Annotated in this window: 59 protein-coding genes and 1 riboswitch (2 of these 60 only partly in view); of the genes, 40 read left to right on the top strand and 19 right to left on the bottom strand. The window is 61.1% G+C overall.

The annotated features are described in order from the left end of the window. The 3 genes from ACFQ6H_RS13900 to ACFQ6H_RS13890 form a co-directional block, all read right to left on the bottom strand. Positions 1-965: the 5' portion of a linear amide C-N hydrolase gene (locus ACFQ6H_RS13900; RefSeq protein ID WP_378646660.1), read on the bottom strand. It extends 16 nt beyond the left edge of the window; the window shows 965 of its 981 coding nt (coding positions 1-965); the start codon lies at positions 963-965; its stop codon lies beyond the left edge, outside the window. Positions 966-982: 17 nt separating this feature from the next. Next, a complete protein-coding gene (locus tag ACFQ6H_RS13895; protein WP_210378069.1) occupies positions 983-2,890 on the bottom strand; it encodes an alkyl/aryl-sulfatase in 1,908 nt (635 codons plus the stop codon). Positions 2,891-2,999: 109 nt separating this feature from the next. After that, on the bottom strand, positions 3,000-4,403 hold the full coding sequence (locus ACFQ6H_RS13890) for an MFS transporter (RefSeq protein ID WP_378646658.1): 1,404 nt from the start codon (positions 4,401-4,403) through the stop codon (positions 3,000-3,002). 112 nt (positions 4,404-4,515) lie between these two features. On the opposite strand from ACFQ6H_RS13890, the gene ACFQ6H_RS13885 reads away from it, so the two are divergent. Further along, on the top strand, positions 4,516-5,118 hold the full coding sequence (locus ACFQ6H_RS13885; RefSeq protein ID WP_378646656.1) for a helix-turn-helix domain-containing protein: 603 nt from the start codon (positions 4,516-4,518) through the stop codon (positions 5,116-5,118). Here ACFQ6H_RS13885 and ACFQ6H_RS13880 read toward each other — a convergent pair. Then, complete coding sequence (locus tag ACFQ6H_RS13880) at positions 5,115-5,894, bottom strand: IclR family transcriptional regulator (RefSeq protein WP_378646654.1); 780 nt, start codon at positions 5,892-5,894, stop codon at positions 5,115-5,117. The genes ACFQ6H_RS13885 and ACFQ6H_RS13880 overlap by 4 nt on opposite strands. A 167-nt stretch (positions 5,895-6,061) precedes the next feature. Between ACFQ6H_RS13880 and ACFQ6H_RS13875 the strand changes: the two genes are divergently transcribed. The 3 genes from ACFQ6H_RS13875 to ACFQ6H_RS13865 are packed head-to-tail and all read left to right on the top strand — an operon-like array spanning position 6,062 to position 8,684. Then, complete coding sequence (locus tag ACFQ6H_RS13875) at positions 6,062-6,829, top strand: CoA transferase subunit A (RefSeq protein ID WP_378646652.1); 768 nt, start codon at positions 6,062-6,064, stop codon at positions 6,827-6,829. After that, on the top strand, positions 6,826-7,488 hold the full coding sequence (locus ACFQ6H_RS13870; RefSeq protein WP_378646650.1) for a 3-oxoacid CoA-transferase subunit B: 663 nt from the start codon (positions 6,826-6,828) through the stop codon (positions 7,486-7,488). The genes ACFQ6H_RS13875 and ACFQ6H_RS13870 overlap by 4 nt, the downstream gene beginning before the upstream one ends. Continuing rightward, entirely contained in the window at positions 7,485-8,684 is a 1,200-nt protein-coding gene (locus ACFQ6H_RS13865) for an acetyl-CoA C-acetyltransferase (protein WP_378646648.1), read from the top strand. The genes ACFQ6H_RS13870 and ACFQ6H_RS13865 overlap by 4 nt, the downstream gene beginning before the upstream one ends. Positions 8,685-8,756: 72 nt before the next feature. Here the strand turns inward: ACFQ6H_RS13865 and ACFQ6H_RS13860 are convergent, their stop codons facing one another. Next, positions 8,757-8,972 (bottom strand): BldC family transcriptional regulator, encoded by a 216-nt coding sequence (locus tag ACFQ6H_RS13860; RefSeq protein ID WP_317551308.1) that lies wholly within the window; start codon positions 8,970-8,972, stop codon positions 8,757-8,759. Between the two features lie 111 nt (positions 8,973-9,083). Here ACFQ6H_RS13860 and ACFQ6H_RS13855 point away from each other — a divergent pair, with 111 nt between their 5' ends. Beyond that, positions 9,084-9,491 carry a Rid family hydrolase gene (locus ACFQ6H_RS13855; RefSeq protein WP_317558197.1) on the top strand — a complete coding sequence of 136 codons (408 nt, stop codon included), beginning with the start codon at positions 9,084-9,086 and terminating at the stop codon, positions 9,489-9,491. 37 nt (positions 9,492-9,528) lie between these two features. Here the strand turns inward: ACFQ6H_RS13855 and ACFQ6H_RS13850 are convergent, their stop codons facing one another. Further along, positions 9,529-9,798, bottom strand: coding sequence for a DUF4235 domain-containing protein (locus ACFQ6H_RS13850; protein ID WP_378535642.1), 270 nt, complete (start codon positions 9,796-9,798; stop codon positions 9,529-9,531). Between the two features lie 187 nt (positions 9,799-9,985). Here ACFQ6H_RS13850 and ACFQ6H_RS13845 point away from each other — a divergent pair, with 187 nt between their 5' ends. Beyond that, positions 9,986-10,201, top strand: a complete 216-nt coding sequence (locus ACFQ6H_RS13845) for a hypothetical protein (protein WP_283306092.1) — start codon at positions 9,986-9,988, stop codon at positions 10,199-10,201. Positions 10,202-10,207: 6 nt separating this feature from the next. Here the strand turns inward: ACFQ6H_RS13845 and ACFQ6H_RS13840 are convergent, their stop codons facing one another. From ACFQ6H_RS13840 to ACFQ6H_RS13825, 4 genes are all read right to left on the bottom strand, one after another. After that, a complete protein-coding gene (locus ACFQ6H_RS13840; protein WP_378535639.1) occupies positions 10,208-11,365 on the bottom strand; it encodes an AI-2E family transporter in 1,158 nt (385 codons plus the stop codon). A gap of 64 nt (positions 11,366-11,429) precedes the next feature. After that, positions 11,430-11,906: a hypothetical protein gene (locus ACFQ6H_RS13835; RefSeq protein ID WP_378448717.1), complete on the bottom strand. Its 477-nt coding sequence runs from the start codon at positions 11,904-11,906 to the stop codon at positions 11,430-11,432. Between the two features lie 137 nt (positions 11,907-12,043). Then, positions 12,044-12,199 (bottom strand): DUF6131 family protein, encoded by a 156-nt coding sequence (locus tag ACFQ6H_RS13830; RefSeq protein ID WP_003945564.1) that lies wholly within the window; start codon positions 12,197-12,199, stop codon positions 12,044-12,046. A 164-nt stretch (positions 12,200-12,363) separates the two neighbouring features. Continuing rightward, complete coding sequence (locus tag ACFQ6H_RS13825; RefSeq protein WP_378646646.1) at positions 12,364-12,765, bottom strand: nuclear transport factor 2 family protein; 402 nt, start codon at positions 12,763-12,765, stop codon at positions 12,364-12,366. Between the two features lie 104 nt (positions 12,766-12,869). Here ACFQ6H_RS13825 and ACFQ6H_RS13820 point away from each other — a divergent pair, with 104 nt between their 5' ends. Then, positions 12,870-14,225 (top strand): DUF1254 domain-containing protein, encoded by a 1,356-nt coding sequence (locus ACFQ6H_RS13820; protein WP_378646644.1) that lies wholly within the window; start codon positions 12,870-12,872, stop codon positions 14,223-14,225. Positions 14,226-14,277: 52 nt separating this feature from the next. Here the strand turns inward: ACFQ6H_RS13820 and ACFQ6H_RS13815 are convergent, their stop codons facing one another. Then, complete coding sequence (locus ACFQ6H_RS13815; RefSeq protein ID WP_378646642.1) at positions 14,278-15,069, bottom strand: SDR family NAD(P)-dependent oxidoreductase; 792 nt, start codon at positions 15,067-15,069, stop codon at positions 14,278-14,280. A 482-nt stretch (positions 15,070-15,551) separates the two neighbouring features. Here ACFQ6H_RS13815 and ACFQ6H_RS13810 point away from each other — a divergent pair, with 482 nt between their 5' ends. From ACFQ6H_RS13810 to ACFQ6H_RS13780, 7 genes are all read left to right on the top strand, one after another. Beyond that, positions 15,552-16,409: a siderophore-interacting protein gene (locus tag ACFQ6H_RS13810; protein WP_378646640.1), complete on the top strand. Its 858-nt coding sequence runs from the start codon at positions 15,552-15,554 to the stop codon at positions 16,407-16,409. Positions 16,410-16,450: 41 nt separating this feature from the next. Continuing rightward, a riboswitch (cobalamin riboswitch) is annotated at positions 16,451-16,632 on the top strand. 57 nt (positions 16,633-16,689) lie between these two features. Beyond that, entirely contained in the window at positions 16,690-17,685 is a 996-nt protein-coding gene (locus ACFQ6H_RS13805) for an ABC transporter substrate-binding protein (RefSeq protein ID WP_378646638.1), read from the top strand. Then, positions 17,686-18,438: a class I SAM-dependent methyltransferase gene (locus tag ACFQ6H_RS13800; protein ID WP_378646636.1), complete on the top strand. Its 753-nt coding sequence runs from the start codon at positions 17,686-17,688 to the stop codon at positions 18,436-18,438. After that, complete coding sequence (locus ACFQ6H_RS13795) at positions 18,435-19,475, top strand: FecCD family ABC transporter permease (RefSeq protein WP_378646634.1); 1,041 nt, start codon at positions 18,435-18,437, stop codon at positions 19,473-19,475. Before ACFQ6H_RS13800 ends, ACFQ6H_RS13795 begins: the two co-directional genes overlap by 4 nt. After that, positions 19,472-20,245: an ABC transporter ATP-binding protein gene (locus ACFQ6H_RS13790; RefSeq protein ID WP_378646632.1), complete on the top strand. Its 774-nt coding sequence runs from the start codon at positions 19,472-19,474 to the stop codon at positions 20,243-20,245. Before ACFQ6H_RS13795 ends, ACFQ6H_RS13790 begins: the two co-directional genes overlap by 4 nt. Positions 20,246-20,270: 25 nt before the next feature. Further along, a complete protein-coding gene (locus ACFQ6H_RS13785; RefSeq protein WP_378646630.1) occupies positions 20,271-21,131 on the top strand; it encodes a hypothetical protein in 861 nt (286 codons plus the stop codon). Between the two features lie 138 nt (positions 21,132-21,269). Next, positions 21,270-22,430 carry a CaiB/BaiF CoA transferase family protein gene (locus ACFQ6H_RS13780; RefSeq protein WP_378646629.1) on the top strand — a complete coding sequence of 387 codons (1,161 nt, stop codon included), beginning with the start codon at positions 21,270-21,272 and terminating at the stop codon, positions 22,428-22,430. Here ACFQ6H_RS13780 and ACFQ6H_RS13775 read toward each other — a convergent pair. Next, positions 22,427-23,035: a TetR/AcrR family transcriptional regulator gene (locus ACFQ6H_RS13775; RefSeq protein WP_378535617.1), complete on the bottom strand. Its 609-nt coding sequence runs from the start codon at positions 23,033-23,035 to the stop codon at positions 22,427-22,429. The genes ACFQ6H_RS13780 and ACFQ6H_RS13775 overlap by 4 nt on opposite strands. A gap of 114 nt (positions 23,036-23,149) precedes the next feature. Between ACFQ6H_RS13775 and ACFQ6H_RS13770 the strand changes: the two genes are divergently transcribed. The 6 genes from ACFQ6H_RS13770 (at position 23,150) to ACFQ6H_RS13745 (ending at position 29,406) form a co-directional block, all read left to right on the top strand. Next, the gene (locus ACFQ6H_RS13770) at positions 23,150-24,706 is read left to right on the top strand and encodes a long-chain fatty acid--CoA ligase (RefSeq protein ID WP_378646627.1); all 1,557 of its coding nucleotides are present in this window, start codon (positions 23,150-23,152) and stop codon (positions 24,704-24,706) included. 12 nt (positions 24,707-24,718) lie between these two features. Next, positions 24,719-25,903, top strand: coding sequence for an acyl-CoA dehydrogenase family protein (locus ACFQ6H_RS13765; protein WP_378646625.1), 1,185 nt, complete (start codon positions 24,719-24,721; stop codon positions 25,901-25,903). Positions 25,904-26,003: 100 nt separating this feature from the next. After that, positions 26,004-26,333 carry a YidH family protein gene (locus ACFQ6H_RS13760; protein WP_378535611.1) on the top strand — a complete coding sequence of 110 codons (330 nt, stop codon included), beginning with the start codon at positions 26,004-26,006 and terminating at the stop codon, positions 26,331-26,333. Continuing rightward, positions 26,330-26,662: a DUF202 domain-containing protein gene (locus ACFQ6H_RS13755; protein ID WP_378646624.1), complete on the top strand. Its 333-nt coding sequence runs from the start codon at positions 26,330-26,332 to the stop codon at positions 26,660-26,662. Before ACFQ6H_RS13760 ends, ACFQ6H_RS13755 begins: the two co-directional genes overlap by 4 nt. Before the next feature lie 132 nt (positions 26,663-26,794). Continuing rightward, a complete protein-coding gene (locus ACFQ6H_RS13750) occupies positions 26,795-28,120 on the top strand; it encodes an MFS transporter (RefSeq protein WP_378646622.1) in 1,326 nt (441 codons plus the stop codon). Positions 28,121-28,194: 74 nt separating this feature from the next. Continuing rightward, on the top strand, positions 28,195-29,406 hold the full coding sequence (locus tag ACFQ6H_RS13745) for a serine hydrolase domain-containing protein (protein WP_378646620.1): 1,212 nt from the start codon (positions 28,195-28,197) through the stop codon (positions 29,404-29,406). A gap of 13 nt (positions 29,407-29,419) precedes the next feature. Here ACFQ6H_RS13745 and ACFQ6H_RS13740 read toward each other — a convergent pair whose 3' ends face one another. Beyond that, complete coding sequence (locus tag ACFQ6H_RS13740; protein ID WP_378635049.1) at positions 29,420-30,796, bottom strand: wax ester/triacylglycerol synthase family O-acyltransferase; 1,377 nt, start codon at positions 30,794-30,796, stop codon at positions 29,420-29,422. A 385-nt stretch (positions 30,797-31,181) separates the two neighbouring features. On the opposite strand from ACFQ6H_RS13740, the gene ACFQ6H_RS13735 reads away from it, so the two are divergent. From ACFQ6H_RS13735 to ACFQ6H_RS13725, 3 genes are all read left to right on the top strand, one after another. Continuing rightward, positions 31,182-32,054: a hypothetical protein gene (locus ACFQ6H_RS13735; protein WP_378646618.1), complete on the top strand. Its 873-nt coding sequence runs from the start codon at positions 31,182-31,184 to the stop codon at positions 32,052-32,054. A 72-nt stretch (positions 32,055-32,126) separates the two neighbouring features. After that, positions 32,127-32,915, top strand: a complete 789-nt coding sequence (locus tag ACFQ6H_RS13730) for a hypothetical protein (RefSeq protein WP_378646617.1) — start codon at positions 32,127-32,129, stop codon at positions 32,913-32,915. Positions 32,916-32,964: 49 nt separating this feature from the next. Next, positions 32,965-33,579: a hypothetical protein gene (locus ACFQ6H_RS13725; protein WP_378646615.1), complete on the top strand. Its 615-nt coding sequence runs from the start codon at positions 32,965-32,967 to the stop codon at positions 33,577-33,579. Positions 33,580-33,704: 125 nt separating this feature from the next. On the opposite strand, the gene ACFQ6H_RS13720 is transcribed toward ACFQ6H_RS13725, so the two are convergent. Next, positions 33,705-34,163, bottom strand: coding sequence for a MarR family winged helix-turn-helix transcriptional regulator (locus ACFQ6H_RS13720; protein ID WP_378646614.1), 459 nt, complete (start codon positions 34,161-34,163; stop codon positions 33,705-33,707). A gap of 62 nt (positions 34,164-34,225) precedes the next feature. On the opposite strand from ACFQ6H_RS13720, the gene ACFQ6H_RS13715 reads away from it, so the two are divergent. Together ACFQ6H_RS13715 and ACFQ6H_RS13710 are read left to right on the top strand one after the other, a co-directional pair. Beyond that, positions 34,226-35,101: a haloalkane dehalogenase gene (locus ACFQ6H_RS13715; protein ID WP_378646612.1), complete on the top strand. Its 876-nt coding sequence runs from the start codon at positions 34,226-34,228 to the stop codon at positions 35,099-35,101. 168 nt (positions 35,102-35,269) lie between these two features. Beyond that, a complete protein-coding gene (locus ACFQ6H_RS13710; RefSeq protein WP_378646610.1) occupies positions 35,270-35,908 on the top strand; it encodes a PAS and ANTAR domain-containing protein in 639 nt (212 codons plus the stop codon). A 155-nt stretch (positions 35,909-36,063) separates the two neighbouring features. On the opposite strand, the gene ACFQ6H_RS13705 is transcribed toward ACFQ6H_RS13710, so the two are convergent. Next, positions 36,064-36,210, bottom strand: a complete 147-nt coding sequence (locus ACFQ6H_RS13705; RefSeq protein ID WP_378547393.1) for a hypothetical protein — start codon at positions 36,208-36,210, stop codon at positions 36,064-36,066. A gap of 202 nt (positions 36,211-36,412) precedes the next feature. Between ACFQ6H_RS13705 and ACFQ6H_RS13700 the strand changes: the two genes are divergently transcribed. From ACFQ6H_RS13700 to ACFQ6H_RS13680, 5 genes are all read left to right on the top strand, one after another. Next, the gene (locus ACFQ6H_RS13700; protein ID WP_378646608.1) at positions 36,413-37,600 is read left to right on the top strand and encodes a zinc-dependent alcohol dehydrogenase; all 1,188 of its coding nucleotides are present in this window, start codon (positions 36,413-36,415) and stop codon (positions 37,598-37,600) included. Positions 37,601-37,627: 27 nt separating this feature from the next. Beyond that, positions 37,628-38,338 (top strand): enoyl-CoA hydratase/isomerase family protein, encoded by a 711-nt coding sequence (locus ACFQ6H_RS13695; protein WP_378646607.1) that lies wholly within the window; start codon positions 37,628-37,630, stop codon positions 38,336-38,338. A gap of 62 nt (positions 38,339-38,400) precedes the next feature. Continuing rightward, the gene (locus ACFQ6H_RS13690) at positions 38,401-38,928 is read left to right on the top strand and encodes an SRPBCC family protein (protein WP_378646605.1); all 528 of its coding nucleotides are present in this window, start codon (positions 38,401-38,403) and stop codon (positions 38,926-38,928) included. 51 nt (positions 38,929-38,979) lie between these two features. Further along, positions 38,980-39,561 carry a TetR/AcrR family transcriptional regulator gene (locus ACFQ6H_RS13685; RefSeq protein WP_378646603.1) on the top strand — a complete coding sequence of 194 codons (582 nt, stop codon included), beginning with the start codon at positions 38,980-38,982 and terminating at the stop codon, positions 39,559-39,561. Positions 39,562-39,563: 2 nt separating this feature from the next. Then, positions 39,564-40,334 (top strand): SDR family oxidoreductase, encoded by a 771-nt coding sequence (locus ACFQ6H_RS13680; protein ID WP_378635027.1) that lies wholly within the window; start codon positions 39,564-39,566, stop codon positions 40,332-40,334. 44 nt (positions 40,335-40,378) lie between these two features. On the opposite strand, the gene ACFQ6H_RS13675 is transcribed toward ACFQ6H_RS13680, so the two are convergent. After that, positions 40,379-40,864 carry an RNA polymerase subunit sigma gene (locus ACFQ6H_RS13675; protein ID WP_378646601.1) on the bottom strand — a complete coding sequence of 162 codons (486 nt, stop codon included), beginning with the start codon at positions 40,862-40,864 and terminating at the stop codon, positions 40,379-40,381. A 424-nt stretch (positions 40,865-41,288) separates the two neighbouring features. On the opposite strand from ACFQ6H_RS13675, the gene ACFQ6H_RS13670 reads away from it, so the two are divergent. The 3 genes from ACFQ6H_RS13670 (at position 41,289) to ACFQ6H_RS13660 (ending at position 46,089) form a co-directional block, all read left to right on the top strand. Then, positions 41,289-42,176 (top strand): SAM-dependent methyltransferase, encoded by an 888-nt coding sequence (locus tag ACFQ6H_RS13670; protein WP_378646599.1) that lies wholly within the window; start codon positions 41,289-41,291, stop codon positions 42,174-42,176. Positions 42,177-42,360: 184 nt separating this feature from the next. After that, positions 42,361-43,767 (top strand): serine hydrolase, encoded by a 1,407-nt coding sequence (locus tag ACFQ6H_RS13665; protein ID WP_378646597.1) that lies wholly within the window; start codon positions 42,361-42,363, stop codon positions 43,765-43,767. 1,143 nt (positions 43,768-44,910) lie between these two features. Then, positions 44,911-46,089 (top strand): glutamate--cysteine ligase, encoded by a 1,179-nt coding sequence (locus ACFQ6H_RS13660; RefSeq protein WP_378646596.1) that lies wholly within the window; start codon positions 44,911-44,913, stop codon positions 46,087-46,089. Here ACFQ6H_RS13660 and ACFQ6H_RS13655 read toward each other — a convergent pair. Then, positions 46,083-46,238, bottom strand: coding sequence for a DUF6131 family protein (locus tag ACFQ6H_RS13655; protein WP_003945912.1), 156 nt, complete (start codon positions 46,236-46,238; stop codon positions 46,083-46,085). The genes ACFQ6H_RS13660 and ACFQ6H_RS13655 overlap by 7 nt on opposite strands. A 145-nt stretch (positions 46,239-46,383) precedes the next feature. Here ACFQ6H_RS13655 and ACFQ6H_RS13650 point away from each other — a divergent pair, with 145 nt between their 5' ends. The 3 genes from ACFQ6H_RS13650 (at position 46,384) to ACFQ6H_RS13640 (ending at position 48,983) form a co-directional block, all read left to right on the top strand. Continuing rightward, positions 46,384-46,587, top strand: coding sequence for a hypothetical protein (locus tag ACFQ6H_RS13650; RefSeq protein WP_378448744.1), 204 nt, complete (start codon positions 46,384-46,386; stop codon positions 46,585-46,587). A gap of 77 nt (positions 46,588-46,664) precedes the next feature. After that, the gene (locus tag ACFQ6H_RS13645; RefSeq protein WP_378547420.1) at positions 46,665-47,747 is read left to right on the top strand and encodes a M48 family metallopeptidase; all 1,083 of its coding nucleotides are present in this window, start codon (positions 46,665-46,667) and stop codon (positions 47,745-47,747) included. Between the two features lie 201 nt (positions 47,748-47,948). After that, entirely contained in the window at positions 47,949-48,983 is a 1,035-nt protein-coding gene (locus ACFQ6H_RS13640; RefSeq protein WP_378448746.1) for a hypothetical protein, read from the top strand. A 37-nt stretch (positions 48,984-49,020) separates the two neighbouring features. Here the strand turns inward: ACFQ6H_RS13640 and ACFQ6H_RS13635 are convergent, their stop codons facing one another. Further along, entirely contained in the window at positions 49,021-50,187 is a 1,167-nt protein-coding gene (locus ACFQ6H_RS13635) for a MinD/ParA family protein (RefSeq protein ID WP_378535562.1), read from the bottom strand. 403 nt (positions 50,188-50,590) lie between these two features. After that, positions 50,591-51,634, bottom strand: a complete 1,044-nt coding sequence (locus ACFQ6H_RS13630; protein ID WP_378646594.1) for a cellulase family glycosylhydrolase — start codon at positions 51,632-51,634, stop codon at positions 50,591-50,593. 192 nt (positions 51,635-51,826) lie between these two features. Between ACFQ6H_RS13630 and ACFQ6H_RS13625 the strand changes: the two genes are divergently transcribed. The 4 genes from ACFQ6H_RS13625 to ACFQ6H_RS13610 form a co-directional block, all read left to right on the top strand. Next, positions 51,827-52,357 carry a hypothetical protein gene (locus ACFQ6H_RS13625; RefSeq protein WP_378547429.1) on the top strand — a complete coding sequence of 177 codons (531 nt, stop codon included), beginning with the start codon at positions 51,827-51,829 and terminating at the stop codon, positions 52,355-52,357. Between the two features lie 108 nt (positions 52,358-52,465). Beyond that, on the top strand, positions 52,466-53,896 hold the full coding sequence (locus tag ACFQ6H_RS13620; protein WP_378547432.1) for a PepSY-associated TM helix domain-containing protein: 1,431 nt from the start codon (positions 52,466-52,468) through the stop codon (positions 53,894-53,896). A 25-nt stretch (positions 53,897-53,921) separates the two neighbouring features. Then, positions 53,922-54,422, top strand: coding sequence for a copper chaperone PCu(A)C (locus ACFQ6H_RS13615; RefSeq protein ID WP_378646592.1), 501 nt, complete (start codon positions 53,922-53,924; stop codon positions 54,420-54,422). Next, positions 54,415-54,856, top strand: partial view of a Dyp-type peroxidase gene (locus ACFQ6H_RS13610; protein ID WP_378646590.1) — the beginning only. 776 nt of this gene lie beyond the right edge of the window; only the first 442 of its 1,218 coding nucleotides appear in the window; it begins with the start codon at positions 54,415-54,417; its stop codon lies beyond the right edge, outside the window. The genes ACFQ6H_RS13615 and ACFQ6H_RS13610 overlap by 8 nt, the downstream gene beginning before the upstream one ends.

Genomic DNA, 54,856 nt, shown 5'->3' with positions numbered 1-54,856 from the left:
GTGAATGCCTCCGCCTGTTCGAACTGGCCAGTGGAATCACCGGAATAGACGGTGCTCTCGTTCGCGCCGAGCCCGAGCTTTCGGACAGGCGTCCCCTCCGCGAGATCCATCGACGCCACGTCCACCCAGAAAGTATTCGGTGTCATCGCCGACTCGAAGAAATAGAGCGTGCGTTTGTGATCGACGACCGTACGCCAACGGGTCGACGAGATGTTGGGCTCGTCGGGAGTCGAAATACCCAGGGGCACTGATACATTCCGAATAACACTGAAGGTGGATGCCAATGCCGACCGCGGATCGTCCGTCTGCGGTATCGCATCCACATAGAACGATGCCCGCGCGAATCTGTCAGCGGCACGGTTGGTTCCGGGCAGCATGACGGTTCCGTTGATCTGCTTCCAGTACTCGTTGACGGCGAGTTGCTGATCGAAGATCGGCGAATTGGTCATCACCTGGTACTCACGGCTGTGATGAATCGTCGGGCGTCCACCGACGTACTCGATGATCGCGCTGTCTCCCCCAGCGTCCGAGAGCGACATGTGCAGCGTTGCGAGGCGGTCTTCGCCGGGAACGGCAGCGGTCACTACCGTGAACGGTTCCGACGCGAGCACTTCGACCGCTTCCTGAACTGTCGCAAAGTGATCCAGGACGTATTGCGCCCACGCCGCGATCGACAATCCCGGGGTCGAACCGTCATACGTCGGGTACTCGGACTCGACCAACCACAAGAGATTGGCAGACAACCCGGCCTCGTTGACCCCGTCGGTCGTGCACATGTCGTAGGCCGTCGCGACAACGCTTCCGTATTTCGACGTCCACTGTATCGAGTTCGGACCTGCGCAGCCCCCTCTGGTCATGCCGCGCGGGAAAGCCCAGAGGTTTGTTCCGAGATCGACCTTCCAATCCATCGATCGAGCAGTGATCACAGTGCCGTTGGGCCCCAAGTAGACCAAGCGTGTACACATCGAAAACTATCCCTTCGTTACGGCGTGACGATATTGAAACTGGGATCGAAGGTATCGAGCAACCCTCCCAGGGTCTCGAGCGCTGATTCGTCTCCGTCGAGCGAAATCTTCCCGGCCTTGGCCAGTTCGGCGGCCGCGCCTGGTTGCAGAAGCGCTCCCACGAGTGCCGCTTTCGGGCCCGAGACCGTCAGTTGGGTGTTCGGTGACGCGCCCTTACGTGCATTGAGGACGCCGCGCTTGACCCACGCAGTCCATGCCTCGTCGCCGCGATCGGTGAACACGAAATCGATCCGCAGTTCCGCGTCGGTGGCCTTGTCGCCGATGAGATGTATTGCGACGAAGTCGAAGAGGATGTCGATGGGCATCGCGAGGACACTGTCCTGGCTCGCGGTGACATAGGGGGCGGGCTGGGCGCCTTCACGGAGCTCCAGGGCGGCCGAGAGATAGATCCCACGCCACTGTGGCCCCTCGGCTTGATAGCCCATCTGCTCGTAGACGTCGGCTTGCAGGTTCCTCGCTTCGGTGTTCTCCGGTTGCGCGAACACCAACTTGTGCAGGATCTCTGCCGCCCATCGGTAGTCCGCGGCGTCGAATGCCCGCTTGCCCTCGTCCAGGATCTTCTGCGCGCCAAGGAGATCGACAAACCTCTTCGCCGATTCGACCGGCGGATGTGGGTGAAGCGACACCGGATCGCCGTCCCACATTCCCAGTTCCTTGGTGTACACGGCGCGAACGTCATGGTGCAGAGTTCCGTGATAACCGCGGTTGTACCACTTGCGCCCGAGTTCGTCCGGCAGTTCGATCACCTCGGCAGCTTCGAGCGGTGTGTACCCCTTGTTCGCGAGACGGAGCGCCTGGTCGTGAATGTACTTGTAAGTGTCCCTTTGTGATTCGATGAACGGCACCAGGTTCTCGTTACCCCACACCGGCCACGTGTGCGGTCCGTAGTGAACAGCCGCTTCGTCTCCCCATCGCTCGAGAGTCTCGTCCAGATACCGAGCGAAGTTCCGAGCGTCGCGAGTGCGCGCGCCTCTGAGGGTCTGGATGTTGTGGAGCGAATGATTGGCGTTCTCCGCACAGGTCAGCGCGGCGAGTTCGGGGATCCAGATGTGCATTTCCTCCGGAGCCTCGGTATCCGGCGCATAAAGGAACTCGAATTCCAGACCGGCGATCTCACGCTTCGTTCCGGTCTCCGTGATGCTGTCGGTCGGCGAAATATACGAGATCTGGGGGCCTTTGGTGCTGAGCACACCGATTCCGCAGGAGACTGCCCCTTTCGGGCCGAGGTCGAGCAATCCACCGAAGGCATAGAAAGACCGCCGGGCCATGGCATTGCCGGCCACAACGTTCTCACCGATTGCAAACTTGTCGAACGATGCGATCGTGCCGGGCGCGATGATCGGCACCTTTCCCGACGCAACGTCCTCGACGTCGACGATTCCTTTGACACCGCCGTAGTGGTCGATATGGGTGTGCGTGTAGATGATCGCCGCAACCGGCTTGTCGCTGACGTGCTCACGAATCATCTTCATTCCCTGCCGTGCCGATTCGACTCCGGCCATACAGTCGATGACGATCAGTCCCTCGTCGCCCTCTACGACCGTCAGGTTCGCGATGTCGTTGTTCCGCACCTGGTAGAGGCGATCCGTCACCTGGTAAAGCCCACCTCGGCGTATGACCTGACTCTGGCGCCACAGGCTGGGGTTGACGGTGTCGGGTGCGGGAACGTCGTCACCGATGTACGCCAAAGCGTCCGGGTCGAAGACCACATGCCCGTCGTCGCCGAGAACGTTGCCCGGCAACGGAGCGATCAACCCTCGATCCGCGTCGGCAAAATCCTGCCGGTCATCCATGGCATACCGCGCGACTGCCTCGCGATTCGCCGTGACTGTGGCCGGTGTTGCGTCCTTAGGTGTCTGGCACATGGCACTCCCCGCTCGGATACGACGATCTGATACCCCATCATCTGTATCGGTTGGGCGCGCGCTTGGAATCACCCGCGCAGGGTGAAGCTCGCACGAACACGCAAGGTGATCAGCCGGGGAGTTCCTCGGAATTCCGAGATGCGAGTGCAATTAACAGGACTGCGATCCCACATCCGGCAACCAGGATCCATCCCAGCCTCGATGCCTGCGCGACGTCTACCGGTGCACTGCCGCCGATAATGCCACCGGCCAGCGCCACACCGAGAGCGGCACCGAATTGGCGTGCACTGGAAGTTATTCCACCGGCAAGCCCCGCCTGCGATCTCGGCAGCCCGTTGACGGCGGTGTTGGTGATGGGGGCATTCGAGAACCCGAATCCGATACCGAGAAACAGGTAAGCGGCCAACAGCATCGGAATCGCCGTGTTGTTGTCGAGCGAGACCAGGCACAGTCCACCGAGCGTCGTGAAACTACCGGCGATCAGCAGCGGTCGCCGCGGGCCGAAGCGTCCGACGAGTATTCCGGACAACGGCGCGCAGACCGTTGCCGCAACAGCCATCGGGAGGGTGATCGCGCCGGCCAGGGCCGGACTCATACCGCGGGAGTGCTGCAAGTAGAACGTGCCGAGCAGTAGCGTTGCGTTCAACGCCACGAACACCACGACAGCGCCGACCACAGCCGACGAGAACGGTCTGCGGCGGAAGAGTGCGAGATCCATCAGTGGCTCACGCTTGCGTGATTCGACGCGGATGAATGCGGCCAACGCTGCAGCAACAACGACATACCCTGCCGTCGCCGCGGCAGAGAACCATCCGATTCGCGGACCCTCGATCAGAAGGGCGACCGCCCCGCCGACAAGAATCACCAGTAGCAATTGACCGGGAAGGTCGAGACGTCGCGACTGCTGCGCTCGGGACTCCGGTACAAACACAGCAGTCAAGACGAGCACGGCCAAGATCACCGGCACGTTGATCCAGAAAACCGATCGCCAGCCGAAACTTTCGATGAGCACACCGCCGACGATCGGCCCTGCCGCCATACTCAGGCCGAAGACCGCGGCCCACACCCCGATCGCCTTGGCCCGCTCCTTCGGGTCGGTCATCACGTTGACCACGATCGCCAAGGCAACCGGACTGAGCATCGACCCACCGACGCCTTGGACGATCCGGGCCGCGATCAGCACCTCCACGGACGGAGCGAGTGCGCAGGCAATCGACGCCACCCCGAAAACGACAAGCCCGATCTGAAAGACTCGTCTCCTGCCGAAACGATCGGCCACCGCTCCGGACGAGATCAGCAAGCTGGCCAGGACGAGTGTGTACGCGTTGACGACCCATTCCAGACCACGGGTTCCGACGCGAAATCCCTCACCGATCGTCGGCAGGGCTACGTTGACGATGGTCGTGTCCAACCCGACGACGAACAGGCTCGTGCAGCAGATCGCCAGGATGCCCCATCGCCGCCGTGCATCAAGTCCGATCACTTGCGGTTCGATCCCGCTCGAAGGTTTCATGGTCGGACTCCATCTCTCGAAGTGCTCTGCCGTACTCGACTGTCGAAAGGATCGTTGCTCTCCAGCGTCCGAAGTCGGTAAGAATTTTGCGGAAACTGCAAAGATGGACGGCATGGATGCTGAATTCGAGCAGTTGATCACCGATATCGGACCGAGGCTGCGCACGCTTCGACGCGATCGCGGATTGACTCTCGAGGCGCTGTCCGAGGCCACCGGCATCTCCGTCAGCGCACTCTCACGCCTCGAATCGGGTAAGCGTCGCCCCACCCTCGATCTGCTGTTGCCGCTTGCCCGAGCGCACCGGGTCGCGCTGGACCAACTCGTCGGCGCTCCCGCTACGGGCGATCCCCGGGTTCATCTCACCCCGAGCCGACGCAAGAACGGCAGTGCCGTCGTTCCGTTGACGCGCTATCCCGGCCGCGTGCAGGTCTTCAAGCAGGTGATCGGTCCGCGTCCACCGAAACTCGTCACCCACGCCGGCTACGAATGGCTCTACGTCCTCGCCGGGGATCTGCGTCTCATCCTGGGGGCGAACGAGGTTCTCCTACACCCCGGTGAAGTCGCGGAGTTCGACACTGCCGAGCCCCATTGGTTCGGGCCTGCCGATGAACAGGTGGTGGAAATCTTGCATCTTTTCGGCCCGCAAGGCGAGAAGGCACATGTGCGCACGAAGGCAAAAACTACTACTGCACAAGACCTGGTTCCCGAAAGTTAGGTCACTGCATGCGTTTTCAATCGGTTCGACAGTGTGTGAGCGTGCTCGAGGAGCAGCGTTCCCAACTCGGCATGACGCGCGGGCCGGAAGCGAGTTTCCACTCCGGTCAGGCTCAACGCCCAGGCCGGGCGACCGTTGCGGTCGAACACCGCGGCACCCATCCCCCAGCTTCCCTCGACGATGAGGGCTGGATTGACGGCGTAGCCGGTGACCCGCGTCGACTCGATTCGCTCTCGAATCGATGTCTCACTGTGGATCTCACCCCATTCCGAATCCAGATTCACCCGGGCGAAATAGTCGTCGACGTCCCGCGCCGGTAGGTGGCTCAAGATGGCAAGGCCGGCCGACGCGACTCCCAACGGGAAACGCTTCCCCTCGTGCAGCACGTGAGATCGCAGCGGAAAACTGCCTTCCTGACTCAGGATGCAGACAGTCTCGTCACCTCGACGTGCCGACAGGAATGCGCTCTCCCCCGTGACCCGGGCAAGTTCGTCGACGACGTCACGAGCGCGGTCGGTGATGTCGTACCGATTTCCGGCCGCCGCCCCCAGGAGGTACAACTCCGGACCGAGAGACCACCGACCGGTTCGTGCGTCACGATCGACCAGTCCTTCGGCAGCCAAGGACGTGAGCAGTCGGTGCGCGGTGGGCCGAGCGAGGCCGGTGAGCTTGCCCAATTCCGTGGTGGAAGAGCCCGTTGGTTCGGACGCGCCGAGGGCTCGTAGAAGTGCCGCCACCCGCGCGACCATGGCCGGCGATTGCTCGTGAGTTGGCATGCCTTCATCCTAGCGTCCATTGAGTGAACGAAATTACTTCAGATGGTCAGTAGTCGATCAGTTCTCTGTCGATGTTCGAGATTGCTTGAACCTGTGAACAGGAGATAGTTCACTGGATACCGAAGTGAGTGAGTGTCTACTCAATGAACGCCTGGCAGGGAGAGAACATGACAGCAAAGGTGTACGAGTCCGCAGCAGACGCGGTCGCCGACATCGTCGACGGCGCAACGCTGGCAGTCGGCGGATTCGGCTTGTGCGGCATCCCCGACGTGTTGATCGACGCGATCGCAGCCACGAGTGCTACCGACCTCGAGGTGTTCTCCAACAACTGCGGCGTCGACGATCACGGCCTCGGAATTTTGCTGAGCGCGGGACGTATCCGACGGGTGACCGCGTCGTACGTCGGTGAGAACAAGGAGTTCGCCCGGCAATACCTGGCCGGCGAACTCGAAGTGGAACTGACGCCGCAGGGCACGCTCGCGGAGCGTCTGCGCGCCGGCGGCACCGGAATCCCGGCGTTCTTCACACCGGCCGGAGTGGGTAGCCCCATCTCCGACGGCGGAATGCCGTGGCGTTACGACGCCGACGGCTCGATCGCAATCGCCTCTCCCCCGAAGGAGACTCGCGTCTTCGGCGCCAAGCGTTACGTGATGGAAGAGGCGATCAACGCCGACTACGCACTCGTGCACGCTGTTCTCGGAGACACCGACGGCAACCTCGTGTTCGACAAGACCGCGATGAACTTCAACCCTCTCGCTGCCATGGCCGGTCGCATCACGATCGCGCAGGTGGAACGCCTGGTCGAGCCCGGCGAGATCGATCCGGCGTCAGTGCATCTGCCTGGAGTGTTCGTCCAGCGCGTTGTTCACACCGGACCTCAGAACAAGCGAATCGAAAAGCGAACCGTCAGCGCTTCGGAAGGAACCACACGATGACCGCACCAGTGACAGTGACGGGTTGGACGCGCCAGCAGATGGCAGCACGGGCGGCCGCAGAGATGATCGACGGCGAGTACGTCAACCTCGGAATCGGCCTTCCCACACTGATTCCCGGATACCTGGGCTCGGACGTTCGTGTGGTCCTGCACTCGGAGAACGGAATTCTCGGCACGGGACCGTATCCCACCGAGGACAACGTCGATCCTGACCTCATCAACGCAGGCAAGGAGACCGTCACCGTCAATCCGGGTGCGGCATATTTCGACTCCGCCCTCTCGTTCGGGATGATCCGCGGCGGCCACATCGACACCGCAGTCCTCGGCGGTATGCAGGTGTCGAAGACGGGCGACCTTGCCAACTGGATGGTGCCAGGCAAGATGGTCAAGGGTATGGGCGGCGCAATGGACCTGGTCCACGGCGCCCGACGCGTCATCGTCGTCATGGAGCACAACGACCGCGACGGCAACCCCAAGATCGTCGACGCCTGCACCCTGCCGCTCACCGGCCAGGGAGTGGTGAATCGGATCATCACCAACCTCGCCGTCATCGACGTGAGCGAAGACGGTCCACTCGTCTTGCGTGAACTCGCCCCCGATATCAGCGTCGAAGACGTTGTCGCCGCAACCGGCACCGAACTGAAAGTAGAACTGGCATGACCGACACGACAACCGTGATTGTTGCGGGAGCTCGTACCCCGATGGGTCGACTCCTCGGATCGTTGAAAGACCTCTCCGGGTCCGACCTCGGCGGCATCGCCATCAAGGGCGCCCTGGACAAGTCCTCAGTCGCACCCGAGCAGGTCGAGTACGTCATCATGGGACAGGTCCTCACCGCCGGCGCCGGCCAGATGCCCGCCCGCCAAGCCGCCGTCGCCGCCGGCATCCCGATGAACGTGCCCGCCCTGAGCATCAACAAGGTGTGCCTGTCCGGCATCGACGCCATCGCCCTCGCCGACCAACTCATCCGCGCCGGCGAATTCGACATCGTCGTCGCCGGCGGGCAGGAATCGATGTCCCGCGCACCCCACATGCTCGAAAAAAGCCGCGAAGGCTTCAAATACGGCGACGTCACGATGCGCGACCACATGGCCTACGACGGCCTCCACGACATCTTCACCGACCAGGCCATGGGCCTGCTCACCGAACAGGTCAACCAACACGAGAGCGCCCACATCACCCGCGCCGAGCAGGACGCCTTCGCCGCCGCCTCGCACCAGAACGCGGCCCGCGCCTGGAAAGACGGCTACTTCGACAACGAAGTCGTCCCCGTCTCCATCCCCCAACGCAAGGGCGAGCCGATCGTCTTCGCCCAGGACGAAGGCATCCGCGCCGACACCACCACCGAATCCCTCGGCACACTGCGTCCCGCGTTCAGCAAGGACGGCACCATCACCGCCGGCTCCGCCTCCCCGATCTCCGACGGCGCCGCCGCCGTCGTGGTGATGAGCAAAACCAAGGCCGAAGAACTCGGCCTGACCTGGATCGCGGAAATCGGTGCCCACGGCGTCGTCGCCGGACCCGACTCCACCCTCCAGTCCCAGCCCGCCCGGGCCATCGCGAAGGCCTGCGCCAAGGAAGGTATCGACCCCACCGATCTCGACCTCGTCGAAATCAACGAAGCATTCGCCGCCGTCGGGATCGCCTCCACCCGCGAACTGGGCCTCGACCCCGCCAAGGTCAACGTCAACGGCGGCGCCATCGCCGTCGGACACCCCCTGGGCATGTCCGGTGCCCGCATCGCCCTGCACCTCGCCCTCGAACTGCAACGCCGCGGCGGCGGCATCGGCGCAGCCGCACTCTGCGGCGGCGGCGGACAAGGCGACGCACTCATCATCCGCGTCCCCAAGGTGTAATCAGTTCCTGCTGACCAGGCAGGTCGCCGAGCCCTCATCGTGCTCGGCGACCTGTCTGCTTCATGCCGGAGGTTACGTCGGGTCGAGTGTCGTCAAGCGGTTGCGCAACAACTTCTCGATCTCCGACCGTCGGTATCTCCGATGTCCGCCAAGCGTTCTCAGAGTTCCGACTTTGCCCTCCCTCGCCCATCTGGATACCGTGGTCCGGTCGACGTGGAACAGTGCCGCAACCTGTTTGGTCGTCAGCCACTCATCGACAGGTGCTGTGTGCTCTTCTTCTCGGCTCATTGACAGACATTCGTAGCCGCAGCCCGAATGGACGGGTCCGATGACGAATTGGCTACCCCAGGTGCGCTGTGAAAGACTCGCTGCAAACCTTTACTATTCCTTGGGGAAACTATGCCGAAGTCGGTAACTCTGATCCGTTCCACATCGCTCTCTTCAGTCGCTGAATATGCCTATGCTGCAACGGCTCCCACCGAGGCTCGACTGATCTTTCTCGCAGGATCTTGCCCGTTGAACGAGGACGGCTCCACCGCCGCCGTCGGCGACTACGCGGGACAGGCAGCCAAGGCCGTCGACAACCTCAGAACCGCCCTCTCGGACGCCGGCGCGTCCATCACCGATGTGATCAACACCCGCGTTCTGGTGGCGTCGAGCAGTCAAGAAGACCTCGTTGCGGCGTGGGAAGTAGTCCGCGACGCGTTCGGCGATCATGACGCCCCGAGCACTCTGATGGGTGTGACCGTTCTCGGTTACGACGATCAGTTGGTCGAGATCGAGGCAATCGCGGCCGTCGTCGACTGAACTCGAACTGGCTGGACGTTCCTGCCGGGGATCTTCCCTACCGTGGATCTTCGTGAGCCAGGGCCCGGTAGCCCTTTGCTCCCGCACGATCCACGGCGGCTCGCACAACAGCGAAGATGGCGCCCTGCAGGGCAGCGGCGATCAGGACTTCCCTACTCGACCTGCTCAAGTCCTTGGGCTCGGGCGCATTCTTGTCGTCACCGATGCGCTTCCACACCTGTTGGAAAACAGCGCCGGCCACAATGCCGCCCAGGACGCTCGTGGCCAGCGAGAGTGGTTTGTACATCGCTTTCGATACTGCGCTCATAGCGCGGATCCTCCGTAGTTCGACACGTACCGCCTGAGCGGCTGACCGACTCTCACTACCCCGCAGGCGAGTTGTCGAAACATCGCAGCGGCGAGACGTGAAGTCGACTGTCGCACGTTATGTTCCACGGGTTTGCCACTTCTCGAGCCGGGTAAGATCGTCTTAGCGAAAGAAGGTTGTGTAAGTCATGGAAAACTACAGAATCGAACTACCGGACGGTACAACGGTGATGGAGGATTTCGTCTCGGATCGCGCCGCGATCGCATACGCGGTCGATCTGAATCACGGTTGCAGCGAAAAAGTGTCGGTATTCCGTATCACCGACGAAGGGGAAACGATCCCGACTCGGATGTGTCCCAAGCCGAATCCTGGTTCGCGGCGTCACGCGCGAGCTGTCCGATAGAGCCAGTCAAGAAGCGTCGAGCCGAGGGAAGAGTGTTTCCCTTGCGAGCAGCAGCAAGGCCGCAGCGACCGGAATTGCCAGCAACGCACCGACAATACCGAGCAACGCTCCGCCCAACAGAACCGCGACGACAGTCACCAGTGCCGGGACCGCCACCGTCTTCCCGATGATCTTCGGGACGAGAAGGTAGTCCTCGAGCAGGCGTAGTGCGACGAAGAACGCAACAGTCGCCAATGCCGTTGGGACAGAGACTGTCAGGGAGACCAGGGCGACGATAACCCCTGCGATCGTGGAACCGACTATCGGGATCAAATCGAGCAGAGCGACCAGCAGCGCCAAGATCAACGGATACGGCACGTCGAAGATCACCAACCAGGCGAAGGTGCATCCTGCGGTGATCACAGAGATCAGAACATTGCCGAGGACATACCCGCCCACACCTGCCAGTATCTGGTCACCGATGGCGATTGCTCGCGGCCGGCGCGAATGTGGCACCAGCCGATACAGATTCGTGCGGATTCGTGGATAGTCGATCAAGAAGTACGTCGTCAGTACAGCAACGATTCCGGCGTCGGCGACTGCGCTGAACACCGCCCGCCCCGCACCGAGCAAACCCGTCGCGAGTGCAGAACCCGAACCATCCAGTTGCGTGGTGAGGTGCTGCTCGAGGTGATACTTCTGGTCGAGGTCGCTCACGATCGGATACCGGTCACGAATGTGTGTCAGGAGTTCGGGAGCGTGCGATGCGAACTGGCGTCCCTGCTCGACCAGCGGCGTGATCGCAGCAACGAGGAACAGAGCCAACATCACGGCAATTCCGAGGAGCACCACGGTGACCGCGATCCAGCGTCGGAAATTTCTCCGCTCCAGCCAGACGATCACCGGTTCGATGCCCACCGCGAGAAACAATGCGACCACGATCAGGATCAACATGCCCCGCGCCGCAAGCAACACCTCGATCACCGCGTACGTCACGGCAACTCCGGCCGCAGCGCTCAGTCCGATGAAGAACGGTGAACGACGATCGAATCTCGGTCCGGGTTCGCCCAGCGGCCGGACGGGCGTCGCCAATGCTGCGGCTTCACGTTCGGCTTCCGCCATCGGATCTATCGGTTGAACTTCGCTTTCGGAATCCGGTGATGTGTCCGCGGAACTGGGTTCCATCCAAGCCACCTCACGATCCGCGCGACTTCCCGGCTCGAGGGTGAGTACCCGTGCCGCAGTCGGATCAACCTCGAGGCTTCTCCGCTCCGCTTCGTGTCAGCGCGAGCCCGGTTCCCACAACACCGATGATCGACACGGCGATGGCGATGCTCGGCCAACCGTCGCTCTGCCAGTAGACGTCGTCGAGAGTGATCAGTAGTGCGGCTTCGTCGACGATGAGTCCGAGCGCAATGCCCAGCGCGATGCCCATCCAGGTTCTTGCGCGAGGACTTCGGTCGACGAGTCCGAAGATCGCTACTCCCGCCAACAGGAGAATTCCCCACAGGTAGTGATGCAGATGAGTGCCACCGGCGCTGATGTCGCCGACATCCCTGGTATCGATCTGGATCAACCAGGTCACCAGACGTGCTCCGCCGAACGTCAGCGTGAAGGCCACCCACGCCAACACCAAACCGCGGCGCGATTCGTCAATTTGATTCCATCTGCGAGGGAATCTGAATCTCTCTGCAGATTTCTCTTCGTCCTGATCTCGAGAAAGCATCCTTCATGTTTACCCGACGCCATTCAGAGTCAGGTTTCGGGGTGGATGCACCGACACGTAAATCGAGAACGAAAAAAGCGGTACTCGATCTCCGAAGAGATCGGGTACCGCTTTCTCAGCTACTCGCGCAGTATCGATCAATACCAGACTTTTCGTCCGCCCACTGCACGCCCCGTAGCACCGAGGATAGACAGAACTGCACCTACGACGACCAAGATGATGCCGACAGTGGTCAGAATGCTCAACCCCGTGAAAAAGCCGATCAACGCCAGAATAATGCCGAGAACAATCATGTGAGAACCTCATCCGGTATGCGTATAAAAATGATCTACTCAACTGACGCTACTACAGAAACTTCGCAATCGATAAATCCGATAAATACATTCACAAATACGAAACTCGTATTACTACCCAATAGTGTCGCCGTTAAAACATCAGCCTTTCTTTTACTTCTCCGTCACGGTTCCACGTCCTCGATCTTCGCCTCGACCGCCGGCGTGATGTGGCTCAATACGCAGCGCCAACGACCGTCTCGTCGCGCGAACACGTCGGTGGTCCACTCGTCGGCGTCGTACTGCCTGCCGTCGTAGTGCGCAGTATTGGTGATCCGCGTGGTGAACAGTGCAACGTCACCGAAGAAACGCACGCGAGCGCTCCCGACGCGGTCCATCGCCGAATGCGTCAGGTCACCCGAGGCCACGAAGCCCAGAAACTCCGCTTTGGTCGACACCCCGGATTCCGAGACGATCACCCAGTCGTCTGCCATGAAATCGCCGATCCGTTCGGCGTCGTTCGAGCACATCGCGACGTTCCACTCGTCTGCGACAGCGACCAATGCCGCACTCTCCTGATCCGACATGTCTTCTCCCTGTCGTCGGGGCGTCACCCCTGGCGGGTGATGCCCCGACGACAGGGTTCCCGCAAGGTGGACTTCGAACCGACGTGAACGACGAGAGGGCAGAGATGACCGACACCAGCCGCACCGAGCTTGCAGCTCAGGCGTATATCTACGGATTTCCCCTCGTTTTCAATCTCGACCAGGTCCATCGGTACGTTCACGACGGTGTCGGAGCGAACCCCGCCGCACCTTTCAACACCTTCAGCCACGCCCGCACACTCGCCGGCCCGGCAGACACTTTTGTCACGATCAACAACGACACCGTGTATTCCATGGCGCAGATCGATCTCTCTGTCGGCCCCGTTGCTCTGCACGTCCCCGACACCGATGGCCGTTACTACGTCCTCCAGTTCGTCGATGCCTGGACAAACAATTTCGCCTACGTCGGGCACCGTGCCACCGGTACGAAGAGCGGAGACTTCCTTCTCGTCCCACCCACCTGGACGGGAACCCCGGCGGCCCAGACCACGGTGATCAGATTTCCCACGAACATTGCGTCCATCGTGGGCCGGTGGGCATGCGGTGGCGACGACGACCTCCCCGCGGTGCACGCCTTGCAGGACGCCACCACCCTGACCGTCGTCGACTCCACCGGAACCCCGGCCGGTCTCCCAGTCCCCGACGCCGGGGTAAGCCAGGACCTCCTGTTCCTCGAGAAACTCCGCATCTGGTCACAGGCCTTTCCGCCGGCCCCGCGCGATCGAGAACTCCAGGAATCGTTCTCGCCGATCGGCATCAACGAGCCCGGTGCTTCTCCCTATACCTCACACTCTGCCGACTCACTCTCTGCCGACGAGGCGGCCGCGTTGGCTGACGGATTGACGATCGGTGAGAAGAACCTGCTCGAGGCCCTCACGAAAGGCTCCAGCCCCGAAGTCAACGGATGGAAGCTCACATTCCACGCCTTCGACTACAACCTCGACTACTTCGAGGTCGGCACAATCGACGATCCACAATTCAAGATCGCCGATCCCAGGTTGCGCATCGTCGAACGCGCCGCGGCTGCCAAGGGCGGGCTGTGGGGCAACCACCCTTACGAAGCGGCGTACATCATGACCTACGTCGACGATCAGGGCGAGCAGTTGAACGGAACGCGTACCTACACAATCAGACTCGACCCCACTCCGCCGGTGAGCGCCTTCTGGTCGCTGACGATGTACTCGGTGCCGGACTTCTTCCTCGTGGCGAACCCCGTCGACCGATACTCGATCGGCGACCGCACTCCAGGAATCATCCACGACGCCGACGGTGCGTTGACGATCACGATCAGCCACGAGGAGCCGAAAGATCCCACGGCGAAGGCAAACTGGCTGCCCGCCCCGCGCGGGGATTTCCGACCGGTACTGAGAATGTACGAACCTTCGCCCGCCGTGCTCGATCAGTCCTACGTCGTCCCCGCCATCACTCGCTCGCGAGAATGACGGCTCGCGTCTGACGGCCTGCCTGGGGGTAGGCCGTCAGACGGACTCAGAATCAGGCGTGTGTGCCGCCGTCGACACGGATCTCCGTGCCCGTGATGAAGGCACCATCGTCGGATGCCAGCATCGCGATAACTCCCGCAACACTTTCCGGCCCGGCCATGGGGGCACCACCGGACTCCAGATCAGTGCTCAGAATCGGGGACAACTTGCCGAAGAGCGACCAGTCGGTGTCTTCCGGCAAGTACGACGCCGTGGTGTCGGTGATCCCGCTCTTCACACTGCCTGGAGCCACCGCGACGGCACGCAGACCCTGCCTGCCGTATTCGAGAGCCAGTGCGTGAGTGAAGGACTGGATTCCTCCCTTACTTGCGGCATACGCGGCCATGTACGGGTGCGCGAAGGCCGCGGAGGTGGAACTGAAATTCACCACGACCGCGTTGCCGGTGGCAAGGAGAGCCGGCAGTGCCTGACGGGTGACGAGGAAGGTGCCCGTCAAATTCACGGAGATCACCTGATTCCACAAGTCCAGCGAGGTCTCGTGAGTGTGCCCACCACGCAGTATCCCGGCGGCGTTGACCAGCACGTCCAATCCCCCGAGGTTCGAAATCGCCTGACCCACAACCTCGATGACGGAACTCTCGTCGCCGATATCGACGACGACGGTGTCGAGACGACCCTCTGTGGAGGCATGTTCAGCCGACTTCCGTGTGTCTGCCAGACCCTGCTCGGAGATGTCGGCAGCGACCACGCGGCCACCTTCGGCGAGCAACCGCAGCGCGGTGGCCTGTCCGATTCCCGATCCTGCGCCGGTGACGAGAATACGACGACCTTCGAAACGATTCATTGCTGTGTACCTTTCACGAAAACGAGTTGGCTGGTAACCCAGGCTCGGTGGCGCCGACACTCACAACTCACCCGCGAGAAACTTCAGGTACGGGAAATGCGCAGCACTGCAACAGGTGTGGCACTGTGAAATCTCAGCGAGGCAATGCCCGCCGAAGTGGCGAATGTCAGACGGATCCGGCCGGTGCGGCCAAGGCTCTTTCGATCCAGACGAGACCAGAGGGGCGGCGGTCGACCGTCTTACGCCCCCGTCGGAAAGTCGCTACGCCGAATCGGGCCGTGCGCAGTGCACGACCGGAAGCGAGAGAACAGCGGCGTATGGACATCACAAGCACGGTAACAGCGCGAGCACAGGTCGCTCAAACGCGTTGTTCGCGGAGCCTGTCCTTTGAGGTAAGCAGATGTCGCTTCCGGACAACTCAAACTATTTAGGCAGCACTAACCTGATCGTCACCTCGACAATCCGATCCAGGAGCGCAACCGATGACACATGCAGACGCCACGAGCACAACAACTTCCCCGACGACCGTCCTACGCACCGCTGACCACAATCGCGGACTCAACGACGTCCTCGCCATTGTCGAAGCAATGGAGCGACCGAGCGACCACCTGCTGCGGATCACGGCTCAATTGAGCGAGTCGACCGACGACCCGACCTGGTCACGCCCGAATGTGACAGTACGCATGAATCTCGGACCGGCCTTCGACGACGCTTCGCGGGTGTACACGGTGCGTTCCTACGATTCCGCGAGCGGATCGATCGTCATCGACGTGGTCCTGCACGGACAGACCAGTCCGATGATGAGATGGGCGGCGGCGTTGACCGTCGGCGACACCTTCGGCCTCACCGGTCCGCGACCGCACTTCTTGATCCCCGATGTTCCCGGTCGACGTATCGCACTCTTTCTGGACGGCACCGCAATACCTGCGTTGCACTCGATCATCGAGCAGCTGCCTACCGACGTCGCCGGAATCGGCTGGGTCACAACAGATGACGAGGTCGCATTCGCCGAACTACCCACCCTCCCCGGCCTGGAACTTCACCGCGTCAGGGTCGATCTCGCCGAGCCCGACGGCCCACTGACGACGCGGGCGCGCGAGCTCGCGGATCCCGAGAGCTACGTCGTGTGGGGCGCCGGTGAACGCAGTGAGATGCGCGCAATACGAAAGCACTTTCGCTCGACCGTCGGACTCGACAAGGACGACGTTGCGATATTCGGGTACTGGAAGCAGGGCATCAGCAACACCGAGATCGACCTCCGTCGACGCGAGAACTACGAGCGCATCCTCGCCGACGGCGGAACCCTGACCGACATCGACGACCTGGCCATCGAGATCTGATTGCCTCACACTGGCCGACCTGACCGGCAGTGCACTGCGGTGATAAGTTCCTCTGTGCCAGCAGACCTCCACACAGGGGGTCAGGGAATCCGGTGTAAATCCGGAACTGACGCGCAGCGGTGAGGGTGACCGCCCGGGCTTACGCCACTGGATGAGAATCTGGGAAGGCGCTCGGGTGGGGCGATCTCGAGTCCGAATACCGGCTGGCAGCAGGGGTCAACAGGCGCCTGTTCACACGGTAACGGGCTCCGCGAACGAGCCCCTGCGAGAACGAGATTCCATGCGTCTGTCCAGACTTCGCCTACCCGCCGCTGCCGTTGCAGCCCTGTTGGGCACATCGTTGGTTGCCTGTTCCTCCGACGACAGTTCTGCCGAACAATCCAGCGCCTCAGTCCAGAACTGTGGCCGAGACGTCACGGTGGAGCGACCGATCGAACGGGCGATCGCGGTAAATCAGCCTGCGGCCGAAATGCTGTTCGCGCTGGGAGTGCAGGACCGGATGGCCGGCTACGCCATGAGCGATGACGACGTCCTCCCCGAACTGCGCGAGGCGCGTGGTCAGGTGAAGGCCTTCGACACCGAGTTCCCGTCATTCGAGAGTGTCCTCGAACGCGAACCCGACATGGTCTACACGACCTTCAACTACACGTTCACCTCGGAAGGCATCGCCGACCGGACCAAGTTCACCGACCTCGGTGTCGCGACATATCAGTCTCCCAGCGAGTGCACCGGTCAGGATGCCGAGCAGAGCAAGGCCCTCACGCTCGACGACTTGTACGACGAAATCGATGACGTGGCAACACTGTTCGATGTCAAGGACAAAGGTGTCGAGCTCACCGAGAGTTTGAAGGATCGCGCGGCCACCGCCACGGCGGCACTGGGAGCTGAGAACGTGACGCTGGCGTGGTGGTACGCCGCCACGAAGACTCCGTACTTCGCCGGGTGCTGCGGTGCACCGGGAATCATGACCGACGCGGTGGGTGCGAAGAACGCCTTCGACGACAACAAGCAGTACTGGCCCGAAATCGGTTGGGAGAGTGTGCTCGATCGAGACCCGACCGTGCTGGTGCTCGCAGATCTCGACCGCGGTGGAGACGGCGACAGTGCCGCAGACAAGATCGCGTTCCTCGAATCGGACCCGGTCGCCAGCAAGCTCACCGCAGTGAAGAACAAGCGTTACATCATCCTCGAAGGAACGACGATGGATCCCTCGATCCGCAATGTCGGTGGCATCGAACAGCTCTCCGACGGCCTGCGCCAGTTGGGTGTGGTCTAGATGTCCGCGGAGATCTGTGAACTGGTGCGTCAGTGGGACGACCAGCAGGCGGCATACATCGCCGATCGCGAGAAGCGCTTCGACGTGATTCTCGACGTTCTCGAATTGCAGCACGCGCACACCCCGTTCACGGTCGTCGACCTGGCCTGCGGGCCGGGTTCATTGAGCGCCCGGATTCTCGAGAAGTTCGAGCACGCGAGCGTTGTGGGAATCGATTACGACCCGATGCTGCTGGAGCTCGCCCGCCAGTCGTCGACTCGTTTCGGTGACCGACTGCAGCTGATCGACGCAGACCTCGCGGGAGCCGATTGGCCGACTGCGGTGACTGCGCCGGTTCAGGCGATTGTGTCGACGACCGCACTGCACTGGTTGCAACCGCAGCAGCTCGTCGAGGTGTACCGGCAGTGTCGCGAACTGCTGAACCCTGACGGTGTCCTGCTCAACGGTGACCACTTTCGCTTCGACAGCCGCTCCCCCGTCATGAGTCGATGGGCGAAAGCTCACGACGAGCAGACACAACGCTCCGCTTTTGCGACCGGTGCTCCCGAATGGGACAGCTGGTGGGACGGGCTGCGGGCCACTCCCGGCATCGGGGCACTGACCGACGAGCGTGAGCGCAGATTCGCCGGACGCGACGCCACCGCGCACACTGCCGTCGACTTCCAGTTGGCGGCGCTCGCGCAGGCGGGTTTTCGGGAGTCGGGAACGGTCTGGCAACTGTTCGACGACTACGTGGTCTACGGCGTGAGATGACGACAAGAGTTCGGCTGCGTGACAACCCGAAATCCGTCACCCTGTTGTGGGTGATCGGTGTTGTCGCGCTGGCCGGGTCGGCCGCCGTGGCGATCACGTTGGGGCCGGCCGGTCTGTCGGTCGGCGAGGTGGCCTCGATCGTCGTCGGCCATCTCGGCGGTACCGCGGCGGACGTCACCCCTATCCGCGACGGAATCGTGTGGGATCTCCGTCTGCCGCGTACTCTGCTCGCCGCGCTCTGCGGTGCCGGCCTCGGGTTGTGCGGAGCGATCATGCAGTCTCTGCTTCGCAATCCACTGGCCGATCCCTTTGTCCTCGGAATCTCGTCCGGCGCCTCGACCGGCGCCGTTTTGATCGTGATCCTCGGAGTGGGGTCAGGGGTGGTCGGATTGTCGAGCGGCGCCTTCATCGGCGCGGTGATCTCCTTCGCTCTGGTGCTGTTGCTCGCCCATGCGGCCGGCGGCACACCGGATCGGGTGATCCTGGCCGGTGTCGCCGCGACCCAACTGTTCTCCGCGCTCACCTCGTTCATCGTCATCACCTCGGCCGATCCAGAGCAGACCCGCGGTGTGATGTTCTGGCTCCTGGGCTCACTCGGCGGCGCCGATTGGCTCGACGTCGCGCTCTGCGCGGCGGTGGTGGCAATCGGCCTCGTGGTCTGTCTGACTCACTCCCGTGCACTCGACGCGTTTGCCTTCGGTGAGGACGCGGCGTCGTCGCTGGGAGTGAACGTGTGGCGGGTACGGCTGACCTTGTTGCTGGCAACAGCTTTGATGACCGCAGTGATAGTGAGCGTCGCAGGCGCCATCGGCTTTGTTGGCCTCGTCCTCCCGCACGCGGCGCGCGCTCTCGTCGGTCCGAGCCACCGGCGACTGCTGCCCGCGTCCGCACTGATCGGCTCGATCTTCCTGGTCTGGGTCGACGCCGTGGCACGCACAGCCATTGCGCCGCAGGAACTCCCGGCCGGTGTGGTGACCGCGCTGGTCGGTGTGCCTGCGTTTGCCGTCATCCTCTGGAGACGGAAGGCCAGGCCATGACGCTCGAAGCTACCGGTATCAGCTGGCGGGTCGGCGGGGCGCTCATAGTCGACGACATCGCCGTCTCCCCCACCACCGGAAGTACGGTGGGGCTCCTCGGCCCAAACGGTTCGGGAAAGTCGACGCTGCTGAAACTTCTTGCCGGGCAGAATCGTCCGACGTCCGGAATGGTGACCCTGGACCGAACTCCGTTGTCCGACTGGAAACGGCGCGACGTCGCGCGCCGAATCGCCACCGTCGACCAGCACAGCAACACCGAGATCGATCTGACTGTTGCCGAGGTCGTCGAACTCGGACGCACACCGCACCGCGGTCTGTGGGGCGGGCAGTCCGATTCCGATCGTGACGCCGTCCGCGCAGCGATCGAACACACCGACCTCGCCGGCATGCTGGACCGGTCGTGGCACACCCTGTCAGGCGGGGAGCGACAGCGCGTCCAGATCGCACGCGCCCTCGCCCAGGAACCCCACGAGTTGCTACTCGACGAACCGACAAATCACCTGGACATCAACCACCAACTCGAATTGCTCGCACTCGTGCGACGCCTGCCCACCACCACGATCATGGCATTGCACGATCTGAATCTGGCCGCCATGTTCTGCGATTCGATAGTGATGCTGAACCGGGGATCCATCGTTGCCCACGGAAGCCCGACCGAGGTCCTCACTGCCGACCTGATCGCCGAGGTCTATCAGGTCGACGCCGAAGTACGCCTGGATGGTCCCGGGGGCGCACCCACCGTGCGATACCTTCCGCCTTGCCACACGTAACCGTTCCGAGTGCGAATATGGATACGTGACCCTCGATGATGTCGCCGACGAGCTGTACGGCCTCGACCCTGGCGAGTTCGTCGAGGCGCGTACACATCATGTAAAGGCTGCCCGTGAGGACAACGACCGCACATTGGCGACGGAGATCGGCAAACTTCGGAAGCCGACCACCGTGGGATGGTTGGTCAATCTCATTGCGCGCGATCTACCGGAAGATCTGGATGCACTTCTGGCGCTCGGCGAATCGCTACGCGACGCCCAGCGCCATCTGTCGGGCCCGGACCTGCGCCGACTGACGACTCAGAGGCAGCAGGTGGTGCGGAGTCTCGCGCACAAATCCGGTGAGATTGCTGCTTCACGCGGAAAGAGCGTCGGCGAGGATTCGTTGCGTGATGTCGCGCAGACGCTCAATGCCGCCCTGGCCGACGAGGAGACTGCCGCGCAGGTCCGACTCGGACGGGTGGTGACCGCCGCGAGTTACAGCGGTTTCGGACCCTCCGGGCTCGCCGTGGTGAAGGAGAAATCACCGCAGCACGCCGCGGATGAGGAGCCGCAGACTCCGAAGTCGAAAACTCCGGACCTGAAGGCCGAACGTGCCAGAGCAAAAGCAGAATTGAAGGAAGCCACGGCGCAAGCCGACGAGATCCGCCGCCGGGTGAAGGCAGAGACCGCCGAACTCGAGGAAGCCAGAACGACGATTTCGGACGTCGAGCGTCGTGTTGAAGAACTGCGCGCCGAACTCGAGCACGCTGAGCAGCAACGACAGTTCGCACGGAACGCCGAGAAGACCCGTGATGCTGCGGTTCGAGAATCCGAGAAAGAACTCCGTGGCGCAGAGCGTCGCGTCGACGAAGCAGAACAAAACCTCGCCGCAATCAATTCATAGACATCCTGTTCATTAATCGATAGTCTGCCATTTATTGATCAGGTTGATCATCCTGGAATCCAGCAGCTACGAACAACGCCATGCCGATGAGGGTTTGGCGCTATCGGCTACTGCCTCGACAGTCTTCGGAGTGTGAACATGGACAGTGACAACGCGCCGGAATGGAGTTTCTTACACGGCAAGCGCGTTCTCGACCTCTCTCGACTTCTGCCCGGCCCGTTTGCGACGACGCTGCTTGCAGATCTGGGCGCCGACGTGGTCAAGGTCGAGGACCCGAGCCGCCCTGATCCCACCCGTATTGCTGGTGAACGGATGGCCTCGTTGAACAGGAACAAACGGTCGATTGCGCTCGATCTCCGTCTCGAACCCGATCGCAAGACGTTCCTTCGACTGGTCGAGACTGCAGATGCAGTGGTCGAGGGGTTCCGACCGCAGGTACTGGCACACATGGGACTCGGCTATGACGTACTACGAAAAGCCAACCCACGCATCGTATTATGTTCGATCACCGGTTACGGGCAGTCCGGACCTTATGCCGACAAGCCTGGGCACGAATTGAACTTCCTCGGCCTTTCCGGCTTTTTCGCAGTTCCCGGGTGCACCGACGGAGTCGTCACCCGCCCTGGCATCCGGGCCGGCGATCTGGTGGGTTCGATGTACGCGGCACTGTCCATCTCGGTTGCTCTCGCCAGCGTGGACAAGCACGGACGCGGACAACACATAGACATTTCCCTCGCCGAGGCTGCAACCGCCTGGTGCGCGCCTTTCGCGCTCATGATCCGAGATATCGAGAACCCTACCGATTCACCAACTGTCCAGGGAGACAATGACATTTTCGAGACTTCCGACGGTTGTTTGCTTTCACTTGCCACTTTCGAAGACAAGTTCTGGATCGCGTTCCGCACAGCATTCAGCGCTGAGTTTCCGGCACTGAACACACGGTGCTACGACGATCGACGGACTCGAACACAGCACAAGGAAGAGGTGCGGGAACTCCTGGTCACCACCATTGGTACGCGAACATATGAGTGGTGGGAAACATCGTTGACTGCGATCAATGCCCCGTGGGCGCCGGTGTTCACCAACACCGGACAACTGATGAGCGATCCCCATGTCGTCGCTCGAAACCTGTTCTGCGAGGTCTCGAACGACGATGGAGGAAGCTGGCCTCAGATGAGATTCCCGGCACAATTCAGCTTGGGACTGAACAGTTTTCGACTTCCAACTCCGTACGTGGGCGAGCATACCGAGTCTGTTCTCAACGAAGCCGCCACGGAAGCGAACCGTGACAGCGACTAGTCCGCTTTCAATTCGCCATCGAAGCCCGAAGACCAGTAGCGACCCCGCAACGAAAGTTCGAGCAGCATCTCGGTGACTTCTTCCGGGGTCAGCGGTGGCGGGTCGGACTCGAGCCACCACTGCATGACCGCGATCTGTTCACCCACCCATGCCCGCGAGAGTACTTCGATGTCGATTCGCGGAGTAACTCCGAGCGCCTCCGCCCGTGCGGAAAATATCCGCACGGCGGCGACGCTGCGGTCTTCGACGAACTTTCGCAGCGCCTTGCCGTCCCCCTCACCACGCAGAATCACACGGTAGACGTCACGTTCCTCGGCGGCATGCCTGAACATCTCGAGCACGGGCTTGCCGGTGAATCCGATCGAAGACGCAGGAATGAGTGGACCGAGTCGCTCTTGTAAGTCATCGGCCAGATCGGACACGACTTGACCGAGCAGGTCGTCTTTGTCGGTGTAGTGGCTGTAGAACGTCGCCCGACCCAAATCTGCGCGGTCCGTGATGTCTTCGACGGTAATCCCCGCATATCCCCGTTCCAGAACGAGCGAGACCAAGGCATCCCGCAGCAATCGTCGGGTACGCCGGACGCGTCTGTCTTCTGGAGGCACTGGCTTCCCTTCCTTCGCACTGTTGAACGCAGCATAGTTCAACATTGACAGGACGATCGAATATAGACAGACTGTCCATTAACATTCGTGATGTCAATTTTCTCTGGAGTGTTCATGAACCTCGGTACTTATCTCGCCCGAAGCGCCAGCTTCTACCCCGATCTCGAAGCCCTTGTCTGCGGCGAAGGCCGGTGGACTTACAGCGAGCTCGATACGGCCGCAAACCGTCTCGCGTCCGCTCTCGCAGTGACCGGGGTACGGCCCGGACACATGGTCGGAACCTTTGCCGGAAACTGCGGGGAGCTCGTGGTGACCGAAATGGCCTTGTACAAGGGAGGGTTCGTCAGGGTACCGATCAACGCACGACTGGGAGCCGACGAACTCGCGCATATCCTCGCCGACGCCGACGTGCGTGTTCTCTTCGTCGACGCCGCCCACGCCGACATGGCGCTGAAGGTCGTCGCCGACGCCGGGCTGCACTGCAGGGTCATCGACTACAGCACCTCGACTCCCGGCGCGGACAGTTATCACGAGCTGACGGCAAGGGGCAGCGAAGACAACGTCGAGGTGGACGTCGACATTGACGCCCCGGCTGTCCTCAACTACACATCCGGATCCACCGGCAAGCTCAAAGCTGCGGTCCAGAGTCACGGCAACCGCTTGGCGAACATGCGCAAGCGACTGATGAGTCCGGAGGGCGCGCCGACTGTTGGTGATCGCTACCTCGCCCCCGGCCCGATCACACACGCCTCCGGCATGGTGATGCTCGGAATGTTCGCCAGGGGCGCCGCCGTGGTGATCCTGCCGGCATGGGACACGAGGACGTTCCTGCAGACCATCGAACGTGAGCGGATCACCACCACCATGGTGGTCCCGACGATGCTCAACCTGCTGATGGACCATCCGTCGGTTACCGACGTCGACCTGAGCTCTCTGCGCTGCATCGGCGTAGGCGCCGCGCCTGTTTCTCCACAACGGCTGCGTGACGCGGTAAAGCTGTTCGGTCCCATCGTCATCCAGGGGTACGGGCTCGGCGAAACGACCAGCGTCGTCACTGTTTTGACCGCTGAAGACGTGGTGCGCGGTATCGAATCCGACCCCGAGCTTCTTCTCTCGTGCGGTCGGCCGGCATACGACACCGATGTTCGAGTGGTCGACGACAACGGCGTACAGGTCCCGGCCGGCACGATCGGCGAGATCGTCGCCAGGGGTCCGGACTGTGTCCGCGAATACTTCCGCGAACCCGAACTGTCGGCTCAGACGTTCAAGAACGGCTGGGTCCACACGGGCGATGTCGGCTATTTCCGCGAAGACGGCTACCTGTTCATTGTCGACCGCAAGAAGGACATGATCATCTCGGGCGGATTCAACATCTACTGCAGCGAGGTAGAGGCAGCCCTGTACGAACATCCTGCTGTTTCCGAAGTATGCGTAGTCGGAGTTCCCGATCCGAAATGGGGAGAAGTGGTCAAAGCCGTTGTCGTGACCCGCGATGGCATTGACACCACCGCAATGGAATTGATCGCGCACTGCTCGACCCGTCTGGCAAGCATGAAGAAGCCGCGTTCGGTCGACTTCGCAGATTCGTTGCCCGTCAACCGAAACGGCAAGATCGATCGCCGCGCGATTCGCGCAACCTATTGGACCACCGCTGACCGTCACGTCAACTGACAGGAAAAAGACATGTCATTCGCTCTCACCCCTACCTACGAAGACAACCCAAGGCTTCAATCGCTCGTCGAGCGTCTACGCGACTATCTCGACGGCGAACTCGCCGAGTACGAAGCCGAATTGGGTCTCACTCAAGAATCCCACTACATCCGTGAGACGCTCGAGCCAGTGTGGAGACGCAGCCGCGAACTCGGCTTCTACGGGATCCACCTCCCAACTGAACTCGGCGGCCAGAACCTCACCTTTACGGAACTCGCCGCGCTCAAAGAAGAGGTCGGCGCATCGCCGCGGGTCCTCGCGACGTCCGTACTCGGAGACATGGGCGGTCCACTCCGCGCGGGGTCGATCTTTCAGTACGCCACCGAATACCAGTTGGAAAAGTACTTGATTCCGGTACTGCGCGGCGAGAAGGCGTGCTGCTTCTCCCTCACCGAGAACGATGCAGGTTCAGACGTTCGCGGCATGCTCACCACAGCAACCCCGGACGATGCCGGCTGGCGCCTGAACGGCCACAAGGTGTTCTCCTCCGCGGGTCCCTTCGCCGACTTTTCGGTCCTGATCGCAAAGATGGCATCCGACGGCGACGGCCCGGATTCGTACTCTGCCTTTCTGGTCGACCTGGATTCTCCCGGCTGCACAGTGGCGGACGGTGACGTCCCGATGTCCGGTCAGCACATCGAAGCGGACATCATCCTCGACGACTGCTACGTGGGGCCGGAACAGCTTCTCGGAAATGTGGGCGAAGGCTTGCGAATCGGACTCGGCCGAGTCACGGTCAACCGGTTGTTGCATTGCCCCACCGTCCTCGGCGGAGCCCGCCGAGCGCTGGAACTGTCGGTGGAGTACAGCAAGACTCGCCAGGTGCAGGGCGCTCCTCTTGCGATGCTGCAGTCCATTCAACACAAACTCGCCGACATGGCGACGGACTACTACGCCGCGCGCTCGATGACCTACGCCGCACTCGACGCACTCGACGCCGGTCGAAGTCCTCGAATCGAAGCATTCATGTGCAAACTGTTCGTTGCCGAGAAGGCCTTCACCATCGCCGACCACGCAGTTCAGATTCACGGAAAGGCCGGGGTCATCCGTGGTTCGGAGATCGAATCACTGTTCCAGAGGTTGCGGATGTTCCGAATCCTCACCGGGTCATCCGAGATTCAGAAGAATGGCATCGCGCGCCAATTACTCACCACCTGAACATCATTGATCCAAATGCGTATCCACTCCGTGCCCGCCAGGTCGTCTCGCGCTCGATGTGGCGGCCGGACGGGCACTCGACGCTTCAGAGGCAATCCCTGTGATCGAGAACGAACCGGACTACAGATTCAGCCTTGCCAACGAGCGAACTTTTCTGGCGTGGATTCGAACGGCGTTGGGGTTGTTGGCCGGCGGCGTCGCAGTCGGCCAATTCTACGGGTCTGAGAATGACAACAGCCTGAACAAACTTCTCGGAATCGTGTGCACCGTCGTGGCGTCAGCGATAGCGCTCGGCGCCCTCAGACATTGGAAAGCAGTCCAAACCGCAATGCGGCGTGATCAACCCCTCCCCAAGTCACCGATGATCGCGCTTGTCGTCGGCGGGGTGTGCCTGGTCGCCGGCCTGTGTGTAGGGATGACGGTGTTTTGACGGATAACGAGGTTGTGGCGGAGAACGAGCCGCCCGGATTGCAACCAGAGCGAACGGTGCTCGCCTGGCGACGCACCGCACTTTCCGCCTTGTCGGTGTCAGTGATTTCGGGCCGCGAAATCGTCCTGCACCCGTCAGTCCTATCCGTCGCAGTGTTCGTCACACTGCTCACCACGGCGGTCGGCATCACAGTGGGCGCACGGGTGCGACATCGTCGATTCATTCTGAACCCCAGGGATTCTCGAGAAATGCCACTCGCCATCATGGCAACCCTGGCGGCCGGCATCGCGATTGCCGGACTCGGCTCCAGCCTTGTTATCCAACTTTGAACCATAGATAGACAGAGTGTTTATTTATGTATATTCTCTCCACTAATGCTCGCTGTGACTCAGTGCACAGTCGACCGCCGCGCGCAGCTACACCGCGCCACGAAATCATCGGCGTATTTCGAGAGGGAACCCATGACCACAGAAGTTGCGTCACCTACCCAGTTTCAACGCGGTCGCCGGGGAAAGAATCTCGCACTGCTGACCGGTTCGACGGCAATGGACAACGCCGAAAGCAGCGTGACGTCCGTGCTCTTCCCTCTCATGCGCGAGGCCATGGGATTGTCATCGGCGGCGCTCGGCACGATCGTTGCAGTGGCCAAGGCCGTCGGGGTCTTCACGGCAATCCCCTGGGCGTTCTTGGCCCGACGATATTCTCGTAAGTCGGTACTTGCCATCTGTTCAGGGTTCTGGGGTATCTGGGTAATCCTGGCCGGATTGTCCGGCAGCTTCACTCAGTTTCTCGTCCTCTATGCGATCGGCGCCGCAGGTTTCGCCGGCGCCGGCTCGATTGCATTGTCCATCCTCGGAGATCTGTACGAGGACGCCCGGAGGGGCCGCGCAACGGGATTGGTATATGGCGGCGTCGCCGTCATCACCGGCGCGACCGCCCCGATATTCGGGCTTTTGTCGCGCTTCGAAGATGGATGGCGCTACGGATACATAATCACCGGTGCAATCTGCATCGCCATCGGTGTGCTGATCATGCTTTTCCTCGACGATCCTGAATCCGCCGACGCGCATGCACAGACGACCGCCGACGATCTCGGTGCCAAAGCAAGATTCTGGCGTGAAGGGATACGAGAGCTACTCGCTGTCAAGACATTCCGATACATACTCGTACAACGCGTATTCTCCGGCCAGAACGTCATCATGAGCTTCAGCATCGTATTTCTCGTCGAGGAGCACGGATTCACGACCGCAACTGCTTCGATCATCGCACCGCCCTTCGCAATCGGGTACCTGCTCGGCACGTTCGTCGGCGGGCGAGTCAACGACGCCGTACACGTCAAACGACCCCGAAGCGGCCGCATCATCATGCTGCAGGCCAGCCAACTCGGATTCGCGGCCGCAGCACTGATCGCTACGCAGATTTCCTGGAACAGCATCGGCGTCTACGCGGTCTTGTTCGGGATCGTCGGCGTCCTTCAAGGTCAGGTTCCAGTGGTCAATCGGCCGATCATCATGGCTGTAGTCCGTCCGGAACTGCGAGCCCTGGCCTTTGCGGTTTCCGTCTCGACAGTCGAAGCGCTGGCCTACGCCGGATACGCCGTCTTGGTCGGAACCCTCGGCGACAGAATCGGATTGCAAGGCGCACTCTTCATCGTCACCGTAGTGCTGACCACCGTCAACGGGGTCGCTTCAGGCGCACTGTATCGCCCGTACGCCCGCGACAGCGCAGCCCTACTCGCCAAGCCATCCGCCAACCCCCTACATGAACAGAATGCGCTTCGGCACTAGGCAATTCAGATCATCAACTGCGAACTCGGCGATCAACACTCCAACTCGGCAATCAAGACGGAAGAAGACCTCAGATGACACGAAACATAGCAACGGATGACATTCCCTGGGCGCGCGGATTCACCGACCCGGCCGACGTGCGCCAACAAGCCACAACCATACGAGAGATGGTTGCTACCCGCCGTGTGTGGCGCGGCGACGGACCCAAATGGACCCTCCCGACCGACGAAACGGATCTATCCGGTGTCACGTTGAACCTTCCGGATCAGCCGAAGCAGACGGTGTCCGAGTTCCTCGCGGGTGCGCATAGCGACGGTATCGTCGTGCTGCATCGAGGACGCATCGTGTACGAGAGCTACTTGCACGGTTGCAAACCACACGAACCGCACCTCAATGCATCGATGGCGAAATCCTACGTCGGTTTGATGGCTGCACTGGTCGAAGCACAAGGGTTGTTCGACCGCGACGATCGGGCGTCGAAATTCATTCCCGAGTTGGCAGGAACTGCGTTCGGAGACAATCAGATTCAGGACCTTCTACACATGGGCACTGATGTAACGTACGACGGTCGGCCGTTCTATCGCACCATCGAAGCCAGCCGTTTCTGGGCCGTAGTCGCCCCGAAGCTGCGCCCCGCGAATTACCGCGGCCCGGAGACCATTCTCGAGCACCTCGCCACAGCACGCACCGCGGGCCCGACTGGCGTCGAATTCCGCTACGAGAACGGCAATGTCGAGACTGTCGGAGAAATACTGCGCCGCGTGACCGGAACTTCACTCGCCGAACTACTCAGTGAGCTGGTCTGGTCACGGATCGGGGCCGAAGAGGATGCGTTCTACATAGTCGACTCCGCCGGAACGGAGATGGCGGCAGGCGGATTCAGTGCGACCCTTCGAGACGTGGCCCGAGTGGGTGAGATGATCCGCTGTGACGGCGCCGTCGGGGACCGTCAGGTGATCCCGCCGAGTATTGCGCAATCTATGACCGCCGGTGTGCCCGCAGGCTATCCCTCGGAGGTCAGAAGCCCGCGCGCCGCTGTCGACTCACCCGCCACGATGAGCTACCACGACTACTGGTGGATTCTCAATGATCCGTTCGGATCGTTCATGGCAAGCGGAATCCATGGTCAGAGACTCTTGATCTCGCGCGACCTGGAATTCGTGGTCGCACATTTCGGAGCCCACATCCTTTCCCCCGCGATCGGCACTCCGGACTTCGTACCTGCGTTCCTTCAGATCGGCACTCATTTGGTGTCGAACGCTCGCGGAGAGGCCACCGCCGGCTGAGTTTCTCGTGCATTCAGCCGGCGGCAGATTCGAGCTCACCCAAGGATTCCTCGAGGTGACCTAGGAGTCGTTGCAAGTGGGGGACATTACGGCGGCAGCCGACCAGCCCGAACTGCATAGTGTCCGCGTAACCGATGACGGTGATGTTCATTGCCTGCCCGTCCAACGGAATCGACGCCGGATAGCAGCTCTCGAGCTTCGCGCCGTTCCAGTATCGTGTCGTCGTCGGGCCGGGGACGTTGGAAATCACCAAATTGAAAACCGGACGACCGGTGATCAGTCGTGAGGACCCAGGAATCAGCGGTAACCCGAGACCCGCGACGTTCAACGCACTGAGAGCCGTGATCTGCAGGGGCGTCAGGCCCGACATCAGGGACTTGGCGCTACTCATCGAGTCGTGAACTCTCTGGAGTCGGGCCGCCGGATCCGCCAATTCGGTTGCCAGATCGCACAACACCGCACCTACGGCATTGCCGGAAGCCTCACCTGTTTCGCCTTTGCGAAGAGATACCGGCACCATCGCGATCAACGGTTTGTCCGGCAATTCGTCCAGTTCGATCAGATAGCGTCGTAGCGCGCCCGCGCACATGGCCAACACCGCATCATTGAGCGTCACGTCTGCAACGCAGCTGACCTTGCGCAGGCGCTCGATCGGCCACGACTGCGCGGCAACACGTCTCGCTCCGGTGATCGGGACGTTGAAGATCGATTTCGGAGCAGCGAACGGCAACGGCGCTACGTGATCCTTCACTGCCGAGGCAGCGGCGTTCACTATCGCAGGGCCCACCCCGACCACATCTTGCACGGTGTCGATCACCGAGCCCACCCGCCTCTGCAGGTCCAGCCCGCGACTGGCTCGGACCCTACCGGAAGACGGGCGCTGCGCCCACGGCGGCATCGAATGCCGATCGAGCGGATCCGACGAGAGGCTGCGGTACCACGCTTGAACAGCGGACACACCATCCATGAGCGCATGGTGTGTCTTCATGTACACGGCAACTCGGCCGTCGGCGAGGCCTTCGATGACGTACGCCTCCCATAGTGGCCGATGCCGATCGAGCAGCGTGCCGTGCAGCATCGAGGTCAGTTCCAACAACTCGCGGACTCGACCCGGCCTGGGCAGCGCAAGCAACCGGACGTGATATTCGAGATCGACGTCCTCGTCCTCCGTCCAACGCACCGGCGCGAAGTTCGACAGGAACTGCACCGGCTTGCGGCGAAAGAGGGGGCGGATCGACTCGACGTCGGTGAGCGAACGGTAAAGCGATCTGGCGAATTCGCCGTCGTCCCCTTCCGGTGGAACGAATAGTGACAGTCCACCGACGTGCATGGGGTGCTCCCGTGACTCCATCAGCAGGAACATCGAGTCGAGCGGCAGCATCAGCGTCATGGCGATCCGTTCTCTCAGGCGGCTGACCGGTGCACCAGTCAGCCGCTGTTCGACAAGTTACTCGCCCTGACTCCCCACATTGATGACTCTGGCAAAACATTGACTACTCGATTTTGGCGGGAGTCTGATGTTCCGGTCGACGAACGCTATTTCGGCCGTAGCATTTCACGTCGATTCGCGAGTGAATGATGAGACACATAGCACTGCAACGAATTTCAATGCCCACGCCCACAAGTAGTAGCGGAGCCGATCGTTGTCCTACTTTTGTCGGAATTGTGGCGGATTGTCTGTACATCCAAGTCACACGTGACTACCGTCACTGATCATCACAATCCGACTGGTCGCGACGTCGCGACTCACGAGGTTGCATCCTAAGGAGAATTACATGTCCCGACGTTCAACGTCGCGTGGGTCTTTCAGCGCGCTCGCCACCGCAACTGTGCTCGCCACCGTCACTGCGATGGGAGCCTTGTCAGCAGGTATTGCAAGCGCCGCCCCAACTGCGGGGACTCCCTTCGGCGGTTGGGATTCATGTCCGATCGACAATCCCGAGACCAGCACCTGCATGGACGTCACAGTCACCGGCGGAAACATGAAGATCGGCAAGCTCTCCGTCAGTATCCCCGCCGGGGCGATGCGCATCGCCGGCGGAGTTGCCTACCGGGAGAATCCGGAGGCTGAATTCGGATTCGACCAAGTATTCATCCCGCCGAACGACAACAGTCGGGGGATCTACGCCAAGCCCATCGAGATCCCCGGCGGCGCACTCGGAATCGACCTACCGTTCAACAATCTCTTCGGACTGAACAAGGCCTCGGCCACCGTCGAGTCGACTTCTGCACTCCCCACCGTGGATGCATTTCAGCTTGGTGTGAAGCTACCCGTCAAACTGAAGATCGCGAACCCCCTACTCGGCGGCAAGTGCTACCTGGGCTCGGACAGCAACCCCGTCCAGCTCAACCTGGATGTGACCGAATACGGTGTCCTCGAGGAAGTTCCAGGTTTCCCGGACACCGCGGTCGTTCGAAACACCGGACACACCGGACAGCCCTTCGCGGTCCCGACGGCTTCGGGATGTGGCCCGTTCGGCGTGCTGAATCCCATCGTGAACTGGCGCGCCGGGCTTCCCTCGTCCACCACCTCCAACTCCCTGACCACAACGAGTGACGTCTACAACATCGGTGCCGACAGCCTCAGGCCTCAGCCGGCCGGCTCACCCGAGCCCGCTGCCGTCATCGCCGAACGTAGTGCCAACTAGCAATCCACCTCCCGACCAACCGGAACCGTCAGCGCCGAAAGATTTCTCACCCCGAACGGAGCTCACTTGTCCATGCGCACAATACGATTCAGAGCCGTGCTCGCTGTCGTCGCAGCAGGAGTCCTCACTCTCGGGGCGGTGTCAACCGCGACGGCGGCTCCGCTGCCCAACGTACCGTTCGGAGGTTGGGGAAAGTGCCCGATTGCCAATCCGGAGACAAGCACCTGCGTCGACGTCGTCGTCAAGGGCGGCGAAATGAACATCAACGGACTCAAAGTACCGATTCCTTCCGGCTCGTTGAATATCGCCGGTGGTGTCGCCTATCGCGAGAACCCCGACGCAGAATTCGGGTTCGACCAGATCTTCATTCCTCCCACTGACGGCACCAAAGGCGTCTATTCGACCCCCATCGAGGTGCCGGGCGGGATCTTCGGACTCGGTATACCGTTTCCCGGCGGCCTGACCACTATCAAGGCGACTGTCGAGCCGGTCGCGTTGCCGACAGTCGACGCATTCCAACTCGGCGTCACACTTCCGGCCAGATTGAAGATTTCCAACCCTTTGCTCGGGACAAACTGCTATCTGGGTTCTGCGAGTAACCCGATCATGTTCAAACTCGGAGTGTCCGAAAATGGTGTCCTCGAGGAAGTCCCAGGATTTCCGGATACCGCCGCCGTCAGAAACGTGATGCACGCCGACGAGACTTTCGCAGTACCGGGCGCATCTGGCTGCGGATTGTTCGGCGCATTGAATTGGGCCGTCAATCTTCGCGCGAACGTTCCGTCTTCAAGTGGTCACAACTCTTTGACCACCACAAGCGATGTGTTCAACATCGGCGCCGACAGCCTGCGGACGCAGTAGAGCAAGCACCGGCGACTCACGAAGTATCACCGACAACAAGGAGATATCGATGTCCCATGCAGTTCGCCGCACCACCTTCGTCACAGCTGCCGCAGCAGCCGCGATTACAGTCGCAGCCGGCACCGCTCTGGCTTCGACCGTCGTCACTCCAGCGGGTCAAGCCGTGACTGCTTCGAGTAGCAATCTCAGCATCAAGACAGGAACGATCACACTTACCTGCTCCAGTACGACGGGCTCCGGAACCATCCCAGCGGCACCGGGTAACGCCAACACCGGCACCGGCGGGGTCAACGTCAATATCGGCACCCCCAGTCTGACCGGATGCAAAGCCAACGGTCTACCCGCCGTGGTCACGACCTCGGGCTCGTGGCTGTTGAACGTCTCGGCAGACACCGGATCGGCTCAGGGATCCCTCGTCATTCCTGCAGGAGGCGCAGTCGTCACGATGCCCGGATCCACGTGCACAGTCACCGTCGGCGCCAGCACTATCGGACCGCTGCCCTTCGATATTCCCAACCAGCGCGTCGTGGCAAGCAACACCGGCACTGTGAACTACACGCGTACCGGTACCGGGCCCGTCTGCCCCGCCGCGGCCACTGGCACGGCAACGATGTCGGGCACACTGCAGTTCGCGTCGGCCTCGCCGATCAACGTGACACCGTGAGGATCGACAGGTAGACAGCAAATCTCGTTGGGGGATCGACGCTTCCGTCGGTCCCCCAACGAGCGTCCGACGGCGCGGATCCGCACACGACCACCATCGGTTGCGCTTCGAAGTGGATCAGGGCGTTATTCATCTCCGGCTTCGGTGGCGTCGAGTAGCGCACCGAGGGCGCGGTGAAGTTCGGCAAGCTCACGTCCGCCGGTTTTTGTCAGTACGCGAGTATTTTCCGCGTCCAATTCGCGGACAATGTCTTTGGCGAGCACGATAACCCGTTTTCCCTCGTCGCTGAGATCGAGGCAAACGGCGCGAGCATCGCGACTGTCACGTTCGCTGACAACAAATCCGCCCTTCTCCAAAGCTCGCACGAGCTTGGATATGTAGATTCGCTGCAACCCTGTCTGTGCGGCAAGTTCTCGCTGACTTGGCCTCTCCCCCTCATTCACGAGACCGTGGAGTGACGCAAGCACCGAATACTGGGCGTGAGTCAACCCGAGATGCGCGATCGCTCTGTCAACTCCCGCCCGCCAGCGCAGGGCAAGATGCCACACCAGCGACCCTGTAGTCCATGTTTCTCGATCTTGCATACATATAGAGTACATGGCTACTATCTCAATTAGAGTATATGGAAACTATTTGAGGAGTCGCAATGCCCACAATTTCCGTGCTCGACTCGACCATGGCTTACAGCTCGTGCGGCGAAGGCGCACCCTTCGTGCTGATCCACGGAAATCCCACATCTTCATATGTGTGGCGAAACATACTGCCACACATAGGAAATACCGGCCACGCACTTGCTCCCGACCTCATCGGAATGGGCGCGTCCGGCAAGCCCGCAATCGACTACGGTTTCCTCGATACCGCCCGCTACCTCGATGCCTGGTTCGACGCGATGGAGCTCGACGACGTCGTACTCGTCGGGCACGACTGGGGTGGAGCACTCGCACTCGACTGGGCTACCCGTCACCCCGATCGCGTCCGAGGTGTGGCACTCTTCGAAACGATCCTGCGTCCGATGACCTGGGACGAGCACTTCCCGGGAGACGCACGAGCACGGATCGAGGCGCTGAGAGCCCCTGGGACCGGCGAGACGAAGGTACTCGACGAGAACTTCTTCCTCGAAATCGCGCTTCACAGAACAGTTCTCGGCGGCCTGTCCGAAACAGATGTCGACGCCTATCGTGCCCCTTACCCCTCACGTGAGAGCCGCCGGCCCCTTCTCGCGTGGCCACGATCCTTCCCCATCGAAGGAAGTCCCGCTGAAGTGGATGCACGTGTGTCGGCGTACAGCGAATGGCTCGCGGAAAGCACCGAGGTACCCAAACTCCTTCTCACCTTCAGCGGCCCCGCCGAACTTCTCATGATCGGACCCGACGAAGTCGCGTGGAGTCGATCGAACATCGCGAACCTCGAGGTGACCGAGTGCGGTCCCGCAGGGCATCTCGCCCCCGAGGATCAGCCCTCGGCAATCGCCGCGGCAATCACCGAATGGACACAGCGGCAACACCGTTTCAGCCGCGAGTGACTGGACTCCGTCGCCCAAGCGCTCCGAGCGTCGTTTCGCCAACGCGTGCGGTAGCGGCCCAGACCTTGCTCCGAAATGTGGGACCGACACCACCTCCGCCGGATTTGTCCGATATAACTAACTGGCGAGTACGCCGGTTGGGACGAGGTCGAGAACGAGGGGGCGTGGGTGGTAAGTGAGGACGGGCTGGGACAGACCTCGGAATTGGGGGCTCCACACAGAGTGGGCGGGTTTCTCTATCACCGAAGCGGCGATCGGTGGGAGTGGTCGGACGAGGTCGCGCGGATTCACGGCTATGCACCCGGACAAGTAGACCCAACGACTGAATTGATGCTCTCGCACAAGCATCCTGACGATCGAAAACACGTTGCGCAGACTCTGCTCGCCATACGCACGTCGGGCGGCCCGTTCAGCAGCCGGCACAGGATTATCGACACTGCCGGGGACACACACTCGGTAATCGTCGTCGGAGACAGCGTCGTGGCCGAGTCAGGTGAAGTGGTGGGTAGCTCGGGCTTCTACATCGACGTCACCGAAACCCTGGACAGCACGGTAAAAGCATCTGTCGACGAACTGGTCAACGAAATCACGGTCTCTCGCGGAGTGATCGAGCAAGCCAAAGGCATGCTCATGGTGATCTACGGCATTTCCGCCGATCGCGCCTTCGACATCCTCGTGTGGCGTTCTCAAGAGACGAACGTGAAACTCAGGGATGTCGCCGAGCAGTTGATAGTGCGAACGCTGGATGAATTCCGGGTACCGACACCATTGCGGACCCGATTCGATCACTTGCTGTTACAGGGTTGAACGACAACAGGGTTGAATGGCGACTGGGCTGAGGGATCTGTCCAAGGCGGTTCCCGTGGCTGGCTGCTCAACCTCGAGGAACCTCGCCCGCATTGATTCCGGGACGGTCCGATGCGGCCTATCCCCGTTGTTACCCAACACGGAGTAAAAGGAAACTACTTGTCGCCAGACTTCTTGTCGGAGGTCTCCTCGACCAGTTCAGGTGCTTGTTCGCGAGTTGCCATTCCGCCGTCGCCGCCCTTGTCGACGGGCCCTGGGTGCCCGCCCTTGGGCGACTGGTCGTTATTGTCCTTCTCGGTCATGCGGTCATCCCCGTCATCTGATCGTGTCAGTCATCTGGTCGTGTCAGTCATACAGCGCGCGGCCTTGCAAGAACGTCAAGCCCACCGCCCTCTCAATCTAACGCTCTCAGCACTTCTCGCAACCCTCACCGATTTGTTTGCATTTCAGCACTTTCGGGCAGGTGACAGCGAACAGCATTTCCACGATGAGAGGTCGATCCCAGTGCGCGCAGTGACTTGGCAAGGCAAACGGAAAGTAAGCGTCGATACGGTTCCGGACCCCACGATCATCGAGCCCACCGACGCGATCATCAAGGTCACCACGACGAACATCTGCGGATCGGATCTGCATCTGTACGAGACTCTGGGTGCCTTCATGAATGCGGGCGACATTCTCGGTCACGAACCGATGGGCATCGTCGAAGAAGTCGGATCGGATGTCACGAATCTCGAGATAGGCGATCGCGTCGTGATCCCGTTCCAGATCTCGTGCGGCAATTGCTTCATGTGCGATTCGAGTCTCTATACCCAGTGCGAAACGACTCAGGTCCGCGATCAGGGAACGGGCGCCGCGTTGTTCGGCTTCTCCGAGCTGTACGGATCGGTGCCAGGTGGTCAGGCTGAATACCTACGAGTCCCGCAGGCACACTTCACACACATCAAAGTTCCCGAAGGTCCGGCGGATTCACGATTCGTCTATCTCTCCGACGTGCTTCCCACTGCCTGGCAGTCAGTCGAATACGCCGACATCCCGCCGGGTGGATCCGTGACAATCCTCGGCCTCGGACCGATCGGCGACTTGGCTGCTCGCATCGCGCACCACAAGGGATTTCGGGTGATCGGCGTGGATCGTGTACCCGAACGCCTTGCGCGCGTTGCCGAACGCGGTATCGAGACCCTCAACCTGGACGACTACGGCAGCAAGATCGGCGATGCTGTCAGAGACGCGACAAACGGACGCGGAACCGATTCGGTGATCGACGCTGTCGGCATGGAAGCGCACGGGTCTCCGATCGGAAAGCTCGCGCAGCAGTTCGTCGGACTCCTTCCCGATGTTCTTGCCGCGCCGGCGATGCGCACCGCAGGGATCGATCGCCTCGGTGCCGTCTATTCGGCCATCGACATCGTTCGGCGCGGGGGAACCATTTCTCTGATCGGTGTCTACGGCGGAATGGTTGATCCACTACCGCTGATGACCATGTTCGACAAGCAGATTCAGCTCAGGATGGGCCAGGCGAACGTCAAGAAGTGGGTAGACGACATCATGCCATTGCTCACTGACGACGACCCACTCGGCGTCGACACTTTTTCCACTCATCAGCTCCCGCTCGATCAGGCGCCACACGCCTACGAGATCTTCCAGAAGAAGCAGGAAGGCGCGGTCAAGATCCAACTGAAACCGCACGGTTAATCCAACTCCGCAGTATTGTCGCCCGATATGCCGTATTTGGATCGCGTCGGAGAAGTATTTGTCCTCCACCTGGGTAATGAAGGCGAGCCGGATACGCCGAATCCGTTCAATCCCCGGTGGCTCGACGAGGTCGAGGGACTCCTCACCGAAGTCGAGAACTTCGACGGTCCGGGAGCGCTGGTCACGACAGCTGAGGGCAAGTTCTATTCCACTGGGCTGGATACAGATTGGATTCTGCACAACGCCGATCAGGTCAATGGGTACATCGACCGCGTTCAAACCTTGTTCGCGCGACTGTTGACGTTTGCGATGCCCACCGTCGCCGCGATTCCGGGACATACCTTCGGCGGTGGTGCAATTCTGGCCGCCGCGCACGATCACATCGTGATGCGTGAGGATCGCGGTTTCTTCTGCCTGCCAGGGATCACTATAGGCGCGAGTTACGCACCCGGAAGCATCGCTCTACTGGCATCACGTCTTCCGACACGCACAGTCCACGACGCGCTCGTCACAGGTAGGCGGTACGGCGGAATCGAGGCAATGTCAGCAGGATTCGTAGATCAAGTCGCGGCTGCGGACGATGTACTTTCGACAGCGGTCGACTACGCACGCACGTTGACTCGAACTCGTGGACGCACGCTCCACGAGATCAAGGAACTGCTGTATGCCGAGCCGTTGGCCCTCCTACGATCGCCAGTAGTCGGAATCGACAAGCAAGTAATACTGAAAGACAACTGACCGATACCACCGATCGTCGTACTCGCTTCACACACGCTCGACAGAAAGAAACTGAAACCGAAATGGCTCGCGAACTCACCGTCTCCGACAGCGTCGTCGTCAACGCTGACGCACTTTCCCTCTACGAGCTCATCAGCGATCCCACTCGTATGGGTGCCTGGAGTCCCGAAAACACAGGCGCAACCTTGCGAGGAGACAGCGAAAGCGCTTTCCTGGGCATGAAGTTCGACGGGCACAACAAGCGTGGGCGCGCGCAGTGGACCACGAGATGCACAGTTACCGCTGCCAACGCCGGGAAGCTCTTCGAATTCCGTGTCCACAAGATCGGCCTCGGCACTCCCCGGATCCCCGCCTCCATCGCAACCTGGCAGTACCGATTTTCACCGATGCCCGACGGAACCCGAGTTACCGAAACGTGGACCGACGACAGACGCGGCTGGCCGGACTTCGCCGCCGACATTTTCGACAAAATTGCCACCGGAGGAAAAACGTTCGCCGACTTTCAGCGCGGCAACATCCGCAAGACGCTCCTGAACCTCAAGAACGCAGTTGAGCAGGAGTTTTCCGGCGTCGAAGGTAACGCCGGCTGACCAGCCGACACCCTTTGTGGCAGTTTCTGCCACTTTTGGTACAGTGCGGATATGGCAACAGCCCGCCGCACCGCACTGCTTCTCCGCGTCTCGCAGAGTTGTGCTGCCGCTTTCGTCGAACGCGGTGACACTTCGACAACCATCGCCGAGCTCGCGGAGCGCGCGGAAATCTCCGAGCGCACGTTCTACCGCTGCTTCGCCACCAAAGAGGAGAGCATCTGGCCGATGCTCGACGACGGGAACCGGAGTCTCGCCGCTGCACTCGGTGAGCAGCCACGCGATTCCGGACTGGCGCGGGCTGTCCGGAACGCCTTCGTCGCCTCGGTCGGTGAGTCTTTCGAAGACATGACCCGATCCCTGATGCCGATCATCTTCGGTGATGCCGCACTCCGGAGGGTGTGGGAATCAGCGACTTTCGAGACGATGGAGCTCATTCGCCCCGAAGTGGCCCGGCTGATCGATCGACCGGAAACCTCGCTCGACACCACTGCAGCGGCGGGTCAATCGACGCTCGCTGTGGTCGCAGCACTGCGGGAGATGGCAGACCGCCGAACACCTGCACTCACGGCAATCAACCGCGCGCTCGACGCGTTTTCGACGTCGTATCTCGCGCACCCAACAGGTAAGGAATAATCATGACTCAAGATCTCTCCGGAAAAATCGTTCTCGTCACAGGTGGCGCCCGCGGCCTCGGTGAAGCGTTTGCGCGCGGCATCGTCGCAGGCAACGGGCGCGTGGTCATCGGCGACATTCTGGACGACGACGGCCGAGCAGTAGCCGAATCTCTCGGCGAGGCAGCGCGTTACGTTCATCTCGATGTCACCGACCCGGCATCGTGGAAGTCCGCCGCCGAGTTCGCCGTGTCCGAGTTCGGCGCAATCAACGGACTGGTCAACAACGCGGGAATCTCCGCTTCCGGCCAGACTGTCACCGACGAGCCCCTCGAAACGTTCCAACGGATCATCCAGATCAACCTGGTGTCCGTACACACCGGCATCCACACGGTGGTCCCGTTCATGAAGGCCGCCGGTGGCGGATCCATCGTGAACATCTCCTCGGCCGCAGGCCTGATGGGCATGGCTCTGACCAGCGGTTACGGCGCAGCCAAGTGGGGCGTGCGAGGACTGAGCAAGATTGCTGCCGTCGAACTCGGTCGCGACAAGATCCGGGTCAACTCGGTTCACCCCGGCATGGTCCTGACGCCCATGACTGCACCGACGGGCATCAGCCTCGAAGAAGGCGCATTCCCCAACAATCCGTATCGCCGCGTCGGTCGCCCGGAAGAGTTGGTCGGGGCGGTCACGTACCTTCTTTCCGACGATGCCTCGTACACAACGGGTTCCGAGATCGCCGTCGACGGCGGCTGGACTGCCGGACCGTCGATCGAATACATCGCCGGCCAGTAAGGACGGGTTCCATTCCCGCCTGAATCTGCGCACTCCGACTACCCTCAGGTTGACACCAACATCTCCCTGATTGCATTCGGAGAAGGCAACTTTCGCAGTCGCTGGAGCGCCCGATGCAGGTCGAGTGACACCTGGTCGGTCGTACGGGCAAGCGATATTGCAGTCTCCTCGTTGTCGAGGCCGACGATCAACCGCAACACCAGGACGTCGCGCTCGACAACCGGAAGCGTTGTCGGAGGCGGGAGCGGCCCGACGGCGAAACCGTCGGATACCGCACGAGCAATCGCGACGCTCGTACTCGCGTACAGCAGACGCAAGAAGGGCTGATTCGTCTCCGATCCGTCGCACACTGCCGTGAGAACCGCGACGCACGCGGCATCCGCGGCGGAGTCGGACACGGCCCGATCAAGCTCGGCGCGGCACCGCAGCACAACCATCGGACGAAACGCCGCATACAAACTGGCCATGGCCTCACGGTTACCGCTCCGGGCCGCGGTGGCAAGCCCATCCAGCGAGCCTTCCTTCAACATGGGCTCATATTCTCGCTTTCTCGACGGGAAATCTGTCCTGCAGTCCGAGGGATCAGCTGGAACCGAACAGTCCGGCGAGGGGGTTCACAGTCGGCGCGGGTGCCGGATCTTGCCAGCTTTGCCACTGGTTCTGGCTGTCCTGACACCACTCTCCGTAGATTTCTCGAGACTGTCTCTCGCAGTCATGAATGGGGCGCACACCAGTGAAGTCCTGCATCCTTGCCGTCCACTGGCACTAACCTGGCAAATTCCTGGTAGGGTGTTGATTCAAACCGAACGCCTTGCACTGCAGAGTTTTTCGATCTCGGTGGCTTGTCTTTACTGCTTCAAGTCCGACCGTTCCGTTCCAGGCGGCGATGGGTCGCACGGGCGTAAGGTCGAGAGAGTTCGGCTCAGTCGTCAAGAGCGGAAGGACACCCAGACAATGCGGAGCGATGGAGATACGTGGGACATCGTCAGTAGCGTTGGACTCACCGCACTGGCAGTGGCAACATTTCGCGCATTGGAGAGCACCCGTCCGGACGCGATCATCGAAGACAAGTTTGCATCGTGGTTCGTAGAAGCCGCAGCAGAGCCACATTTCACAGCTCTGCTGAAAGATCCTGAACTCCTCGACGACACACCCTTCGGCGGTTTCATGGGCTTGCGAACCAGATTCTTCGACGAATTCTTCTTGTCGTCAACTGAATCCGGCGTTGCACAGGCGGTCATCGTCGCGGCAGGCTTGGATTCGCGTGCGTACCGACTGGAATGGGCGTCCGGATCGACAGTCTTCGAAGTAGATCAGCCAAAGGTGTTGGAGTTCAAGGCCGAAGTGCTCGCGGCACACGACGCCCAGCCGAAAACCGATCGACGCGCTGTAGCCACCGATCTGCGAAACGACTGGCCGACCGCACTCGAGGAAGCTGGCTTCGATCCGCACAACCCCACCGCTTGGTCGGCAGAAGGCCTGCTCGCCTATCTCCCCGGCCCGGCCCACGACGCGCTGTTCGAACGGATCGACGAACTCTCGACCACCGGTAGTCGGTTGGCGGTGAACGACTTTCCGGCCGGCACCGACCCGAGCAAGCTTGCGGCCATCAGATCCAAGTACTTCGCCAAGAACCCGTTCGGCGACCTGGACATCTCGCAACTGTTCTACAGCGACACACGATCCGATCCGGGTCAGTGGTTAGCTGAACACAATTGGACCCTCCGTCGCTTCAGTTCGGTCGAGTTGGCAGAACTCTACGATCGCCGGATCCCCGAACTCCCCGAAGAAATCGCGGCGCTGTCGACGCAACCGTCTTTCCTCGCCGCGACCAAGAACTAACTCTCGCAGTCCTCACGAAAGCGCCTCGGGTGCAGCATTTCTCCGTTTTGTCCAGCTCCATACTGTGTGTCACCGCTACCAGCCAATTACGGTACTCGAGGATGAACCGATTCAGTACCTCAGGCTGAGCATGTCTACACCTCAGACGGACGCGCGCCGGCGAAGATGCTGATGAAATGAGTCCATGAAACTCGAACACACCCGCAGGAAGAGTCGCCCACTCACGCTGGTAGCACTTGCCTCCGCAGCGGTATTCGCCCTTGCCGCATGTACTTCCGGGACCGATTCTGCACAAACCTCCGAAAACAGCACAAAGGCCTCCACTACCGCGGCACCCGCGACGGTCTCAATCCCTGACAGCGCCGTCGGCAAGCAGATCACCTGGCTTCTCAGTGCGGTCAACACGGGCACGCCATTGACCCAAGAAGGAATCGCCGAGCATTTCGGGCCCACCGCACCCGTTGTCCTGACACCTCCGGACTTCGACTCCATCCGAGCCGGACAGCCATGGACCACAGTGAATTACAGGGGAGGCGACACCGACGGCACCGTTTCCATCACCAGCACCACCGGCGGTGCGTTCGACATCAACGTCGTCGTCGACGGCAGCGGGCTGATCCTGGGAATGGCGATCACACCGACCAAGACCGATCATGTGCCGGCCGCATCGTGGCCAGAGCTCGAGACAGCTGTCAAAGCGCTTCCCGCGCCGACCAATCTGACCGTCACCGAGGTCACCGGAGGAAAGAACGCCGAAGTCTTCAGTGTCGGCGACACCGCACCCCAGCCGACAGGGTCGACGATCAAGCTGTACGTTCTCGGCGCGGTCGCGACGGCTGTCGAGAACGGGACACTCTCCTGGGATCAGAAGCTCACGATCACCGACGACCTCAAATCGATGCCCGGTGGGACCCTGCAGGATCTGCCATCGGGAACTGAAGTCACGGTCCGGGAAACCGCCGGCAAGATGATCTCGATCAGCGACAACACCGCCACCGACATGTTGATCGCTGCTGTCGGGCGCGAGCAGGTCGAAGCCGAATTCGCGCCGATGGGCATGGCGGATCCTTCCCTCAACATCCCGCTCAAGCCGACCCGCGCACTGTTCCAACTCGGCTGGGGTGACGAAGGCGCACAACGTATCGCTTGGCGCGACGGAACTCCTGATGAGCGTCGAGCGATACTCGCGGCGCTGCCGGGTGGTCTGGTGGACATCCCGGCGTCAGCATTCACCACCCCCGCATGGCCTTTCGACATCGACTGGTTCGCCTCGCCCGCCGACCTGCGTTCCGCGTTGGTCTCGTTACAAGAGATGGCGAAGACCGAGAGCGGCGCACCTGTTCGAGACATACTCGCCGAAGATCCGGCGCTCAGCGACGAGTCCGCGAAATGGTTCACCTACGGCGGATTCAAGGGCGGCAGCTCCATCGGGGTCCTCGCGGGTGCCTATTACGTGGAACACGACGATCGTGCCTGGGTTGTCACCATGCAAACTCATGGTGACGAGGCTGCATCGGTTGCCGATCCGGCTCTGTACTTCGATCCGGTCGACGACGCGATGCTCTTGATCCAGAAGGATGCAACCAGCTAGAGCGCACCGGGCGGGTCAAACACACGGACACAGACTCCTGCCTGACCCGTGGAGATGGCCGGATACAGCGAACCGCTGCGCATCCGGTGTCACCAGGATGCGCAGCGGCTTCGGTAAGTCTTAGCCCGTGGGAGGCTCAGTCTCGTCCGACGAGAATCCGTCGAAGAATGCGATGACCTTCTGAAGAAGTGCCGCGATGTCGAAATCTTCCAAGCTACCCATTGCGTTCGTCCTTTCGTTTAACACTGGAGGATGAAACGTGCATCTTGCAATTCCCAATGTAAAGCATCAATGGGATTTTTTCTCGACCACGCAACACTTCGACTGCAAATGCTCCATTCAGCAAGATGTGAGCAAATTGCCGCAAATAACAGCCCCACAAGCAATATTCCCCTCATCCACGACCTACGAATAGTTCCCAATTCACAGGTGGGTAATCTTTGAGAAAAATTTCTGAGCGCGTCGATTTCGATAGATATTCCTGGCGAAAGCCTGAATCAGACACTGCGTGGTAGACAAAGTTTCGACATAGAAGGTATGCAGTTCTGTCGGACATTCGACCGCGATAACGAATCGATTGCACCACTATCCTTGGCACCTCTCCACATCTTTGGAATTCACATGTAACCACTAGCGATTCCCGCTGATCGAACGCAATACCAGTTCAAGAATTCGAGAGCTTCAATTGATACTGTGCGCGCGATTAACTGATCGCGCCTGCACTAAATCACCGAGTGCGCATGCTCCACCAAAATTTCATATCCAATTGTTGGACGTTAGTTTAGATGAGTTCACATTTCTCCGAGATCGGCCCGATAACTGGCCGACTCCAAGGACAGAACCGAGGCTGCCCCACTGCAGTACGCCAGGACACGATCCGCGACTCGACGACAGGTGTGCGGGCGTGCGGGCAAGCTCACCCGAGGGTGAAATAGGGGGTGAGACATGCCTGGGGGTCTCGTTTTACCGAGTCCGGCACAGTACGTTTTCCCAGGCACGCCAGTCCCCAGATTCACACGGTGTGCAAGGGCTCGTTGACGCTTCCGAGATGTTGGCAAGACCGACCACAGGCCCCGTTCTCCCGACGAGAACGGGGCTTCCTCGTGTCTGTTTCCGCCTTCCACCGACCGGGTAGACGCGAGCATGAGCGCCACCTGCTCGACGGGATCCACCGCTGGCCGCTACCAATCGACGACCCCAACCATCGGCGTCGAAGAAGAATTCATCCTCGTCGACCCGACATCGTGGCTGCCGTCCACCGACAATGCCGCGGTTGCGGAAACCGCGTCGACACTAGGTTTGGATCTTCAGCTCGAACTGTCCCGCTGCCAAGTCGAGACCAACTCTCCCGTGTGCCAGGGCATCGACGAGCTCCGAACCCACCTGATCGACATGCGTCGGCTCGCGGGGAAGGCGGCCGAGTTGAACGGCTGCAGGCTGTTGGCCGTCGGCGCACCGCTTTCGGGACCTTCCCGTTTCGAGATAAGCGACTCGCCTCGCTACCGGCAGATGGGGCAACACTTCGGCGCCCTCGCAGCCGAACAGAGCATCTGCGGTTGCCACATCCATGTAGGCGTCGCTGATCTAGCTGAGGCAGTGCAGGTCTGCAATCACTTGCGCATCTGGCTACCGGCCTTGCTTGCCCTGAGCGCCAATTCCCGTATCCACCAAGGAGTCGACACAGAATTCTCGAGTTGGCGAGCGGTTCAGTGGTCCAGGTGGCCCGTGGCCGGACCGCCGCCGTACTTCGAGACCGCCGAGGACTTCGACACCGCGGTCGCGATGATGGTGGATTGCGGAGTGATGCTAGACAAGCGGATGGTCTACTGGGATATCCGACCGTCCTGCCACCTACCGACCGTCGAGATCCGGGTCTGCGACGTTCAACCGACGGTCGACGACGCCGTGCTGCTTGCGACACTTGTGCGTGCTCTGGTCGCCACTGCGCTGCGCGCTGTAGACAAGGGCGTGCCCGCACCGCGCGCTTCTCTCGAGAGTCTTCGCATCGCGACATGGGTGTCCGCAAAGGAGGGCATCCTGGGAACACTGATCGATCCGGTTACCGCACAAAGAATTTCGGCCACGGAGCTATTTCACCGACTCCTGATCCATCTCCACGACTCACTCGACGAGACAGGTGAGTACGCGAGTGTGGAGTCGGCGCTGCGCCACAAGTTGATCACCGGTAGCGGCAGCGACTGGCAACATCGAACGCTTCGTCAGGTCCGCCTTCGGGAACTGATCGCGCGCGCCGCTCAACGCACCCTCCCGACCGCGCCGACGGACATGGATGCGCATGGCGGCCCGACTCCGGATCAGTAGTAATGCCGCCGACCACCGATGGCATGCCCGGCCGCGCCCAGCGCGTACAGGATGATTCCGATCACCAGCAAGACGACACCAATCGTCCACAGGATCGGAATGTTCACCACGAAGCCGATTATCAGCAGGATTACGCCGAGGATGATCATGACAAGCTCCTTCAGTGCGTTCACTCGGGCGGATACGCCCGCCTCGAGACGCATACACCGTGGATACCCGTCATTCGAGCGTTTCATACCCACTCTGACCGGGTATTTCGCTGGGCACCACAATATTTGAAGAATCGAGCACGCCATGATGAGAATTGTGACTCTGATCGTTCTGATCTGGCTGATCGTCGGGGCCGTCGCGGCCGGCCAGCGCGGCTACTACAGCAGTTCGCCGACCAACTGTGCCGGGGTCGGGACCATCGCGCTCACCGTCGTCGCCGGCCCGCTGAACTACTTCGGCGTCAATCCCAAAGTGACGGATTGCACGCTTCCTCAACCGACCGAATGAACTGCCGGAAATCCACGCTAAACCGACTAGTCGTTACCCTGGAGGTGAGTCGACACACATCGAAGTGAGGGGCCACCATGACCACTGCACCAGATCGCACCCGAATCGAGTTCCCGGACATCAGCTCGCGTGCGTGGGAACACCCAGCCGATCGGGCTGCATTGGTGACGCTCCGGACGCTTCGGGGGTTCGACACCGTTCTGCGGACGCTGTCCGGTCTGCTCCAAGAACGTCAGCATCGCCTCATGTATCTCGCCACGTCCGTGCGAGTCGACGAACGCCAGTTCAGCGACCTCAACGACCTGCGACGCGACTGCGTCGACATTCTGCAGGCCGACGAGACACCAGAGTTGTTCGTGCTCCAAACCCCGATGGTCAACGCCTTCACCATCGGCATGGACAAGCCGTTCATGGTGGTCACGACCGGCCTACTGGACGTGATGAACTACGAGGAGCAGCGGTTCATCATCGGCCACGAACTCGGCCACGCACTGTCCGGTCATGCGGTGTATCGCACCATCTTGATGCATTTGATGCGGCTGGCCGGAACCATCGGCTGGTTGCCCGTCGGCGGGTGGGCACTGCGCGCGATCATCGCGGCCCTCATGGAATGGCAGCGCAAGTCCGAGCTGTCCGGTGATCGCGCCGGACTGCTGTGCGGGCAGGACGTCCACACCGCGATCCGCGTTCAGATGAAATTGGCGGGCGGATCCCGAGTCAGTGAAATAGACATCGACGCCTTTTTGGCCCAGGCCGCCGAGTACGACGCCAGCGGCGACCTTCGCGACGGTGTACTCAAGCTCCTCAACATCGAACTGCTCTCGCACCCGTTCTCGGTACTTCGCGCCGCAGAACTCAAGAAGTGGGTGGACAGCGGAGACTACGCCGCAATTCTGCGCGGAAACTACCCGCGGCGAGGAGAAGACGACGGAGCGAAGATCAGCGACGAGTTCAAGAATGCGGCCAAGACCTACAAGCAGAACTTCGACGAATCAGAAGACCCTCTGATCCGAATGGTGCGCGACATCGGCAGCGGACTGGGCGGCGCGGTTGGCGCCGTCGGAAACGGCGTTGGCGACGTGGCGTCGGACATCAAGGAACGATTTACCCACTGGCGCAAGAGTTCCGACAGATCAAAGGGCGCCGACGACGCCGAGTGAACAGAATCGGGGCCTGCCACCGAAGGCAGTCGGCGGCAGGTCCCGAGTTCTTGGCGTGAAGGTGATGCAGGCTTCCCTCTGCACCACCCTCACGTTCACAGACAGTACCAGCAGTCGAACAAACGTGCGAACTGAAAGCGGTCGTGTCGAATCCCCGGTTGTCGGGTACGCGGCATAGGACCACTACAGAAGGGAGCCGACATGCATGCTGGGCGGCTGAAGAAGGTCGGTTCGAGTGACGGCCCGTTTGCCTCCGTGTACTTCGAGGACGTCCGCAACCGGGAGGATGCGCGCGAGCGCTTCGAACTCGAATGGCGCTCGATGCGCAATCAACTCTCGAAGCAGGGAGCATCCGAATCACTGATCGCACGGCTGGACGAGGTGAAGGACAACCATCACGGAATCTCGGGGCGCGCCGGGCGGGCGATCGTCGCCACGCCGGAGGCCGTGCTGATCGACGACATTCTGCTCGAACCTGCCGGATCGACCATCGCAACCTTGGGCGAGTTGCCCTACCTGATTCCACTGATCGCACACGGATACGACACCGAGCCATTTCTCATCGCCAAGGTCGACCACGCTGGCGCAGACCTGTGCGTACGTGATGCCCGCGGGCGTGACGTGTACGGCGAATCGGTCGACGGCGACGGCTTCCCAGTCCACAAGGCACACGTCGGCGGTCAAGAGCGGTACACCGACAGCCAAAGCCTCGTGGAGGAGAACATCAGGAAGAATCTGACCCAGGCCGTGGAGCGCGCCGCGACGCTCGCCCGTGAACACAAGGTTGCGCTGGTAGTCGTGATCGGAGAAGTACAGTCACGCAAAGCTTTTGCTCAGCTCCTACCGTCGACGCTACGGGTGGTGGACGTCGAAAAGGGTTCGCGTTCAGTCGGTTCGACACCCGCCGAGGTATCCAAGTCGATTCGTGAACTGATCGACACGCAGCGGTTGCGCAGAATGGATACGGAAACCGAACGCTACGTCGCAGAGCAGGGACGGGACTCCGGCCTCTCCATCGACGGGACCGCACGCGTCCTCGACGCACTCGAGCAGGGCAAGGTCGAAACGCTGCTGCTCACCGACCCCGACGACAAGGAAGTCACGAGCGGAAAGTTGATCGGGCCCGCCGATCGCGTACTCCCCTACATCGCAATCGGGACCGGAACCGAACTGGTACAGATCGACGAACGCCTGGTTCTCGCCGACGGCTACGGCGCGATACTTCGGCACCCCTGAACACCGGCCTGCTGATCAGATTCGGGGGCGAGCACGTTCAGCGAGAAGCGTGCTTGCCCACCGAGTCCGGAAAACCATCGGCAATCGCTGCCACGAGCTCCAGATATGCCCGCGCAGTGCGCTTGTTCAACAACTTCAAGTCGATCGGACCGCCCTCGCCGAGGTGATCGTCGTAGGGCAGGGTCTTGACCGCGCGCACTCCACGCTGAGCGAAAACGTCCTCGAGTTGGTCGAGATCGAGCGAAGACGAACCCGGCCGCGTCGAATTGATCGCTACAACCGACCTGCTCACCAGATCTGCGTATCCATGTTTGGTCAGCCAACTGAGCGTTGCTGCTGCACTACGAGCACCGTCCTGCGCCGTCGGGCTGACGACAACCAATGCATCTGCTTCGTCGAGAATTCCGTACATGGCCGAATGCATGATTCCGGTGCCACAGTCGGTGATGACGATGTTGTAATGCACCTCGAGAATCCGCAGGGTATCGAGGTAGTCCTGCTCGTTGAACGACTCCGAAGTTTCCGGATCTGCTTCACTCGCAAGGATTTCGAGCCGGCTGTCGCCTTGCGACGTGTAGTAGCGAACATCGCTGTACGTACGAATGTCGCCGTCGGCCAACAGATCACGAACGGTCAGATGATGTTCACGTCGTTCACGATCAGCCAGAGTCCCCAGGTCGGGATTGGCGTCGATGGCTACGATCCGATCGCCACGGATCGAGGCGAACGTGGACCCGACGGTCTTGGCCGCCGTCGTTTTTCCCACACCGCCCTTGAGCGAGATGAAAGCGATCTTGTACACGCCGCGCACCGTGCGGTTGGCACGGCGCACGAGAGCCTGGTGTTCGAGTTCGGCAGCCGACTGCCCAGTGTTGATGCGACCGCCGGTGAGTTTGAACAACACACTGCCCAAACCGCGTTCGGGTGGACGCTTCGCCCGCTTGATGATGTCCAAGTCGTCGACGGAGGTCATAGGCCTGGGCGTCGAGGTTCGAAAATCGGTCGGCTCTTCACGACGTTGCTGGCGCATCCGCTGGCTGGGCAACGGTTTTGCGGCTGGTTCGTCGAATTGTGGTGTGAACGTGACAGTTCGAATCGACGTTGAGTAGCCGTCGTCGGACGCGTCGAAAAGGCCGTCGCCTCTAGTCGTTCCCGAGTTGTTCCCCAGGACTCCGCCATTCGAACCGTTGTTATCGCTGCGCACCGTTTTCCTAGGTCGAGGTCGAAATCAATTCGGACATAGCCTCTCGGACGCTATCACTCTGGCGGGCTTGCCGTTCTCTGCTCAATACCGTCACAGCACTACAGACCGTTACACCCGCCTTTCGATGACTTTGGTCCCCCCGCCGGTGCCATTCTCAGCAAATACGAACGTCGTAACGATATGCGGCACATATATCTTCATCTGCCGCCGAAAACAGCCCTCCGCAATGCCAGGGCAAATCCCTTGGTACCAAACGAGAAAAGGGAGGGTGATCGCCTGGGCGATCACCCACCCTTCATGGACAAGTGTTCAGCTGCTGCAGGATTCCAGGCTTCCGAGCGAATTGCCCGCCCCTTCAGGTTCCTGCCAGTCCGACCGGATCACTCTTACCATTCGACCTTCATCACGGGCAAAGCACACTCTTCACGTATGCAGCACTCGGCTTGACGGTGCCGTCCGACCTCACTGCACCGAAATACGACTCTCGATCCGTCGTTGCTCCGTATGGCGCGTAGTCGTTGAGCCGGTAGAAGATGAGCGGCCCCAACCATGGCTTGGTTTGCTTGTCCGCCATCGCCGACTGATAGATCTCGAGCTGACGCGCTTCGCTGACGCTGTCCGGAGTCCCACTTGTCGGCGCCCCGAACTCGGTAATCCAAATCTTTTTTGCAGAATCTCCGTTGGCAGTCATGATTCCGCGAAGGCTCGGCCGAACGATCCCGCCGCCCGCGAACGACTCGACACTCATCTGAGACCACGAGTTCCAGTCATGTTCGTCTGTAGGCAGCGCCGGATACGAATACGGATGATGCCCGACAGCGTTGAACGATGACCGTGCACCATTCGTATACAGGGATTGTAAGAATGTGAGCGGCGCGACCTGGCTGCCGTCGGCAGCGTCCGCGGCAGGTGACATACCGCCGCTGATGATCGTGATCGAAGGATTCGCCAAGCGGGCCGAGGTAGCAGCCGCTTTCAGCAATTGTGCGTATCGCACGGGATTAGGCTTCGGATTAGCAACCGAGTCCTTCCAGAACATACTGATATTCGGTTCGTTCCAGATCTCGTAAGACATGATGCCTTTAGGTGCATAGCGTGCAACAAGCTTGTTCACGAACGTCGCATATTTGGAAATGTCGGCCGGTGCGTACTTGTCGTCCGCAGGAGCACCTGCAGGTCGAGCCCACGCCGGCGTTGTATGTGGCAGGAGAATGATCTTCTTTCCGTGAGCGAGAGCCTCGTTCACGACCGTGTCGAGCGGACCCCAGCTATAGGAATTAACGCCCCCGGATTGAATCTGCGACCAAAACGCATCGATACGAACCCAACTCACGCCTGCGCTGTCGATCAGGTTCAGCGCAGCTTCACGCACCGCTGGGGCGGACGATTGATTCGCGTAGACGATGCCGTAGTCACTGACCGGACAGACCGTTGGCGCGGCAGTCACAGATGGTGGGTTGATCAAAAATGACATCAACCCCAGAACTGCTGACACGGCAAATAATCTCATTCTGGACATTTCACTCCCCCATTGAAACCTGAATGTCTGCCGAACGTAACGGCGTCCGTCGACGGCGTCAATCCGATGCGCCGGACTCGACTACTAGCCGTCGTAGTAGCTGCCTGTATCCTTTCGCGTATGACGCCGGGTCCGAAAGATGTCGCGCAGCTGCGCGGCGCCTTCGTGGGCGGTACATCCGGCGCGGTCTCTGTCGCGGCCCACGCCCTCGGTGGCGGCGGCATGGCCCCGTCCGAAAGCGCGGTGGTGTTGTTGATCCTCGCGTGCGCGAGCGTCGGCGCGGTGGTCACGTCCATCGACACCCGTCGCTCCCCCGCGCTCTTGCTTACCCTCATGCTCGCTGCGGGTCAGGCCATCGGTCACGCGACTTTGACCATCGCTTCGGATCATCAACACGGGCTGCTCCTGTCACTTCCGATGCTTGCGGCGCACATCGCTGCCGTCGGAGTGTGCGCAGTGCTGATTCGCGGCGCAGAACGCGGATACGTCGTGGCAGCGTCGACGGTGGCCGCCATTGTCGCAGTGCTTCTGCGCCCGTGGGCACCTGAGCCCTCGCCGTTCACTGCGCGGACTCGATACCGCGCCAAAGTTGTTCTGCGTCAACTTCTCACCTCCGGGCTGGGCACTCGCGGCCCACCGGCATTCGTGTAACTCACCTTCCCTTTTCACTTCACGCACGTGAATACGTGCGCACTTTGCTGTGCGCCTTTATTAACCGCCCGCGGTTAATAAAGGCGCACGGCGGGATCGAGTACACGCATGTCCGCACCCGAATTGGAGCGCGCACAAACGCGCGCGTCCAACGACAGTTCTCCCCCGAAGAAGCAGGTTGGCGGCGCCAGACCCCTGATCCTGCGCCTGCACTTCTACGCCGGCATCCTCATCGGACCGTTCATTCTCATCGCCGCGCTGAGCGGCGGTATCTACGCGATGGCGCCCACCATCGAGAAGTTCGTCTACGACGACTACCTCCAGACCGACACCACCGGACAGATCGCGTCTCTGAACGACCAGATCCGTTCCGCTCAGCAGTACCGCCCCGACTTGACTGTCTCGGCAGTACGTCCGTCGCCTGGCGCCGGCGAAACCACCCGGGTCCTGTTCACCGATCCGTCACTGGGCGAATCGGAGAGGCTCGCGGTCTTCGTCGATCCGGTGCTCGCACAGCCGGTCGGCGAGTTGGCGGTGTACGGAAGCAGTGGTTCGCTGCCACTACGAACCTGGATCTCCCAACTGCATCGCCACCTACATCTGGGCGAACCCGGCCGCCTCTACAGCGAATTGGCCGCGTCGTGGATGTGGGTGGTCGCCCTCGGCGGTGTCTACCTCTGGTTCCGTCGATACCGCACCGCCCGGAACGCTCGACTGCTCACGATCGATCGAGCGTCCACCGGACGAAGCCGGACCCTGAACTGGCACGGTGTCGTCGGCATCTGGATAGCAGTTGCATTGGTCTTTCTCTCGGCGACCGGCCTCACGTGGTCGACGTACGCCGGAGAGAACGTCAGCAATCTGAGAACCGCATTGAGTTGGACGACGCCCTCCGTCGTGAAGACTCTCGGCGACGCTCCCCCACCGGCAACGGGCGGGCACGAGGGTCACGACATGGCCCCCGCCGCCACCGGCACGCTGACAGACACCAACGTCGGACGCGTCGACACCGTCCTCGGTATCGCCAGATACAACGGGATCACCGGTCCGGTCGAAGTATCGATACCCGCGAACGCCGAGACAGCGTTCACCGTCGCCCAGACACGTCAGCCCTGGGTGTACAGCAACAACACCATCGCAATCGACGGAGCGACGCAAAAGGTCACCGACGAGTTGTGGTTCTCGGATTGGCCACTCGCAGCCAAACTTTCGGCCTGGGGAATCCAGCTCCACATGGGTCTGCTGTTCGGCCTTGCCAACCAGATCGCACTCGCCGCATTGGCACTCGCGCTGGTCAGCGTGGTGATCCGCGGCTACATCATGTGGTGGCGCCGACGCCCCACCCGAGGCTCCGACTGGGCAGTCGGCCGGGTTCCCGTCCGCGGCGGAATCCGCAACCTCTCCCCGATCAGCCTCGTTGCGCTCGTCGCGATCACGGCGGCGGTCGGCTGGTTCGTGCCGCTACTGGGCATCAGCCTGCTCGCCTTCCTGTTGATCGACGTGTGTGTTGCGGCGTTCAAACGCCGTGCCACCACCTGACCATTCACTAATTACGGAGACACACATGACTGTTCGTACAAAGATATTCGCAGCTGTTGCACTCATCGCGGCTCTCGCTCTGACCGGTTGTTCTTCCAACTCCGACAAGGAAACCGAGGCTGCACAATCGATCACCGTTCAGGATCAATGGGTCAAGGCGGCGCCGGAAGGAATGAGCGCGGCATTCGCCGAACTCGTCAACTCCAGTGACAAGGACGTGCGCGTGGTTTCGGCAACCAGCCCCGCGTCGTCGCGACTGGAACTGCACGAAGTTGTGACCGGCGACGGCGGAACCATGACGATGCGCCCCAAGGACGGCGGTTTCCTGGTCCCCGCCAACGGATCCGCCTCCCTGACGCCGGGCGGTGACCACTTGATGTTCATGGACCTGTCCGCGCCACTGCTCCCCGGCGCAGAAACCGACCTCACCTTGATCTACGACGACGGTTCCAGCACCACGTTCACGGCCCAGATTCGCGACTTCTCCGGTAATCAGGAGAACTACGACCCGAATCACGGTGGCTGAGAACACGAACCCGCCCAGCCGAGCTCTCAGCCGGCGGCGCCTTCTCGGAGGAGGCGCCGCCGCGCTCGGCGTCGCGGGAATAACCTGGGGCGCAACCACAGTGGTCGAGCGCAGCGAACACGATCAGCAAGCAGGCAAGCTCATGGAACCGTTCTACGGAGTCCACCAAGCCGGCATCGACACCACGCCACAAGCGCACGGCACCTTCATCGGGTTCGACCTCTTGCCGGGAACCGATCGAGCTGTAGTCGTCGGAATCATGAAGATGTGGTCCGAGGACGCGTCACGGCTCACCGCCGGCAACCCGGCGCTGGCGGACACCGAACGGGAACTGGCTGTGGATCCGGCCCGCTTGACGGTGACCGTCGGCTACGGCCCTGGTCTGTTCTCCAAGCTGGGATTACAGGCACGTCAACCGGATTGGTTCGAACCGT

The organism is Rhodococcus sp. NPDC056506, assembly GCF_042794945.1.
In the GTDB taxonomy this organism is placed as follows: Bacteria; Actinomycetota; Actinomycetes; order Mycobacteriales; family Mycobacteriaceae; genus Rhodococcus_F.
Note: the sequence above shows the minus strand (reverse complement) of the source record. Positions and strands in the feature narration are given on the sequence as shown.

What these genes read in the sequence shown, in the direction of transcription:
- ACFQ6H_RS13895 (WP_210378069.1), bottom strand. Translation starts at nt 2,890, where the DNA reads ATGTGCCAGACACCTAAGGACGCAACACCGGCCACAGTCACGGCGAAT.
- ACFQ6H_RS13890 (WP_378646658.1), bottom strand. Translation starts at nt 4,403, where the DNA reads ATGAAACCTTCGAGCGGGATCGAACCGCAAGTGATCGGACTTGATGCA.
- ACFQ6H_RS13885 (WP_378646656.1), top strand. Translation starts at nt 4,516, where the DNA reads ATGGATGCTGAATTCGAGCAGTTGATCACCGATATCGGACCGAGGCTG.
- ACFQ6H_RS13880 (WP_378646654.1), bottom strand. Translation starts at nt 5,894, where the DNA reads ATGCCAACTCACGAGCAATCGCCGGCCATGGTCGCGCGGGTGGCGGCA.
- ACFQ6H_RS13875 (WP_378646652.1), top strand. Translation starts at nt 6,062, where the DNA reads ATGACAGCAAAGGTGTACGAGTCCGCAGCAGACGCGGTCGCCGACATC.
- ACFQ6H_RS13870 (WP_378646650.1), top strand. Translation starts at nt 6,826, where the DNA reads ATGACCGCACCAGTGACAGTGACGGGTTGGACGCGCCAGCAGATGGCA.
- ACFQ6H_RS13865 (WP_378646648.1), top strand. Translation starts at nt 7,485, where the DNA reads ATGACCGACACGACAACCGTGATTGTTGCGGGAGCTCGTACCCCGATG.
- ACFQ6H_RS13860 (WP_317551308.1), bottom strand. Translation starts at nt 8,972, where the DNA reads ATGAGCCGAGAAGAAGAGCACACAGCACCTGTCGATGAGTGGCTGACG.
- ACFQ6H_RS13855 (WP_317558197.1), top strand. Translation starts at nt 9,084, where the DNA reads ATGCCGAAGTCGGTAACTCTGATCCGTTCCACATCGCTCTCTTCAGTC.
- ACFQ6H_RS13850 (WP_378535642.1), bottom strand. Translation starts at nt 9,798, where the DNA reads ATGAGCGCAGTATCGAAAGCGATGTACAAACCACTCTCGCTGGCCACG.
- ACFQ6H_RS13845 (WP_283306092.1), top strand. Translation starts at nt 9,986, where the DNA reads ATGGAAAACTACAGAATCGAACTACCGGACGGTACAACGGTGATGGAG.
- ACFQ6H_RS13840 (WP_378535639.1), bottom strand. Translation starts at nt 11,365, where the DNA reads ATGGAACCCAGTTCCGCGGACACATCACCGGATTCCGAAAGCGAAGTT.
- ACFQ6H_RS13835 (WP_378448717.1), bottom strand. Translation starts at nt 11,906, where the DNA reads ATGCTTTCTCGAGATCAGGACGAAGAGAAATCTGCAGAGAGATTCAGA.
- ACFQ6H_RS13830 (WP_003945564.1), bottom strand. Translation starts at nt 12,199, where the DNA reads ATGATTGTTCTCGGCATTATTCTGGCGTTGATCGGCTTTTTCACGGGG.
- ACFQ6H_RS13825 (WP_378646646.1), bottom strand. Translation starts at nt 12,765, where the DNA reads ATGTCGGATCAGGAGAGTGCGGCATTGGTCGCTGTCGCAGACGAGTGG.
- ACFQ6H_RS13820 (WP_378646644.1), top strand. Translation starts at nt 12,870, where the DNA reads ATGACCGACACCAGCCGCACCGAGCTTGCAGCTCAGGCGTATATCTAC.
- ACFQ6H_RS13815 (WP_378646642.1), bottom strand. Translation starts at nt 15,069, where the DNA reads ATGAATCGTTTCGAAGGTCGTCGTATTCTCGTCACCGGCGCAGGATCG.
- ACFQ6H_RS13810 (WP_378646640.1), top strand. Translation starts at nt 15,552, where the DNA reads ATGACACATGCAGACGCCACGAGCACAACAACTTCCCCGACGACCGTC.
- ACFQ6H_RS13805 (WP_378646638.1), top strand. Translation starts at nt 16,690, where the DNA reads ATGCGTCTGTCCAGACTTCGCCTACCCGCCGCTGCCGTTGCAGCCCTG.
- ACFQ6H_RS13800 (WP_378646636.1), top strand. Translation starts at nt 17,686, where the DNA reads ATGTCCGCGGAGATCTGTGAACTGGTGCGTCAGTGGGACGACCAGCAG.
- ACFQ6H_RS13795 (WP_378646634.1), top strand. Translation starts at nt 18,435, where the DNA reads ATGACGACAAGAGTTCGGCTGCGTGACAACCCGAAATCCGTCACCCTG.
- ACFQ6H_RS13790 (WP_378646632.1), top strand. Translation starts at nt 19,472, where the DNA reads ATGACGCTCGAAGCTACCGGTATCAGCTGGCGGGTCGGCGGGGCGCTC.
- ACFQ6H_RS13780 (WP_378646629.1), top strand. Translation starts at nt 21,270, where the DNA reads ATGGACAGTGACAACGCGCCGGAATGGAGTTTCTTACACGGCAAGCGC.
- ACFQ6H_RS13770 (WP_378646627.1), top strand. Translation starts at nt 23,150, where the DNA reads ATGAACCTCGGTACTTATCTCGCCCGAAGCGCCAGCTTCTACCCCGAT.
- ACFQ6H_RS13765 (WP_378646625.1), top strand. Translation starts at nt 24,719, where the DNA reads ATGTCATTCGCTCTCACCCCTACCTACGAAGACAACCCAAGGCTTCAA.
- ACFQ6H_RS13750 (WP_378646622.1), top strand. Translation starts at nt 26,795, where the DNA reads ATGACCACAGAAGTTGCGTCACCTACCCAGTTTCAACGCGGTCGCCGG.
- ACFQ6H_RS13745 (WP_378646620.1), top strand. Translation starts at nt 28,195, where the DNA reads ATGACACGAAACATAGCAACGGATGACATTCCCTGGGCGCGCGGATTC.
- ACFQ6H_RS13740 (WP_378635049.1), bottom strand. Translation starts at nt 30,796, where the DNA reads ATGACGCTGATGCTGCCGCTCGACTCGATGTTCCTGCTGATGGAGTCA.
- ACFQ6H_RS13735 (WP_378646618.1), top strand. Translation starts at nt 31,182, where the DNA reads ATGTCCCGACGTTCAACGTCGCGTGGGTCTTTCAGCGCGCTCGCCACC.
- ACFQ6H_RS13730 (WP_378646617.1), top strand. Translation starts at nt 32,127, where the DNA reads ATGCGCACAATACGATTCAGAGCCGTGCTCGCTGTCGTCGCAGCAGGA.
- ACFQ6H_RS13725 (WP_378646615.1), top strand. Translation starts at nt 32,965, where the DNA reads ATGTCCCATGCAGTTCGCCGCACCACCTTCGTCACAGCTGCCGCAGCA.
- ACFQ6H_RS13720 (WP_378646614.1), bottom strand. Translation starts at nt 34,163, where the DNA reads ATGCAAGATCGAGAAACATGGACTACAGGGTCGCTGGTGTGGCATCTT.
- ACFQ6H_RS13715 (WP_378646612.1), top strand. Translation starts at nt 34,226, where the DNA reads ATGCCCACAATTTCCGTGCTCGACTCGACCATGGCTTACAGCTCGTGC.
- ACFQ6H_RS13705 (WP_378547393.1), bottom strand. Translation starts at nt 36,210, where the DNA reads ATGACCGAGAAGGACAATAACGACCAGTCGCCCAAGGGCGGGCACCCA.
- ACFQ6H_RS13695 (WP_378646607.1), top strand. Translation starts at nt 37,628, where the DNA reads ATGCCGTATTTGGATCGCGTCGGAGAAGTATTTGTCCTCCACCTGGGT.
- ACFQ6H_RS13690 (WP_378646605.1), top strand. Translation starts at nt 38,401, where the DNA reads ATGGCTCGCGAACTCACCGTCTCCGACAGCGTCGTCGTCAACGCTGAC.
- ACFQ6H_RS13685 (WP_378646603.1), top strand. Translation starts at nt 38,980, where the DNA reads ATGGCAACAGCCCGCCGCACCGCACTGCTTCTCCGCGTCTCGCAGAGT.
- ACFQ6H_RS13680 (WP_378635027.1), top strand. Translation starts at nt 39,564, where the DNA reads ATGACTCAAGATCTCTCCGGAAAAATCGTTCTCGTCACAGGTGGCGCC.
- ACFQ6H_RS13675 (WP_378646601.1), bottom strand. Translation starts at nt 40,864, where the DNA reads ATGTTGAAGGAAGGCTCGCTGGATGGGCTTGCCACCGCGGCCCGGAGC.
- ACFQ6H_RS13670 (WP_378646599.1), top strand. Translation starts at nt 41,289, where the DNA reads ATGCGGAGCGATGGAGATACGTGGGACATCGTCAGTAGCGTTGGACTC.
- ACFQ6H_RS13665 (WP_378646597.1), top strand. Translation starts at nt 42,361, where the DNA reads ATGAAACTCGAACACACCCGCAGGAAGAGTCGCCCACTCACGCTGGTA.
- ACFQ6H_RS13660 (WP_378646596.1), top strand. Translation starts at nt 44,911, where the DNA reads ATGAGCGCCACCTGCTCGACGGGATCCACCGCTGGCCGCTACCAATCG.
- ACFQ6H_RS13655 (WP_003945912.1), bottom strand. Translation starts at nt 46,238, where the DNA reads ATGATCATCCTCGGCGTAATCCTGCTGATAATCGGCTTCGTGGTGAAC.
- ACFQ6H_RS13650 (WP_378448744.1), top strand. Translation starts at nt 46,384, where the DNA reads ATGATGAGAATTGTGACTCTGATCGTTCTGATCTGGCTGATCGTCGGG.
- ACFQ6H_RS13645 (WP_378547420.1), top strand. Translation starts at nt 46,665, where the DNA reads ATGACCACTGCACCAGATCGCACCCGAATCGAGTTCCCGGACATCAGC.
- ACFQ6H_RS13640 (WP_378448746.1), top strand. Translation starts at nt 47,949, where the DNA reads ATGCATGCTGGGCGGCTGAAGAAGGTCGGTTCGAGTGACGGCCCGTTT.
- ACFQ6H_RS13625 (WP_378547429.1), top strand. Translation starts at nt 51,827, where the DNA reads ATGACGCCGGGTCCGAAAGATGTCGCGCAGCTGCGCGGCGCCTTCGTG.
- ACFQ6H_RS13620 (WP_378547432.1), top strand. Translation starts at nt 52,466, where the DNA reads ATGTCCGCACCCGAATTGGAGCGCGCACAAACGCGCGCGTCCAACGAC.
- ACFQ6H_RS13615 (WP_378646592.1), top strand. Translation starts at nt 53,922, where the DNA reads ATGACTGTTCGTACAAAGATATTCGCAGCTGTTGCACTCATCGCGGCT.